The sequence below is a fragment of the Acinetobacter sp. 251-1 genome (assembly GCF_030329305.1).
GTDB classification, from domain to species: domain Bacteria; phylum Pseudomonadota; class Gammaproteobacteria; order Pseudomonadales; family Moraxellaceae; genus Acinetobacter; species Acinetobacter piscicola_A.
Genome location: NZ_JACANS010000009.1, coordinates 81,550 through 139,026, shown reverse-complemented (window position 1 = coordinate 139,026; position 57,477 = coordinate 81,550). Strand labels below are relative to the sequence as shown.

The following is a 57,477-nucleotide window of genomic DNA, read 5'->3' as shown; positions in this document are numbered from 1 at the left end:
ACCTTTAAAATCACCAAAAATAGGTGAAATTTCAGGAATAGAAGCATCTATACCTTGTGGAACATAATAACTAATCCCCGTTTCTAAGGCTTCTACAGAAAGTAAAGCATCATGTTTTTGATTATAACGTAAAGATTCACTGGTTAATGTTAAGTCTAAAAAAGGTGACATTAAAATTAAGCCACTGGGTAGATGTTCGGGATCGTCTTTTTTTAGTTTTAATGCGAGTGCTAAAGCTAAATTTGCACCGCAAGAATCACCTGAAACAATAATATCTTTGGCTTGTACACCTTGATCCATAAGCATTTGATATATATCATAAATCGCATCGCTTGCTTCAGGATACGGGTGATCAGGTGCTAAAGGATAGTCCACATGTAAGACTTGCATTTGTGTGCGAAGTGCAATTTCAGATAAAAAAGCCCGATGTGTTTTGAGTGAACCAACGAAAAAAGCACCACCATGAATGTGAAAAATCATCTGCGTGGTTGAAGCTTGTGGCTTTATTTCTTCAGCATGTATACCTGCAATACGCAAAGAGCGCAAAACCACGCCTTTGGGTTGAGGAAAAACACGTGTCAGTTGTTCGAGAGCAAAACGTACAGCAGTCGGTGGGAGATTTAAGCGACTAGGCATTTTAAAACTGGTCTTTAAAATAGTTTCTGTGATGAATTGTTTCATTAACGGATTAATCTTCATGCTTTTTCCATTTTGTTTGGTTTTTACTGTTTTTATTTGTTGAATAACCAACATTATTTACAAGGGTACACTAAATAGTCACATTCAAAAATTGCATATTTGTTGTAATTTTTGAATACTATTACATGTTAATGATGACTAGGGAAATCAACAAAAATGAAAAAAATAGCACTAATGATGGGTTTATTGACAGTGACAGCATTTGCCAATGCCGCAGATCCACTTAACGGCACAGTATGGAAAACCATCGATGATGAAACCAAACAAGCTAAAGCAGTGGTGAAATTTACTGAACAAAAAAATGGTACGCTTTCAGCTACGATTCAAAGCATTGTGACGCCAGGTGAAGAAAATGCATGTACGAAATGTGAAGGGAAGTATCACAATAAATCGTTGAAAGGTGTCACCATTGTTTACGGTTTAAAAAATGTCAATGGTAAATATGAAGGCGGCACAATTTTAGATCCCAAAAATGGTAAAACCTATAAGCTTAAAGGTGAGTTAGCAGGTAATAAGCTTAACTTACGTGGTTATATGGGGGTTTCAGCATTGGGTCGTAATCAAACTTGGATTCGTGCCAACTAATCCTGAGTCAATGAATGATTAAAAAAAAGCTCGATGAACATATCGAGCTTTTTTATTGTTAACTTAAAAAGATAGAGTGACAGATGAGATCAAACGCTGTTTAAGTTGTTACCGCGCATTGGATATTATTGGAGTGCTTTGATTTTTTCTTCATCAAAACCGACCACGTACATGCCATCTTTTTCAATCACAGGACGTTTGATCATACTTGTGTGTATGATGAGTGCTTGAATGAGGTTCTCTTGGCTTGCTAAAGCCTCTTGTTGTTCTTGTTCAGAAAGTTTTTTCCAGGTTGTGCCTTTTTTATTGAGAATAATCTCTGCTCCTTGCTGCGTTAACCATTTTTTTAATGTGTCCGCATCTATGCCTTGTTTTTTATAATCATGAAACTCATAAGGAATGGACAATTCATTGAGTAAATCAAATGCTTTTTTCATCGAATTACAGTTTTTGATTCCGTAAATTTTCAACATAGTCGAGAACCTATTTGTCGTTAAATTTGAATACTGATAAATTTTAGGGTAGCAAAAAAATGCGATGACCAAAAACGATTTAAAATTTAAAATGAGAAATGGAAGGTGAAAATATCACTTGTCATAAAAATGAAAGATAAAGTGTTTAAATTAAGAGATATAAACATGAAGAAAAATTATAAAGATAAACAACGAAAACACTTGAAAATAACAAAGTAATTATTTAAAACATAAGAAAGAGAAAACCCGCATCTAATCATCCTGACTATGCGGGTCTCAGTACAACGTCCAATGTCAAATCCATTAAAAATATTAAACTTGCGTTTAGTATTTTCTTTTCATCCTACGGCGTCCTATCCTTTTGCTGTCATCCTGACAATGTCCCTGTGCCGTGAGACAATAATGCGCTTATTGAGGTGAAGAAAAAATACGATAACACGACAAGCATTGTACGATATTTACATATATTAAGTGAACATGTGTTCACTTAATATATTGAGAAAGGACTACAACGCGTTAAATTTGGTAATCAATAATGACCGGTGCATGGTCACTAAACCATTGTTCTTTGTAGACCCAAGCATTGACAGTGCGTGCTTTCCAGTCTGGTGAACATGCTTGATAGTCGATGCGCCAGCCCACATTTTTAGCACGAGCTTGCCCACGATTTGACCACCAAGAATAAACTTCAGCTTCTTTACGTACTTCACGGAAAGTATCTACATAGCCTAAATCATCATAAATATGGTCGAGCCAAGCACGTTCATGTGGTAAACAACCAGACGCTTTTTGGTTGCCTGACCAGTTTTTAATATCAATGCGTTTATGCACGATATTATAATCCCCACAAACGATGACTGATTTATTTTCATCACGCCATTGTTTTAAAATGATTTTATATTCTTCCAAAAAATGATCTTTACGTGTTTGTGCTTCTTCACCTGATGAGCCTGAAGGAAGGTAAAGTGAACAAATATGGATGTTTTGTTCTAAACCGAGATCAAATTCAGCACTGATAAAACGGCCCTGTGAATCGGCTAATTCAAATCCTAAACCATCTTTGACGGATACAAAAGGTAATCGGCTATAGATGGCAGTTCCTGCATAGCCAGCTTTTTCTGCGGGGAATAGGTGTGTGTACCAACCTTCAGGTTTAAACTTGTCTGTCCATTGTGCATGAGTAATGCGACTTTCTTGCATGCAGATCACGTCTGCATCGGATTGTTCCATCCAGTCAAGAAGTCCTTTGGTCACAGAAGCACGGAGACCATTTACGTTAATGGACACAACGCGTAAAATTTTTTGATCACTTGGATAGCTACTCTTTGGTATCATGCGCAAGTCTTTACCTCTATACAGAATATTTGGAGCACCTCATGTCAACGCCAGCTCAGTTTAACCCACAAGCTTTTATCGAACTCGCATTATCACGTGGTGTGCTTAAATTTGGTGAGTTTACTTTAAAATCAGGCCGTGTGAGCCCTTATTTTTTTAATGCAGGTTTGCTCAACGATGGTGAAGCATTATCGCTACTTGCACAGGGTTATGCAGATAAAATCACACAATGTAACAATGTTGAGGTGATTTTTGGCCCTGCTTATAAAGGCATTCCATTTGTTGCAGCAACAGCTGTGGCACTTTCTCAAATTCACGGTGTCAGTGTACCTTGGGGTTTTAACCGCAAAGAAGCAAAGGATCACGGTGAGGGGGGTGTATTGGTCGGTGCTGCGGTTGAAGGTAAAAAAGTGTGGATCATTGATGATGTGATCACTGCTGGAACTGCGATTCGTGAAGTTGTGACTATTTTGAAAAATGCGGGTGCAAGTATTGCAGGTGTATTGGTTGCTTTAGATCGTCAAGAAAAAGGTCAAGGCTCATTGTCTGCTATTCAAGAAGTACAAAAAGAGTTAGAAATTCCTGTACATGCTTTAATTACCATGAAAGATTTGATGGAATATTTAGACGCTAAAGGTGAAAAAGAAGCTTTGGCAAAAATGGAAGCTTATCGTGTTAAATATGGTATTTAAGCCTGTAAAAAATAATGATTTAGAGTAAGGAGCGTAAGCTCCTTATTTTGTTGGTTGATTTGTTTCAGGTGAATGGATAGATGCTTTTTTTAGTTTTAGTTGTCATCGTAATTGTACTTGGTTTTTTTATGATACAACAATTGGATGAACGACGTTGGCAACGTTATCAGTTTGAACGTGATATGTTTTTTCGTGATCATCCTTTGTTATTACAAGACATAGATGACTTTGATTATGCACTGAAATTAAGTCATGCGATGCAGCGTAAAATTATCACTGAACTGATGCTAAAACCCACAATACAACCCATCTATAAAAAAATGCGTTTACAACGCCTACCTGAAATAAGACAAGAAAAATATCATATCCAAGTGTTATTAAATGATATTAAAATCGGGGAATTAGACCGTAATTATGCGCAACAATGTGGAGAGCGTTTAGTTAAAACGGATTTTGAAATTGGTCGCCCGATTGAAGTTTTGGCAGAAATTTTGGTGTTACGTAAAAATAGTCATGAACTCACCTGTCAAATACATTTGAGTTTGCCTCAAGATCCGACACAGATCGCCAATTTATTGGTTGCTGAACAAGCAAGTTTAAAATCGAAAGTGCAAATGCCGCATAGTCAATAGATTGATCTAATTTCAATTTTTTGCTGTGATTTTTTTTACATAAGAATAAAAAAACAATTCTGTTATTGTCCTATCCTTGATATTCAGCGTATTAATTGTGCTATAGGTCAAGGATTTAAAAATTGACTACAATGTGCAATATTCAGCATGACCATAACAATTTTATGGATAGGTAATTTAGGATAACAAGATGACCAATACCAATTATACCGAGATTTCGAATTCAGACGATTGTGAAAAATACGTGAATAAATTTATTCAAGATTTTGAAATTCGCTCTGCTGAGATTGGCAAAGGCACCGTCATTAAACGTGCATTACCGAGTCGTCATAAACGCATGATTGGCGCATGGTGCTTTTTGGATCACGCAGGTCCAGTCCATTTTCCACAAGGCGATGGTTTAGATGTTGGACCACATCCACATATTGGCTTACAGACCTTTACCTGGATGATTGAAGGAACCATGATGCATACAGATAGCATTGGTTCAAAACAATTGATTCGCCCAAAACAAGTCAACTTAATGACGGCGGGTTATGGCATTTCACATACAGAAGTTGCACCAGATACTGAAACCAAGATGCATGCTGCACAGCTATGGATTGCATTGCCTGATGATAAACTCAATATGGCACCGCAGTTTGATCATTATCCAGAGTTGCCTGTCGTGATCCGAGAGGGGGTTGAATTTACAGTATTGGTTGGTGAGTATCTCAATACGACTTCGCCTGTGAAGGTCCACAGTGAACTTTTAGGCGTTGATTTAACAGCTCAAGAATCAACCACGACACGTATTCCACTTAATCCTCAGTTTGAATATGGCTTTTTAGCGTTAGAAGGCAACGCAATCATCAATGGGCATGAACTGACTGATGATAATATGGTGGTGCTAGAACCAGGTTTAAATGAAATAGAAATACAGCTCCATGCGGGTAGTCGTTTGTTGTTACTTGGTGGGGAGCCGTTTGAGTCACCGATTTTATTATGGTGGAATTTGGTCGGGCGCACGCAAGAAGAATTAAAAATTGCACGTGAACAATGGATAAATCATGATGCACGTTTTGGCACAATTCCTGACTATGACGGTCCTCGTTTAGAAGCACCTGCATTCCCAGATAAAATGCGCCCGTCAAAATAAGTTTTAAATGTTTAAGATTAGCTCAACATCAGATGTATGTTGAGTTTTAACATGGCAGCTTGAGCCATATTTTAAATTCATCAGGAGAATAACCATGGCAATGATTGCACATGCAAAAGTAAAAACATTGTCTACAGCATGGTCGGGTGAAGTGACCAGTGGTCAACATCAACTCATGACAGATAAACCTGAATCTTTTGGTGGTCAAGATAAAGGCTTAGCACCCTATGATTTTATTTGTTCAGGATTAATCTCATGCACCATGATTACCTTACGTATGTATGCACAGCACAAAGGTTTTGATTTAGGTGAGTTCACTGTTGAAGCTGATTTTAATGCCAATAAAGAAGGCAAAGAATGGATTGAGCGTCGTTTGTCTTTTGAGCAAGAACTTTCTGCGGAGTTAAAACAAAAAGTTTTAGATATTTGTCAAAAAACGCCTGTCACCAAAACTTTATTGCGTAGTGTCGAGATTCAAACCACATTACTTTAAAGCAGTCATCAAAAGGTATTGTCATGGCAATGCCTTTTTTTATAACTCATCCATTTAAAAATAAGAATGCTTTAACATCTTGAAAGAGATTTGAATTTGCACAATTTTATATTTTTGCCGGGTGCTTCGGGCAGTACAGCATTTTGGCAACCTGTGGTGCAGGCTTTGCCAAGCCATTTGCATCCATCTATTGTGGCTTATCCCAGTTTTGATGGTCATTCTGATCATGCTGAAGTACAAAGCTTTGAAGATCTACAACATTATGTATTGCAAAAGATTCAGCAGCCGAGTGTGATTGTAGCCCAATCTATGGGTGGGATTTTTGCGGTGCAAGCGGCTTTACAAAAACCACATTTGGTTCGGGCTTTAGTTTTGGTGGCAACGTCTGGCGGTATTGATTTAAGCCCATTTGATGTGGCGAATTGGCGAGATGATTATCAGCTTAACTTGGCTGTACCAGATTGGTTTGCGACACATCATTCCGATGTCAGTACGCAGTTGGATCAAATACAATGTCCTGTGCTGTTGCTCTGGGGCGATGCCGATCCAATCAGTCCTGTGGCTGTGGGTGAGTATTTACAACAGAAATTACCCAAGGCTGAGCTTTTTGTGATTGCACATGGACAGCATGATTTGGCAAATGTTTATGCAGAGCAAGTGTCGAGACTCATTTTAGCGTTTTTTGCAAAGCTGTAATAAAAATGCCCAAGATAGGCTTGAGCATTTTACTGCAGTTGAATAGAAAGAATTAAGCCAAACAGTCCTGTTTAGAAACTAAATCTGGGCAACCCAATGGATTGAGTGCGCATTTTAAATCTTCGATTTGTTCGGGGGTGACATATCCTTTTGACTGTAAATATTCGGCAACACGGTCATCACGTAGGCTGAGGAATGCGGCATCATATACTTCTAGGTCGACAAATAGGGCAGCGGTTTCTAAGCTATTAAAGCGATCAAGGAAAATGTCATCGCCATACATTAAAAAGATATGGTCATATGCTGCATGCGTGTCAACATTTAAACGCTGTGCCAAAGTGGTGGGTGAGGTTTTAACAAAGAGTAAATCAGACAATTCATCAAATTGGGTTAAATCAAGCACATTTTCCCCTGTTTTGACTTTGCCTAACCACGCTTTAAACACCAATACTGCACCGCCACGTAATAACATACTCCAAATTTGATGACGAGTTTCATCATCTAAAGATTTACATTCCTCTTTGAGTTCTTGAATGAGTAATTCTTCTTGTTGCGCAATTTTGTCAAATAGACCTAAACCTTGTGGTTGATAAGCAGCCGATGTAAAGACATCAAATTTTAGATCTTCAAACACTTTCAACGCCAACGGCACTGCTGCTTGATAAAGTGCATTCAGTGCATGTAATTGGGCATGTTCAAGCTTGCTATGTGGAAAAACTTCTGCCCAATTAATTTCAGGCAAAATCGCATTCACGCCATACTGACGGTGGAATTGTTGTGTTTGGTGAATACCCTGTGGGACTGCTGCTGAAATGTTCATGGGAAAGCTCCTACTTTTAAATTTTTGTTGCATCATTCCAAATGCAAATTGATCAATCAATGAATAGATTTTATGAGTTATTGAAGATGCAATAGGAATACGACTAAAGTATTATTCTTGGTTTTATTAATATTATTTTTATTGAAATCATCTATTTAAATAATTGTAACTAAGTGTACAAGTGTATAGTAATAAATTTGATTGAATTTGCCATAGAAAACATCGTGTTGAATTTTTTGGTCAATGAATTTTACTTAAATGGGCAATGTTTTGAGCATTTTCGCCTAATCGTTTTAAAACTCGGTCATTTTACTTAAAAAAAGCGCCTAAAAACGGTGTTTTTAGGCGCGATAAATGTATCAAAACATATTTTGGCGACGGTTTAAAAATGCTATTTAGAGATTTTTAAACCTGATAACCAAGAACGTAATGAGGCAGGTTTTAACGGTTTTTTCAGTAAGACAATATTCAACTCTTTTAAATGTTGTGGTAATTCAGGATCTGAGTCTGCGGTGATTAAGGCAACAGGCACATTCTCCTGACGATTTTCTATAATAAAATTTAAGCCGATTTTATTGTCATTTAAGTGTTGGTCGACCAACCATACTTGAATATTTTCCTGTTGAATGAGGTCTAATGCTTGTTCAGGTTCGGTGGCTTTAAAGACTTGATAACCCCATTTGGTCAGTAAAGTATGCATACCTTCTAAGATCGTCTCATCATTGTCTAAGCATAAAATTTTATAGGCTTTGGTGCGTAATGGGACAGCTTGTACAGGGGCTGCTACGACTTTAGGTGCATCCACAATAGGGACTTCGATCATGAAGCATGAGCCCTTACCTAATTCAGAGTAAACATGTACAGGGTAGTCGAGTAAGCTGGTCATACGTTGTACAATGGCTAAGCCAAGTCCTAAACCTTGTTCGCCCCACGGAGAGGTATGTCCACAGCGTTCAAATTCTTGGAATAGCTTAATGCGTTGTTCTTCCGCAATACCTGGCCCTGTGTCCCATACACCGATGCGAATATGCTTGCTATGAGGCGCTGAACGTAATACGCCCACCACCACGCGCCCTTTGGCTGTATAACGCAAAGCATTACTCACAAAGTTTTGAATAATACGGCGAATCCATTGTGGATCGGTGTCAATCCAAAACTGCGCGTCATGTACTACTAATTTGATATTGCGCTGCGCGGCAATGGACTTGAACTGTAGTTCTAAATCGCTGAGTAAATCATGCAATGGATAAATTTGCCGTTTGGGTTGAATCGTTCCCCCTTCTAAACGGGCAATGTCCAATAGCGCAGACAGCATACTTTCTGCGCCATGTAAGGCACGATCCAGTTGTTGTAAAGTTTTACGATCTTCATCGGTTTGCACACTCTGCTCAAGCGCAGTGCTGAATAAGCGTGCGGCGTGCATAGGTTGTAATAAGTCATGACTGGCTGCGGCAATAAAGCGGCTTTTTGACATATTGGCTTTATCGGCTTGTTCACGTGCCAACTGTTGTTCTGCAAGTGCATTTGCCAATTGTTGTGTACGATCAGAAACACGCGCTTCGAGCACGGCTTCATTTTCACGGAACGCAGTAATATCGGCAAAGGTCGTCACAAAACCACCCCCTTCAATGGGGTTACCACGCATTTGAATGACACGACCATCTTTACGAATACGTTCAAATTCATGTGCACTGCCGACTTTCATCCAATGTATACGTTTGCGCACATGTTCTTCGATGGAGCCTGGACCACATTCACCACGTTCAGCGTTATAACGAATCAAATCGGCAATCGGACAGCCGACATACACCAAATCTTTGGGATAATCAAAAAGTTTGAGGTATTGGTTATTCCAAGCCACTAAACACATATTCTCATCGACGACACTCACCCCTTGTGTCATGTGGTCGATCATGGTCATGATCAGGTTTTGGTTAAACCGTTGCCATTGCGATGCCTGATCGAGAATATTGGCAACTTGTCCAAGGGCTAAGCCGTTGTTGACCATTGCTGTTGTAAGGAGTGTACGTGCAGATGCAGCACCAATTGTGCCTGCTAAATATTGTTCGGTGAAACGCCACCACATGCCATTGGCACTGCTATTTTCATTCAGTACCACATTATTCATGATACAAAATTGACGAAAAGCTTGAATGGTCGGACCTTCACCCGTAATGCGTTTGGCAAGCGTAATCAAATCGCCTACTTTTAAACGTGCTACATCATGGTTTAAATAATTGATATCTGTTGAGGTACTTTGTGCAGGTAAAGGTTTAGTTTCATAGTAGAAGAAACTTTCTGCTTGGATTTGTTCTGCAACAGATGGGCGATAAATACGAGAAACCCAAATATAGAGCATGATATTTAAACCCAATGCCCAGATCACGCCATGTGTGAGTGGTGCAAAAGATTCAAAGCCTAATAACGCCTCAGGACGTAACCACTGAATATTGAATGGGCCAGCGATTAAAAACTGATATGAAAATTGGCTATATTCGGCAGGTAGGCTGCGTAATACAGTGGGCAGTAGGAGGGTATAAGTCCATAAAATAAAACCAATGACTAGTCCTGCGTAAACGCCTTGGCGACTACCACCACGCCAATATAACCCCCCAATTAGGGCAGGTGAAAATTGGGCAACAGCACTAAATGCCAATAGACCAAAGGTTGACAGTTGGTCAATGTCATTAAAGAAATGAAAGAATAAAAAGCCCAAGAACATCACGGCTAAAATACAAATACGCCGCGTCAATTTGAGGACTTGAGGTAAGCGTTTGTCATGGCGTGACAATAAGTTAAATCGCCACAATGCAGGCATGATTAAGTCATTGCTGAGCATAATAGACAGAGCAACAGAAGACACTAACAGCATACCTGTAGATGCAGAAAAGCCACCTAAAAATGCCAATAATGTTAGCCAATCTTGCCCATAACTCAGAGGTAAAGACAACACGGCGACATCGGGAATACTTAAGTACGAAGGTGCGGCATGCAGTGCCCAACTGGCAATAGGAATAATCGCAATAATGGTTAAAATCAGATAAGCCGCAAACCAACGCCGTGCGCCACGAATATGCTTTTCGTCACGCAATTCAACCACGGCAACATGGAACTGTCGTGGTAAACAAATGATGGCTAATGCTGCAAGTAAGGTTTGTACCCAAAAGGTTTCAGGAACACCAAATAATTGTACTTCGTGGAATGTTTTAGTGACATCTTTAGAAATTTGCAGCAAATTGGCTGGATTTTCAAAAATAAAAAAGAATGCAACACACAATAATGCAAAGAGCTTCACAAATGACTCAAATGCAACAGCAAGCATTAAACCACCATGTTGTTCAGTATTGGCAATTTGCCGTGTACCGAACAACATCGCTAAAATTGCAAGTACAGCAGTTAATGCTAAAACTCCATTGGTCGTGGTGGATACCACTTGGGTATTATGATCAAGCATGACGGATGCACTGAGCGCAATGGCACGTAGCTGTAGTGCTAAATAAGGAATAATGGCGATGACTGCAAGGATCGTCACAAGGGAAGCCAATGTGCCACTTTTACCATAACGTGCTGCGACAAAGTCAGCGATCGAAGAAATGGCATGATGCTGACGCACACGTCCTAAACGCCGCCAAATGTCATAACCGAGTCCAACAAAGAGTAACGGGCCTAAATAGATGGGAAGGAAAATAATTCCTTCGCGAACTGCCGCACCTGTCGCACCATAAAATGTCCAAGATGAACAATAGACACCCAATGTTAGACTAAAGAGAAGCATCCGTCCTCTGGTGCTCAGTCGACTGGCATGTTTTTCACCAAAGAATGCACAGGCAAACAAAATGATGATGTAAAGGGCGAGAACCCCAATAATCAACCAACTATTCATAGCAACTACAGTTCAAAAATCTCAGACTATGATAACGCATCCATGAACTGACGCGTTCATTCTGTTCAAAATTTAACGACCAAAGTCTAAGTTACGCAGCTCAACAACATTGTTAATTTTAGCTTATCAAAATAATGATTAAAAATTGCAACCAGTGGACTGGTCGCAAATCAAGGAGCAAGATTATGGATGAGAGACAGGTAGATGCAATTCTACATAATCCAAAATTCAAAGAAATGGTGGCTAAAAAGAGTAAATTAAGCTGGACACTTACGGCAATTATGCTGTTTGTTTATGTTGGCTTTATGCTTTTAGTGGGTTACAACAAAGAGTTTTTATTGACGAAGGTATCTGAAGGTGGTGTGACCACAATCGGTATTCCTTTGGGACTAGGCATTATTGTGCTTTCTTTCGTGTTATGCGGTGTGTACTCATATATTGCCAATAATAAATTGGATAAATTGACTGAAGATGCAATGAAAGAAGTGGAAGCAATCGCACATGAAAAAGGAATGCACTAAGATGAAATGGAACTCTTTAAAAACTAAAGCAGCTCTTGCATCTACAGCACTGCTTTCAACAATTGCTCAAGCTGGTCCAGACCTTGGTGCAGCAGAACAACAAGCAACCAATTGGCATGCAATCATTATGTTTGCAGTCTTTGTTGGATTAACCTTATTTATTACTAAATGGGCAGCAAAACAAACCACAAGCACTGCGGATTTCTATACTGCGGGTGGTGGTATTTCAGGTTTCCAAAATGGTTTGGCGATTGCAGGTGACTATATGTCAGCAGCATCGTTCTTGGGTATTTCTGCGATGGTGTTTAGCTCTGGCTTTGACGGCTTGCTGTATTCACTGGGCTTCATGGTCGGTTGGCCAATCGTATTGTTCTTGGTTGCTGAACGTCTACGTAACTTGGGTAAATATAACCTTTCAGATGTAGTGTCATTCCGTTTGGAAGAAAAACCAGTACGTACCTTAGCCGCAGTCAGTTCATTGGTTGTTGTTGCATTTTATTTGATTGCTCAAATGGTGGGTGCAGGTCAGCTCATTAAACTATTATTCGGTTTGAACTATAACATTGCGGTGGTGATCGTAGGTCTTCTGATGATGGCTTACGTGATCTTCGGTGGTATGTTGGCAACAACGTGGGTACAGATCATTAAAGCGGTAATGTTGCTTTCAGGTGCGACATTCATGGCGTTCATGGTGATGCATTCTGTAGGTTATAGCTTCTCTGAAATGTTCAAGCAATCTATTGATGTATTTGCGAAAGTACATGATGTTAGCCTAGATGAAGCTTCTAAAATTATGGGGCCGGGGAGTCTTGCTGCAAATCCATTAGATGCACTATCACTTGGTTTGGCATTAATGTTTGGTACAGCAGGTTTACCACATATTCTTATGCGTTTCTTTACTGTTAAAGATGCCAAAGAAGCACGTAAATCAGTGGTTGTGGCAACAGGTTTCATTGGTTATTTCTATCTATTAACCTTCATTATTGGTTTCGGTGCGATCCTTTTTGTATCAAACAATCCACAATTCATCGACGTTGCGAAAATGGCGGTGACTGGTAAGTTAGAGCTTGTTGGTGGTAACAACATGGCTGCAGTTCACCTTGCAGATGCTGTTGGCGGTGACTTGTTCATGGGCTTTATTTCAGCAGTAGCGTTCGCAACAATTCTTGCGGTTGTGGCTGGTTTGACTTTGTCTGGTGCATCAGCAATCTCTCATGACTTGTATGCAAACGTAATCAAGAAAGGTCAAACGACTCCTGAATCTGAATTACGTATGTCTAAGATCGCAACTTTAGGTCTAGCAATTTTCGCGATGATCTTAGGTATTTTGTTCGAGAAACAAAACGTAGCATTCATGGTGGGTTTGGCATTCTCAGTAGCGGCTTGTGCAAACTTCCCAGTACTTGTACTTTCAATGTTCTGGAAAGGTTTAACAACTCGTGGTGCAGTGATTGGTGGCGTGGTAGGTCTAGTAACAGCGGTAACATTAATCATCTTATCTAAAGCAGTTTGGGTAGATACATTAAAAATCTCTGATACGCCAATTAACTCATTCAATGGCCCTGCAATCTTTGCAATGCCATTAGCATTCATCTGTTGTTGGTTCTTCTCAATTACAGATAAATCAGCACGTGCTGAAGCAGAACGTAAAGCATTTGATGCACAATATGTTCGTTCGCAAACAGGTATTGGTATCTCAGGTGCATCTGATCACTAAGTCTGAACTTGTGTAAAAAAGTCCCATCAGGGACTTTTTTTATGTGGGGTAGAATCTGGAATTTTAAATCTGAAATCTGAATTGCAATATAAATCCAACCATCTAAAAAACAGCGTCTTGTTTATCTGTTTTAAAGTACTCATCTCATTTTGCATTGGTTCATAGAGCTATATCGTTGTTTGCATCATGCTGTTGTTGTATGATTTTTTGCACCTTACATTCCATCACGAAAATACATGCTCAGAACCCAAGACATTTTGCGAATGTATTGATGAGTTTTTAAAATTTTCTGTAAGATAAATAACATTCAGACTAAAACAACAATGATTAGGAATAAGCATGCAAACTTTGCTTCAGTTTTGGAAAGGCTTCAAACTTTTGCCTTCAGCTTGGTTGCTTTTGGTACAACTGAGTATTTTGATTTTATATGTATTCGCGAGTAGCAGTCGCAGTTATCAAATTTTGATGTGGGCTTTAGGTGTTTTAGCTTTATTGATGATTGCTAAAGTGATTCGTCAAACACCTGTTTATAGTGTCATTGGGCTGTTTTTTGTTGCAGGCGCATTTATATTTTCAATTCTTATGTTGATTGGGCAGCGCTCTATTGCAATGCAAATTACGGCACATAGTTTTGAAGCCATGGCTTATTTTTGTGCGGCATATGGCTTAGTTCGTTATATGTTTGAAGATCGTTATTTAACGAAGGATGAGCTTTTTGCAGCAGGGGCAGTGTTTACCCTTATCGCATGGGGATTTGCTTTTTTATATAGTATTTGTCAATTGCTTGTGCCCAATAGCTTTCAAAATCCAAATCATGTTGGAGAATACCAAACTTGGTTGGATTTACTATTTTTGAGTTTTAGTTTGCAGTCTGCGACTGGACTTTCAGATGTAATTCCACTTGCACCAGCAGCGCGTATTGTGGCGATGTTACAAATGTTCTGTGGTGTGATGTATTTAGCACTCATTGTTTCACGTTTGATTGCTTTGCATTATGTTGCACATAAAACTGAATAATTTCAATTCACTAATTTTTACAGTAACTAAACTGCATCGCTTTTGTATTTGAATTATCATCTTTTTTGAGCTTTTCTTAAGCTGAGCTCGCTTTTTTTCACGCCATGTGAATGCCTTTCTTGACCTTTTCGGTCTGTCCATTAATTAAAAAAATGTGAGGAAGATATGCCTTCCAAAAAGTCATCTTGGTTTGACAATGTCAATCGAAATGTATTTTTTAGTAGTGTTGGGATTATTGCAATATTTTTAGCGTTCGTGATTTTGACACCGAATGCATTTGACTTGATGACCAAGCAAATGAATCAGTGGATTACCGATTCATTTAGCTGGTTTTATGTGCTTGCCGTTGCGATTTTCCTAATTGTTTTAGTATTTATTGCTTTATCTGACATGGGTAAAATTAAACTTGGCCCTGATCATAGCCAGCCGACGTATAGCAATGGCTCTTGGTTTGCGATGCTATTTACCGCAGGTATGGGCATCGGTTTAATGTTCTTTGGGGTGGCTGAGCCAGTCATGCACTATGTCAATCCACCAACAGGTGATCCTGAAACCGTGCAAGCTGCTCAACAAGCCATGCGGATCACCTTTTTCCATTGGGGCTTACATGCATGGGCGATTTATGCATTGGTTGGTTTGACCTTGGCTTATTTTGCCTTTCGTTATCACTTACCTTTAAAAGTTCGTTCAGGGTTGTATCCTTTAATTGGGAAAAAAATTCACGGTCCAATGGGGGATGCGGTTGATACCTTTGCCACTATTGGTACAGTGTTTGGTGTGGCAACAACCTTAGGTTTTGGGGTCACACAAATTAATTCAGGTCTCAACTATTTATTGGGTTGGGAAAGTCAGATCAGTACGCAGATTATCTTAATTATTTTTGTGACTGCTTTAGCATCATTGTCTGTGTGTTTGGGCTTAGATAAAGGTATTAAGCGTTTATCGGAATTGAATTTAGTATTGGCTCTGGCTCTATTGATCTTTGTATTTTTAGCCAGTTCAAGTATTTATATTTTACAAACTACGATTCAAAATGCTGGGCAGTATATGTCCAATTTATTTTCCATGACCTTTAACCTCTATGCGTATCAACCGAGTGGTTGGATTGGAGGATGGACAATTATGTATTGGGCATGGTGGATTTCTTGGTCACCATTTGTCGGTATGTTCATTGCACGTGTATCACGTGGTCGTACCATCCGCGAATTTATTGTCGGAGTGCTGCTGATTCCAACAGGTTTTACCCTGATTTGGATGGGATTCATGGGCAATGCTGCGTTATTTAGTATTTTAGAACAAGGAAATACCAGCCTGATTACTGCGGTGCAGCAAGATTCATCCGTAGCATTATTTGAATTTTTAAATCATTTACCTTTTGCAAGTATCTCTAGTTTTATTGCGACGATTTTAGTGATTTTATTTTTTGTGACTTCTGCCGACTCAGGTGCATTAGTTACAGATTATTTAACAGCGAAAACGGAAAACTCTCCCATTTGGCAGCGTCTATTTTGGACAGTTATCATGGCAGTGTTGTCGATTATTTTGTTAGTTGTTGGAGGCTTGGGTGCATTGCAATCGGCAACCATGATGAGTGCTTTGCCATTTACCTTGATCATGCTGTTGCTCTGTTGGGGATTACTCAAAGCATTACGCTTAGATGTAACCAAAATGCATGCTTTACAAGTTGCCCGTATTACGCCACGAGCTGTACAAAATCCAAGAAGTTGGCAACAACGCCTTGGGCTGATTATGCACTATCCGCATACCCATCAAGAGGTTGAAGAATATATACAAACAGTGGTACGCCAAGCTTTTGAAAATATTCAGCGTGAATTTAAACGTCGACATTTAGACGTGAAAATTCAGGTCGTTGAAGAAGGTTTAGTATTGAGTGTTGATCATCAAAGTGAAGTCAATTTTGTGTATAAAGTTTTGAATCATGTGACGGAAGCTGCAAGTTTCATGCTCGATGAGCAGCATGAAAATATTGATACATTTTATCAAGCAGAAGTCTTTTTACGAGAAGGTGGGCAGGGCTATGATGTGATGGACTGGACACAAGAAGATGTTCTACAAGATATTATTGACCAATATGAACGTCATTTACATTTCTTAAATGTGATTCGCAATTCAAACCTAGACTGATTTTTAAGAGATTAACAATAAAAAAAGGACTCAAATGAGTCCTTTTTTTGCTTCTGAAGAAATATTCTTAGAAACGGAATTTAGCATTAACACCTACAGTTTGAGTGTCATTTGCAGCTTTAGAGTTTGCATTTACGTAGCTTGCACCCACTGCAACAGCAGGAGTGATGAAGTAATTTACGTTTGCACCCCAAGCTGAATCAGGTGTTGCATCGAAGCTAGATTCTGCATAAGAAGCACCAACACTTAATTGTGGGTTCAAATACAAATCAGTTTTTAATTGGTAAGCAGTGTCATCACCGTATACAAGACCAGTTTCAAAACCAATCGCCATATTTGTACCGTCAATGTTACCTACATATTTAGTACGTGCAGTGATTGCATCTTGGTCATCGCCAATTGTTGCTGATTCTGCAACAGCTTTTGCAATGCCTGTACCCATCACATTGAATGCATCAAGTGCAGCTTGGTCTGCAACACTGGTATAACCTACAGCAACCAAGAAGTTTTTAGTTGCAAGCGCACCCACTTCTAATGCATAACGATCACCATTGTCGTCAGCACGATTTTGGTTTTTGCTGTCTAAAATAGTGTGGCTATAAGAAGCACTTGCATAAGCAGGAACAAATTTAGTTGGAATATAAGCTTCAGCTTTAGCACCAAAGTTATGTGCGATTACGTCAACACCATTTGAACCAACTTCGCCATAGTTATAAGCAAGCGAAACGTTAGAAGCTTGGTTTAAAAATGCAGCTTCAGCCAAAGGACCTTTAGAAGCATCAACGTTTTTAAGGTAATATGTACCTTGAATACCACCTGTAAAATCTTTGTCATTTACAGTTGTGTCGATGTATTCAGATTGACCTTGAACTTCAAATTGATACGCTTGAGCACCGGTCATGGCTAATAATAAAGCAGTGGCTAAACCGAGTTTTTTCATAATCATTTCCAGTCTATTGAAATGGGTTAAACAACCTGCATTGTATTGTAACAATATATTAAGTCAATGATGTATAAAGACATTATATTTTGAGTCAATACTCTAAATGTGTTAAAGGTTAAAAAAGAGACAGATGGCACAGCGCAAGTCAACCTCAACAAAATATCAATCAGAACAATGAAATAAACTGTGAAAAATCACAGAAAAATTACTCAACTAGATTAAATTAACAACAAACATTGATTGTTTTTAACGATTTATTTTATTTTTTTAATTGTAATAATTGATTGATTTATTTTCGTTTTTAAATATTGATTTAAACAAGCTTAAATAAATATTTTGCTAAATTTAAACATAGTTGATGTCACTTAAATGACAGACTTGATTAAAAATAAAACAAACAAAAATATTTATGTGATTTTTTTTGCATTTTTATTTTGAATTGTGTTTTTAATCAAATCATACTAAAACAATCGGCTTTACTTTTTTGCTCAATTTTTACATAATTCTTAGATCAAATTTATATGACAAATTTGATAATTTCTTCATAGTTTTACTTTTTAATGCTCAACTTTCCCCAAGGTTGGGCTTTTTTTTTGGTTTAAATTGAATAATATTAATATTTAAAAAATATGAATAATCATATACGAATTATAACGTCTTTAGCGGAAAACGTCCTGAACCGATAAAAATCTGTAAATAATTCCAGTTTTAATTTTTATTGCACTATATTGGTGCTAATTATGATTAAGTTGGCATGGTTTTTGCCAAAAAAAACCCCAATTTCTTATCGGAATTGGGGTTTTTCGCCAAAATCTTCGGAAAATTTAGAAATTCTGCTGAGGAATATTTCTAAATCGCCCTAATGGAGTGCATTATGCACCTAATTGTTGCACTTGTAAATATTTTCTTACATCCTCGTGAAAAAATTTACATTTTTAAAAAATAGATCAATTATGATGCTGCTTAGCGCATGTTTTTTGAGTAAATAATGAATTATATCAAGGGTATGTTTATTTTATGTTTGCTGAGTATGAGTTTAGGTTGCCAAAAGCAAATGTTATCTCAGACAGATGATGTGATGAAAATGCAGCAAATCGCTGAAAACTCTTCAAGAGCACAAGAAATTCCATACTTATTCGATGAGGCACATACCAAGGCCGTGATGGTGATTTATGACGGACAGCATTTTCAACAATTTGGAAATGATTTATCTCGTGCCAATCAGGCTTTTGTTCCCGCATCAACGTTTAAAATATTGAATGCTTTGATTGGCTTACAGCATAAAAAAGCAACCCATACTGAAATTTTTAAGTGGGATGGAAAAAAGCGTAGTTTTTCAAGTTGGGAAAAAGACATGACTTTAGCGGAAGCAATGCAAGCATCGGCAGTCCCTGTGTATCAAGAGTTGGCTCGTCGGATTGGTTTAAAACTCATGCAAAGTGAAGTCAAACGTGTGGGTTTTGGTAATGCAGATATTGGTACACAAGTAGATCAATTTTGGTTAAAAGGACCATTAAAAATTACCCCGCAACAAGAAGCTAAATTTGTATATGGTTTAGCAATGGAGGAATTAGGTTTTGATGTAAAAGTACAGCAACAAGTCAAACAAATGCTGTTGATTGAACAACGCGGTGACTTAAAACTTTATGCCAAAAGTGGTTGGGCAATGGATATTGAGCCACAAGTTGGTTGGTACACAGGTTGGGTGGATGACGGGCACGGTAAAATCACCGCATTTTCTTTAAATATGACGATGCAGCATGATTGTGCTGTAGGAGAACGAAAAGAGCTGACTTTAGATGTTCTTGATAAGCTAAATATTTATAGTTATTTGAAGTAAGCAAAAAAAAAGCCCAGTCGATATAGAGGTGACTGAGCAGAAAAGGGTACAGTAAGAAACTTACAGCGATATTTAAAAAAATATATTCATTGACTTACGGTAATAAAATATATTGGTTTTTATAAAATCTGTAAAACAGTTTATTTAAATAATATTGATTTGTAAAAGCGATTATTGTTTAGTCAATGTAGAAACTGAATTAAGTATTTAGACTTAATACAGCAATGAAGTCGATCAAGCCTGATCAAGCGATGTCACTAAAGGTATAAGGAGATACCTTTAGATGTATTGTGATTTATGACGATCCGTTCAAAATAAAATAAGAATACGGATAAGGATGTAAAATGGATTTAACAGCAAAACCCACACAAATTTCACAGGTTGTGGATCAGAGATTTTCACCATACCAATGGTTTATTACTCTTTTATGCTTTCTCATCGCATTATTTGATGGCTTTGACACCCAAGCAGTTGCATTTACAGGTCCAGCAATTATTGATGCATTTCAACTCGATGCCAAAGCTTTAGCACCTGTATTGACCGCAGGTATTATTGGCATGACAGTTGGGGCGATGTTTTTAGGAATGCTCGGAGATAAGTTAGGGCGCCGTAAGACCTTGATGATTTGTATATTTATTTTTGCGCTCGCGACTTTTGCAACGGCTTTTGTCACGCATTTAGATCATATTTTTGTATTGCGAGTGATCGCAGGTTTAGGTATGGGAGGTGCAACGCCTGTGCTTTTAGCATTGGCATCTGAATACTCACCAAAGCGTTATAAAGGCTTAGTCACGACAGGTGTACTTTTGGCACTCCCTGCAGGAGCGATGATCGGCGGTATATTGGCTGCTAAAATTTTACCGCTGTGGGGCTGGCAAAGTATTTATATTATTGGTGGTGTCATTCCGTTGGCATTATTAGTTTTGATGTTTTTTGTTTTGCCTGAATCTTTGGAGTATTTGGCACAACGTCCTACGGAAAAAAATAAAGCCAGTATTGCCAAAATTTTAAATAAAATTTCAGGTCAAACGATTCAGCTTAATGAAGATATTTTTGCAAAATCAGAGATTCAAAAAGCAGAGCCAGCTAAGCTTTCGAGTTTATTTCAAAATGGTTTAGCCAAAACCACAGTAGGTGTGTGGGGAACATATTTCTTTAACTGGATTGCATGGTTTATGTTACTGTCTTGGTTGCCAACGATTTTAAAACAATCGGGTCTAGATCCTATTCAAGCGCCTTATGCTTCTGTTACGGTAAATGCTGCATTTATTGTGTTTGCGATTCCATTGGCTTATTTTTTACCAAAAATTAATACAGTTAAAATTCTGTATTTCATGTTTGCTTGCGGAATTGCCGTTGCTATTGCTTTGGGTCTAAGTATTGAAACTGCACAATGGTCTATGATTTTTGCACTGATTGCATTGGCAGGCTTTGGTATTGGCGGACAACAACTCGCGTTAAATTATTTGGTGGTTGCGTCATATCCTGCTGAAGTTCGTGCAACAGCAACAGGTTGGGCGATTGGTATGGGGCGTTTTGGTGCAATACTCGGTTCTGCGATCGGTGGTACAGTTTTATCTGGTTTTGGTAGCAGTGGTTATTTTTATGCTTTGGCTACTCCATTGGTGATTGCTTGGGTCTGTGTGATTTTGATTCGTAAGCGTTATCAGCAAACAGGCGAGGTAGTGGTGAGTCACTAAGTATGTTAAGACCTCGAAAGAGGTCTTTTTTCTAGCTGAATTAGGATATTTAATCTTTGGTTTTCTCAATCAAATAGTTAATGAAATTTGTACAAGCAACGAGCATAAATTTTGCATCGATATAAGATATTGAGGATTCTTCAGGAGAGCCATGTCTAACCCCATTTTCATCTGAAGAATAGCCATATAGTTTATTTAAACTTTCCATAAGCGTTGGGTGTAATTCATATTTAGTACGTAGTCTTGGAATTGCTTTTCCTAACGTAATTGAATTATCTCCTAAAAGTTGCATTGCTAAAGCTTCAACAGCACTAATCGACTCTTTAATTGAGTTTCGATAGTCAGGATTTTGACGATCTGACATTAATTTGAGAGCTTGGTTTAGATGTTGTTGAACACCTGAATAAGGATTGGTATTAGTTAAAGCTTCTTCGATAGATTGAATTTCTTGTTCGGAGGTGATTTCTGTAATTTGATTGTCAACTATTCTATAAGCAGAGTTTTCAACTTCTAAGCAATCATTTAATAAAAGAATGAAATCTTCTTTATCTTTATCAAAAGGAAAATATTGAATACAAGCTTCAATAAAATCATAAATTTCATACCATTTGTATGTTTTAAAAAATAAAGTGTCAATTTCAGAAATAGTGGATTCTATTGAGTATGGGATTTGGTCAATTCTTTTTTTGAAATAACCATGAAATAGTAATTTAAAAAAGATTCTAAATTGCTGCCAGAAATAAGATTAACTCGAGCAAGAGAAGAACATGAATATTTATCAAAAATACATTCACTTATCGCATTCCAGAGTAAGTTTTTTAATTTAGTATTAATATATTCTTTCTGAAAAACTTCTCGAACAGGTTTGTATCCATATCTTTCTGAAAAGCGCATTGCATCCCCAATAAATTTAATTTTACTTATATTTTTTAATCCTCCCTAACCCTCCTTTTTCAAAGGAGGGAATTCCCCTCTTTTTTAAAGAGGGGTTAGGGGAGATTTTTATTTCAACATCGGCTTTAAAAACTTCGCTGTATGCGAAACTTTAGATTTCACCACGTCTTCAGGCGTACCCTCGGCAATGATCTGTCCACCGCCTGAACCCCCTTCAGGACCCAAATCGACAATCCAGTCCGCCGTTTTGATCACATCCAAATTATGCTCAATCACCACGATGGTATTGCCCTTATTGCGTAGCTCATGCAGGATATCTAAAAGTTTCGCAATATCGTGGAAATGCAGCCCCGTCGTTGGTTCATCTAAAACATACAAGGTTTTACCTGTATCACGCTTCGCCAATTCACGAGCAAGTTTCACACGTTGCGCCTCACCACCTGAAAGCGTGGTCGCAGACTGACCCAAACGGATATAACCCAAACCGACCTGATTTAAAGTTTCCAAACGACGATGAATCACAGGGATCGCATCAAAGAAATGCATCGCATCTTCAACGGTCATTTCTAACACATCAGAGATGTTTTTGCCTTTATAACCAACTTCTAACGTTTCACGGTTATAACGCTTGCCATGGCAGGCGTCACATGGCACATACATATCAGGTAAGAAATGCATCGCCACTTTGATCATGCCGTCGCCTTCACAGGCTTCACAACGACCACCTTTCACATTAAACGAGAAACGACCTGCGGCATAACCACGTGCCTTGGCTTCAGGCGTTTGTGCAAACAATTCACGAATCGGGGTAAATAAACCCGTATACGTTGCAGGGTTAGAACGAGGCGTACGACCAATCGGGCTTTGGTCAATGTCCACCACTTTATCCAAGAATTGCAAACCATCAATTGAGTCAAACTTTTCCGCCGTTAAGGTGGTTGCACCATTGAGTTGAGTTGCAGCCAAAGGCAATAATGTACGGTTAATCAGCGTCGATTTACCTGAACCTGATACGCCTGTAACACAAGTCATCACACCTAGAGGAATGGTTAAATCGACACTCTTTAAATTATGACCAGATGCACCCATCAATTTGATTTGTTCATCAGGTTTAGGTGGTTCTACACGTTTTTTCGGTACTTCGATTTTTAATTTGCCTGACAGATATTGACCCGTTAAAGAATTTTCATTGGCAGCCAATTCATCATAAGTCCCTTCAGCAATCACATGACCACCATGCACCCCTGCGCCTGGACCGATATCAATAATATGATCGGCTGCACGAATTGCATCTTCATCATGTTCAACCACGAGTACGGTGTTGCCTAGGTCACGCAAGCGAACTAAGGTTTCCAGTAAGCGGTCATTGTCACGTTGATGTAACCCAATCGAAGGCTCATCTAAAACGTACATCACGCCCATCAGACCTGCACCGATTTGTGAAGCCAAACGAATACGCTGTGCTTCACCGCCTGATAAGGTTTCCGCAGAACGTGATAAGCTTAAATAGTTCAGACCAACCGATACAAGGAAGTGCAAGCGCTCACGGATTTCTTTAAAAATCTTGTCCGCAATCTCGCCTTTAGCACCCTCAAGGTTTAAATCCTGATAGTAGCTTTCAGCATCACCAATCGACATTTTGGTGATTTCGGCAATGGTTTTGTCTTTCACGCGAACATGGCGTGAAATTTCATTCAGACGAGAGCCACCACAGGCATCACACGCGGCATTGGAAAGGTACTGTGCCAAATCATCACGAACATAGTTCGATTCTGTTTCACGATAACGACGTTCCAAATGTGGCAAAATACCTTCAAAAGCCTGCACACGACTATGTTTACGCCCACGCTCATCGATATAACTTAAATCAACCTTTTCTTTGCCTGTACCGTAGAGGAATTTCTTTTTGGTGTCGGCATCGAGTTCATTCCAAGGCGTATCCAAAGAAAAACCGAAATGATCTGCGACTTTTTGAATCATGGAATAATAATATGGACGTTGTCTGTCCCAACCACGAATCGCCCCTTGGCTAATTGAAACTTCGGGGTTTGGAATCAATTTTTCAGCACTGAAATGGCTACGTGTGCCCAAACCATCACAAACAGGGCATGCGCCAAATGGGTTGTTGAATGAGAATAGACGTGGTTCGAGTTCTGCCACAGCGCGGTCACATTCAGGGCAAGAGTGTTTGGCTGAAAATACCCGTTCAGGCTGTTCGCCATTCATCCACGATAAAATTGCAATATCACCACCTAAACGCAATGCGGTTTCAAAACTTTCTGCAATACGATTGCCTAAATCATCACGTACTTTAAAACGATCCACCACCACTTCAATGGTGTGTTTTTTCTTTTTATCCAATTCAGGTGGTGTGTCGATATCAATCACTTCACCATCGACACGAGCACGCACGAAACCTTGGCTTTGTAACTGTTCAAATAAATTGTTGTATTCACCTTTACGCTCACGTACTACGGGCGCGAGTAACATCAGCGCTGTGCCTTCTTCTAAGGCTTTAACGGCATCAACCATTTCCGAAACAGTTTGCGCCACCATTGGCAAGTCATGCTCAGGACAGTAAGGTGTACCAACACGTGCATAAAGCAAACGCAGATAATCGTAAATTTCAGTAATGGTTCCCACTGTAGAGCGTGGGTTATGACTTGTCGATTTCTGTTCAATGGCAATCGCAGGGCTTAAACCTTCAATTGAATCAACTTCAGGTTTTTCCATTTGTGATAAAAACTGACGGGCGTATGCGGACAGTGACTCGACATAACGGCGCTGACCTTCGGCATAGAGGGTATCAAAAGCGAGAGAGGATTTTCCTGAGCCCGAAAGTCCCGTGATTACCACAAACTTGTCGCGTGGAATATCGAGTGACACATTTTTTAAATTATGGGTACGTGCGCCTCGAATACGGATATGACTTTGACTCATAGAACGATCTCGAATGTATGCAATTTGAAGACTATATATGATAGCGATTTAATTTTGTTCAAGCTGTATTAAATCGTTTTTTCGCGACATTTTATGTCGGATATGTGAAAGATCCATTAAATCAGAACCTTTCCTTACATGTTTCAAATGCAATAAAATGAGCTTTTCATCAAGTTAAAGACCAAATTGTTGAAATCTCATTGCTGTTAAATAGCATGTTTGAACAGTAAAATGTTCTATAGAATCAATCATTCGATTTTATCAAAGCCTGATTAGCATGCCATTGCATAAGGTCTTTCAAAAATAGAGTCTAATTCTTCAAAGGCAAATACTCGTGCGGTATCATGATGTTGTCGGGCATAAAAATTAACCTCTTTTTCGAGTAAATGTTAAAATTCATTATATTGATCTTCAAAATCTGCTAAGTCGAGTAAGTGCCAACCTTTTGCAAGATGGCAATTAAATTGTGTAATAAATACCAACATCAATTTTTGAATATGAGTATTGGTATAATAAATCAGATACGTTGCAGCAGCACTGCAATGCTGACACCCTTTTTCTAGATAAATTTCTTCATTGTTTAGCCAACAACATTGTAAATTGAAAAATGTACGACTTGCCTCTGTAGCTAAAGTTGAATTTTGCATAGGAACCTCACAACGGATCAAATTTGTACATATTGATAATAATCATTATTTTTATTAGTCATCTATGAGTTTAAATCTTTTGGCTAATCTTAACTTTTATTGATTCAATCCCCACTTTGTATGTCGTCATATCAACATTCACGAAAAAATACGTTAAAATTTACCTTGTCAGAATTTTACTTTTGGATCAGATCCACATGCTGTCTTTGTTGTTGAAATGTGTGATTGGGGCAGTCGTCGTGTTGTTGATCGCTGTATTATCTAAAAGTAAGGTATTTTATATCGCAGGTTTAGTCCCGCTATTTCCCACATTTGCGTTGATTGCGCATGTGATTGTGGCACAAGACAAAGGTGCAGAAGCATTAAGGCAAACTGCATTGTTTGGTATCTGGTCTTTAATTCCTTATTTTGTCTATCTTTTTACGGTGTATATATTGGCAACAAAAATGCCGATTTGGTCGTGTTTGGGTGTTGCAACAGGATGCTGGATTGTGGCGGCAGTCATTTTGATTTTGGGATGGAATAGTTATTTTTCATAAATTTTTGATCAATTTATGGATACGATGATGCTGAATGAATGGTGTATGCTTAAGGCTGAAAAGTGAAAAAGTCATTTATTATTAAAATAGGGAAATCATCATGTACATCATTCAGTTGCAATATCAAAAACCATTAGAAGAAGTCGATGTTTATCTACGCGATCATGTGAAATGGTTGAAACAACAATTTGAATGTGGTCATTTCATTGCGGCAGGGCGTCAAGACCCTGTAACAGGAGGTGTACTGTTTGCGAAGAATATGCCTTTGGCTGAACTTGAAGAAATTTTAAAATTAGATCCTTTTCAGGCGGTTGCTCAGTATGACATTACAAAATTAGATGTGGGCTTAACACATGCCGATTTTGAAAATCTAAAAGGCATTTAAATTTTTTAAATCTATAATAGAACCACTTCTCTTACGCCACATCAAACGTAAGAGAAAGGTAAGATAAATAATTTTTTTTTAAACTTATTGCTCATCTAAACTTAACCATTGTCTTTGATGATAAGCGCCATCCCAAAATAAATACTCAAGTTCAGCACCTTTGGTATATGCCTTATGCATTTTCTCGATGGTATCTGCATCACAACGTTCTGCAATACGGTCAATGGTGGCTAAAACATTTTTAACCGCTTCATTAAACTCTTCACCTGAATAAGTATCTACCCATGCCTGATAAGGGTTATTGGTAACAGACGCACTCACAATATCCTTGCCGACTTCTGCATAAATCCAAAAACAAGGTAATAGTGATGCTAAAACAACAGGATAACTTTCAGACCAAGCCGTTGCAGTTAAAAATGAGGTGTAATGATGACAAGCCAAAGTCAAAGGCGTATTTTCAAAATCCTCTTTGCTAATACCAAAATTTTGCATAAAACCATCATGCAAACTGCGTTCAACCACAATGGCTTCTTTAGCGCCTTGGGTAAACTGAATAATGTCATCGGCATCAAATGCCTTCGCACCACACACAGCGAGGGCACGACCATATGCCACCAAATAGTGAGCATCTTGAATTACATAGTGACAAAAAGCCGCTTTGTCTAAAGTCCCCGCAGCGAGTTCTTGGTTAAATGGAAGTGCTAAGGTTTTTTGATAGAGTGCGTGATTACGTTGCCAGACATCTTGAGAAAATGACATGTAATGATTCCAAATAGTTTATAAATAATGCCTTAACTATAACAATAATTAAAAAATTTACGACCTGAAAAACCGTTTAAATCATGTCACATGTTCAAAAAAATCATACGAAGAGTTTGAGAAAAATAAATAAAAGTTGTCATAATTAGCATATCTAACTTAAACCTTGCTTTAAGTACTCTCTATTTATTTTTAGGGTTTGTACACATTTCATTCGTGCTTCACATAGATGAACTGTCAGCACACCTTAGATAAAAAATACTCATAGGTCGTTTATCATGTGGAAACATTTTGGTTTCTCAATCATCTTTTCGGTCGTGTGTCTTGCTATCTCTGCCTACTGGGGTTTTCACCATGGTCCAGAAGCTGGCTTAAAGACGATGTTCACGGCATTGACCATTACTGCAATTTTAGCGGTGATGGAAGTTTCACTTTCTTTTGATAACGCAGTTGTCAATGCTTCCGTTTTACGTGGTTGGGATCATTTCTGGAAAATGATCTTTTTAACTGTCGGTATTCTCGTTGCTGTTTTTGGTATGCGTTTAATCTTCCCAATTGTGATTGTGGCAGCAACTGCTGACATGGGCATGATGGAAGTGGTCAATATGGCACTGAATGATCCAAAGAACTATTCAGCACGTTTAATTGCCCATCATGCAGAAATTGCGGCATTTGGTGGTTCATTCCTATTATTGGTATTTTTAAATTTCTTCTTGGATGAAGGCAAAGATACCCATTGGTTCAAATGGCTTGAAGCACGTTTAGCTAATTTAGCCAATGTACCTGCAATGTCTGTATTTTTGGCATTGATTGCATTATTGATCATGGCTGCCTATGTTGACGAAGCTAAACGTCTTGTGGTGACGATGGCCGGAATTTGGGGCATCGTGATTTATATCGGGGTGCAAGTGCTGAGTCATTTACTTGGCGGTGAACCTGAAGTGGATGAAAATGGCAATGCAATTGGTCATGATGCTTCAGGTGCACCAACAGGTGCAATTAAAGCGGGTATAGGTGGTTTTATTTACCTTGAAGTGTTAGATGCATCTTTTAGTTTTGATGGGGTCATTGGTGCATTTGCCATTACTTCAGATGTCGTGATCATCATGTTAGGTCTTGCGATAGGTGCAATGTTTGTCCGTTCAATGACCATTTATCTTGTAGATAAAGGTACTTTAGATGCCTATATCTACCTTGAACATGGCGCGCACTATGCGATTGGTGCATTGGCATTTATTATGCTTGCAAGTGGTACAGGTGTACATGTACCTGAAGTGGTCACAGGCTTGATTGGTGTCGCATTTATTGTATGGGCGGTGATTGCCTCAATTCAATACAATAAACGCATTGCGCAGCATTAATGCTTTTTTAAGAAAAATGCTCATAATAAGGACGTATTTATACGTCCTTTTTTATGCGCAGAGCTCCCACAAACGAGTAGCAATATGCGATGATAGGGTGGAAATAAAGTGAAAAAAATTTTGAAAAGTTTATTGATATGATGAATTCCATAGAGCGCCGTTCCACCTTTGCACTAAGTAGTATTTTCGCCTTACGCATGTTGGGGTTGTTCATGATTATTCCTGTCTTTGCTGTTGCAGGACAGTCATATCAATATGCAACCCCAGCATTGATCGGTTTGGCGGTCGGTGTTTATGGTTTGAGTCAGGCCTTATTGCAGATTCCTTTTAGCCTTTGGGCAGACCGTTTTAGTCGTAAGCCACTGATTGTGTTTGGTCTATTGTTATTTGCTTTAGGTGGTGCTGTCGCAGCCATGTCAGAAACCATTTATGGTGTGATCATCGGACGAGCCATTGCAGGAGCAGGGGCGGTGTCCGCAGTGGTGATGGCACTCTTAGCTGATGTTACCCGTGAAGAAAACCGAACCAAAGCCATGGCAGTCATGGGAATGAGCATCGGCTTATCTTTTACAGTTGCTTTTAGCCTCGGCCCTTGGCTCACCACATTGGTTGGGATTTCTGGGTTATTTTGGGTAACGACACTGATGGGATTATTGGCGATTTTGACCTTATTTTTAGTGCCAAAAACCACACGCCATCATAAAAATTTTCAGCAAGGTTATTTCACTCAACTGAAACAAGTTTTGAAAATGGGTGATCTCAATCGTTTACACGTGTCAGTATTTTCACTGCATCTTTTATTAACGGCAATGTTTGTCTATATCCCATCACAGTTGATCAATTTTGCAGGGATTCCATTGTCAAAACACGGTATTGTGTATTTACCTTTACTGCTCATCAGTTTGTTTTTTGCATTTCCAAGCATTATTTTGGCTGAAAAATATCGCAAAATGCGCGGCATTTTTCTGACTGCCATTGCAGGGATCATTGCAGGTCTCATGATTTTAATTTTTGGTTATGAGTCTAAATATATTCTTTTACTGGGTTTAGGTTTGTTTTTCATTGCTTTTAATGTCATGGAAGCGTTATTGCCATCTTGGCTATCGAAAGCTGCCCCGATTCAATCTAAAGCAACAGCAATGGGTGTAAATGCTAGTGGACAGTTTTTAGGTGCATTTTTTGGTGGTACATTGGGCGGTCAATTATTGTTGATAAATAATACGGCCATCGGTTGGAGTATCCTGACTGCTATTGCTATAATTTGGCTGCTAATCAGTTTCGGTTTGGCACAGCCTCGTTATTTAACCTCAATCGTTTTACGTTTACCTGAGGATAAACAAACCGATGATTGGACTTCTCAATTACTGACAATTCGTGGTATTGAAGAAGTGGTGGTGATGTCTGGGCAACAGGTTGCTTATATTAAAGTCGATAAACAGCAAATAGATGATGCTGGGCGACAACATTTAACGCACTTGTTTGGTAAAGAGGTAGCCATTTAAACATAACTCTTATAAAGTAAAACATAGAAATATATAGGAAGATAACATCTGATGCGTGGTGTAAATAAAGTTATATTGGTGGGTACTCTAGGTCGTGATCCTGAGACGAAGACTTTCCCAAATGGTGGTTCTCTCACCCAGTTTTCAATTGCAACAAGTGAGTCTTGGACAGATAAAAATACGGGCGAAAGAAAAGAACAAACAGAATGGCACCGTATCGTATTGCATAACCGTTTAGGTGAAATTGCACAGCAATATTTACGTAAAGGCTCAAAAGTTTATATCGAAGGTTCATTACGTACACGTCAATGGACAGACCAAAATGGTCAAGAGCGTTACACGACTGAAATTCGTGGTGAGCAAATGCAAATGCTTGACTCAAATCGTCAACAAGGCGAACAAGGTCAAGGTTTTGGTGGTGACAATGGTGGTTATAGCCAGCCACGTTTTAACAATAATCAGCAAGGTGGCTACGGTAACCAAGGCAATAACAACCCAGGTGGTTATGGCAATCCGGGCAACCAAGGTGGCTATGGTAACCAAGGTAACTATGGCAATGCGGGCAATAATGTAAATCAAGGTTTCCAATCACCGAAGCCAGCCGCTACACCAACACCTGCTCAAGCACCAGCAGATTTAGATGATGATCTTCCGTTTTAACTGATTAAAACAGCAGATCATCATCAAAACCCTTTGTGAAAACAGAGGGTTTTTTATTAGAAAAAAATAAGAAGGGCATCACTTCTTCGCAGACACCCACATGGTAATCACTGCTTTAAATACAGTTTCTTGTTTCGTATCTTTCACTTCAACATTGACTAAATAATCACTGCCTTGATTCCATTGAAAATTTGCATCGGCAGGTGTCGCAATTGCCACTAAATCGGTATTGGCTTTTTTCAGATATTCTACGGTCATACCTTTAGGAATCCAACGATGTGTAGATGGCACTGTGGCATCGGTCATGGTTCCACCTGCAAGTTCAGCCATATTACACATCGCAATGGCGTGTACAGTGCCAATATGGTTGAGCACTGAGCGTTGTTTCTTGATTTTAATTTCGCAATAATTCGGTGCAAGTTGTTCAAAAACAGGGGAAATACTACTGAAATAGGGTGCTTTTAGGCAAAGCAATTTTGAAAATGTCCATTTCCCTGCAGGTTTATTTTTAAAGCTATTCCATAGTTTAAGTGCTTGGCTCATTGTGATGTCCCATTCTCATTAAATATTGTATATGATTCTAATACAGAATAATATTCTGTTATTGGCTCAGCAAACATATTCTGCGTAAAATTTGTCAAAGTTAGGTGGTGGAATGAAATATTGATGAAAAATACCGAATTATTACAACGCATTTATGTGGGTAAGCGTGCAGAATTAAAACGTACAATTTTGAATGAAGCTTTAGATTGCTTTTTAAAGTATGGCATCGAAACCACTAATATTGACATGATCCGAGCGCGTGCTGAGACGAGTGTCGGCGCGATTTATCATCATTTCAAAAATAAAGAAGGCATTGTTCAGACCTTATATCTGAGTGCTTTGCAAGATCAAGCACAACGCCGTGAGCAGGCATTATTACATGTACAGTCTTTAGAGGAAGCGATTCAAGCGATTGTTAGTAGTTATATTGATTGGGTGGTTGATTTCCCTGATTTTGCCCGCTTTTTATATATGTCAGCAGCTTTGGTTAACCGTAACGATGAAGATTTGGAATTAAAACACACCAATCAGTTGCGTAACCAAGAATTTATGAAGCGTATGCAATGTTTTGCAGATACTGAAAAAATGAAAAATATTCCACCAGAATTATTATTGTCTTTGATGATTGGAGCGACAGAGAGTTATTGTCGGGCATGGTTGTCACATAAAGTGAAAACCTCACCGCAAAACTATAAAAAAGTATTGGCAAATACAGCGTGGAACAATATTGCTTATTTTCCTGAATGATCTGAAGAGCCGATCAAGGTGAGTATTTTTGATCTGAAAAACAGATTATTTTTATAAAAAACTTCTGTTTTACCGATGCATGCATTTTGCGTATTCTAACTTCACAGACAAGCAATCCCTACAACGAATTGAAGGAATACCCAATGAGTTTAATCAATACTGAAGTCAAACCATTTCATGCAACAGCGTATAAAAATGGCGAATTTATTGAAGTTTCAGAACAAGATATGATTGGTAAATGGTCGGTGGTATTTTTCTATCCTGCTGATTTTACATTTGTTTGTCCAACTGAATTGGGCGATCTTGCAGACAATTATGCAGAATTCCAAAAAATGGGTGTAGAGATTTATTCAGTTTCAACTGATACACATTTCACACATAAAGCTTGGCATGATGCTTCTGAAGAAATCAACAAAATCCAATACACCATGGTTGGTGATCCAACGTGGACTTTGGCGAAGAATTTTGAAGTGCTCATCGAAGCTGAAGGCTTGGCAGATCGTGGAACATTTGTAATTGATCCTGAAGGCAAGATTCAAATTATTGAAATCAATGCAGGCGGAATTGGTCGTGATGCTCAAGAGCTTTTACGTAAAGTGAAAGCAGCACAATATGTTCATGCGCATCCAGGTGAAGTTTGCCCTGCAAAATGGAAAGAAGGTGAGGCGACACTTGCACCTTCAATTGATTTGATCGGTAAAATCTAAGCGTCTAAAGTTTTAAATATGTTGGTTATCAAAATCCAGAAGTCAGTCTTCTGGATTTTTTATTGGATACTATTTTGATTAAGCTATTTAAGTTAAATAGCCATCAAATTCTTTGGCATAGTCACGAATGCCCTCAACTAAGGTTTCTATCAGTTTTTCCATGACCAAGCGTTGCCTTTTACGAGATGCATAAACCAATTGGACTGTGCCAATATTGGAACACCAATCGGGCAAAATGTGGATTAAACGCCCTGATGCAATATCTTGCTGTACGGTCAAATAAGGTAGATCGGCAATGCCTAGCCCATCTAAAACAGCATAGTATGCACCTGCTAAATCGTTGCTTTTCACCCGAGGTTGTAACAATACATCAATCACCTCATTGTGGGTTTGATTGTGTAAATGCCAATGATAATTTTGTTTTTTAGTTCCCAATACAATCGTTGGATAATCATAGAGTTGTGTAATATGTTTAATTTCTTTGCCTGCTAAAACTTCAGGACTGACCACTAAGCAATGCGTTGTTTTAATTACGTCACGTACGATAATGCTCGAGTCTTCATTGGCAGAAAAATTGGTACGAATTGCAAGGTCAATGTCATCATGCAAAACATCCACACGACGGCTAGTAAGTTCCAATTCTGCTTCAACTTTCGGATATTTTTTTAGAAATTTATTTAAAATAGGGCGAATTTGGTGCTCCATCATCACGGGTGGGCAACTAATTTTAAGCATGCCATGTAATTCGGAACTTTGTTTTAATAATATACTTTGTGCAGAGTCTGCTTGTTCAATGATTTTGACACATTCATTGTAGAACTCATGCCCTAAAGGTGTGACTTTAAAATGGCGTGTGGAACGTTGAATGAGTGTGACATTGAATTTGGCTTCCAAGTCCAAAATGCGCCGACTGAGTTTGGACTTCGTAATATCTGTTGCTTCACTTGCTGCACTAAATCCACCATGTTTGACGACAAGGTAGAAATAGTAATAGTCATCAAAAGAGTGCATCATACACCTCAAAAATGAGTAATTTTTAAGATTATACCATTTTTAAGACAATCTATTATTTATTCAGAGCGTAAACAAAAGCAACCTGAAAGGTCACTTTTGTCATATCAAATCTGAAAATTATTTCTGTTCAGTATTTTTAATATAGCTTTGGATCAAGTTGCTATAGTCAGGAATGTGCGCACCAAACAATGCACCTAAACCTTCAATATCATTACGCCAGTCACGGTGTAATTCACAAGAAGTACCGAACCATGTCATCAGTTGTGCACCAGCTTGTGACATACGATCCCATGCAGAATCACGTGTTAAATGGTTGAATGTACCAGATGCATCTGTCACCACGAAGACGTCAAAGTCTTCTGCAAGAGCAGAAAGCGTTGGAAAAGCCACACAAACTTCAGTAACAACACCAGCAATAATCAATTGCTTTTTACCTGTTGCTTTGACTGCTTTGACGAAGTCTTCATTATCCCAAGCATTGATTTGACCCGGACGAGCGATATAAGGTGCGTCAGGGAACATTTCTTTAAGCTCTGGAACAAGAGGACCATTTGGACCATCTTCAAAACTTGTTGTTAAAATGGTTGGAAGGTTAAAGTATTTTGCAGCTGCAGCGAGTGCCAACACATTATTTTTAAATTTATCAGGATCTATATCACGAACTAAAGAAAGCAGTCCTGTTTGATGATCAACCAATAAAACGGCCGCATTGTCTTTATCTAAACGAACGTATGGTTTACCCATGGTCTATGCCTCATTATTAAAATTAAGTCTGAAAGTGTACAGCAATATCTGTGAATCAATAGATACAGGTATTTGTACTCTATTCATCCTACGTGAAGCTGAGTTTGGTTAAAGCCCAAATACTGAGAAAAATAATCCTATTTATAAGAAAATAGCCTCATCTTTAAAATAATGTAGGACAGAGTGTCTTCCCATTTTTGAGATATAGAATGCCGAATCGTGGCTATATTCAGCATCTCAAAAATTTTAAAATGCATTCATATTATCGTTCCGCAAGAGATGGGGCATTGAAATGAAAAAAATTGTTGGCGTTTATCGTAATCAACACATGCACTGGGTTGGTGATGGCTTTCCTGTGAAAAGTTTGTTTTCTTATGATCGTTTAGGTCAAGCCATTAGTCCATTTTTACTGTTGGACTATGCATCTCCGTACCAATTCGATCCAACTCAAGTGCAACATGGTGTAGGGTCACATCCACACCGTGGTTTTGAAACAGTGACGATTGCCTATCAAGGGGAAGTGACCCATAAAGATTCGCATGGTGGCGGTGGTACGATCAAAACGGGTGATGTGCAATGGATGACAGCGGGTTCAGGCTTAGTGCATGAAGAGTTCCATTCAAAAGAGTTTGCTGAAACGGGTGGATTTTTTGAAATGGTACAGTTGTGGGTCAATTTACCTGCTGCGGATAAAATGACGGCACCAAAATATCAAGCGATTGATGCACAAGATATTCCTGTGATTCAGTTTGAACAGGATGCTGGACATTTGCGCGTGATCGCAGGTTCATTTGCAGAACAACACGGTCCTGCAACCACATTTAGCCCCGTCAATGTGTGGGATGGACGCTTAAATGCAGGGTTTTCGGAGCAAGTTTATGTGCCTGTAGACCATACCACCTTGCTTGTGGTGCTTGAGGGCGAAATGTTGCTCAATGACCATCAAGTGGTGCAAGACAATTCTTTGGTACTGTTTGGCAAAGATGGTGAAGCACAAATTCAGTTGAAAGCGCTGAAAGATACTAAGTTTTTGGTACTGACAGGTCGCCCACTGAATGAGCCGATTCAAGGATATGGGCCTTTTGTGATGAATAGTAAAGAGGAAATCATTCAAGCATTTCATGATTTTAATCATGGTAAATTTGGTGAGATTGCTATTGAACAATAAAGAAAAAGCGGATTTTCGAATCCGCTTTTTATGTATCTATATGTTTACCATGATGGTTAAGGTCATTGGAGATAAAAAAAAGGACTTCTATCCCACACTATAGAAGTCCTTTTACGCTGTAAGTTTTCTTTATACATTTCACATATTTAACCTTCAAATATGTGAAGTAGTTATCATTTATGTTGCTCATAATAATCAAAGCTTAAGTGTTTGTAAATACAACAATCGGTAAAATATTTAAATTATCTTTATATTTTTAAAAAGGTTTATTTTTAAATTTGAAAAAATTGTTATAAAAAAATAAGTTATATTCATATTGTTTAAATTATATGCAGATGTATTTTTTATCAATTAGATTATATTTTTTCATTTGTGAAAAACCATAAAAACTGGAACTTTTTAATAGCCTATTTTTAAGATGCTTCATTCATAATAAAAAAAATAGTTAACGCTTGGATAATAACTTTGAATATTGCAGTGATTGGTAGTGGCATGGCTGGCCTTGCTACAGCAAGAATTCTGAAAGATGCAGGACATCATATAACCATCTTTGAAGCCTTACCTGGTCGCGGAATGGACAGTCATAGTTTAGCATTTGAAGGTGGTTTGATTGATGCACCGTTACGCGTGATGAATCCGCATTTATGGAAAAACACCTTAAGTCTTGCAACTCACTTAGGCATTAAAACCTTTCCTGTACGTACCTTTATGGCATGCAGTTGGTTGTTCGAAGATAAAACAGAAACATGGTTAACAACAACACGATCTCGCATAGGAAATTTTCCGATCATCAATAACCGTAAAGGGATTAAGCAATACGGTTGGCGTTTAGTGAAAGGCATGTTGCAACTTAAAACAGCAATTCATCAATTTTTTAAATCTAAAAATCAAGATATTACATTAGCTGAATTTATTAATCACAATGATATTGAAGAAGTATTTTGGCATGGTGCAGTCATGCCTGTGCTCTATACAATTTGTACGTGTGACCCAAAAACAATTGGTGAATGGCCAGCTAAACCGTTATTGGTTTTCCTACGCCAGTTAACAGATGGTGATGCATTGTTACGTTTGCATGGTGGTACACCTGCTTTAGTTGATAAATTGGTGGAAGGCATCGATATCCATAGTGGTTCTGCTGTTTCAAAAGTTGAAGAACGCGGCGACCAAGTCTTAGTGGAAAATGTCCAAGGCGAACAATTGTTTTTTGACCGGGTCATCGTGGCAACCCCAACCAATAAACTGGAGGATTTTTTAAATCCTGAGCAGTTTGCTGAAGATCTAGCATTGTTGAAAAACTTTAAGTTTGAGCAAGGTGAGTTGGTCATGCATACCGATATTACGGTCATGCCGCCGAATCGTAAAGATTGGTGTGTACTGAGTTATATGATGGATCGTAAATTTACCAAGCAACAATTTACGGTGTGGTTAAACTCGGTTGAGCCAAGTCTCGTGGGCAAATCACCAGTGTTTCAAACGTGGCGTCCAGTCACAGCAATTGACCCGAAAAAAGTCATTTCAACGGTGACTTTGACCCGTGCGGTGGTCAACTCTGAAACAGTGGCATTGAATAAAGAATTGCAACAACGTCATCGTCAAGAAAATCGTAAAGTATTCTATTGTGGGTCTTGGTCATGTGATGGTTTGCCTATTTTAGAATCTGCGGTAACGTCTGCTATGCATATCGCCGAGATTTTTGGTGCACCATTGCCATTTGTTGATTTAAAACCTAAAGTTGAAGTTGCTCCACAACTTGGTTACTGATGTGTTATGAAATGGATTCAAGCGATACAGCAACAATTTTCACAACATAAATATGCCATCAATGCAAAAATTTTAGGTGATGATGCGCCGTATGCTTGGACGAATTTAGGATATTGGACGGCAACTACGCAGTCTTATCCACAAGCATGTCGCCAATTGGCAGATCGGTTGGCACATGCTGTCGCTTTAAATTCAAATGATCAGCTTTTAGATTTAGGCTGTGGACGAGGTGCAAGTGTATTGCATTGGCAAAATAACTATAAGATTGAAAATATTAGTGCTGTAGATTTACAGCCACAGTGCATTGTCGATCTTGAAAAAAATTTAAATTCAAAAATTCAGTTTCATTGTGCTTCATTCTTAAATTTAAAAAATAGATTGACTAAAACAGATTTTGATGTGGTGCTGTGTATTGATGCTGCCTATCATAGCCCTTTATCTGCATTCTTAGACTCTATTCATTTCGTTTTAAACTCAAAGGGGCGATTAGGCTTTCATTACTTAACATGGTCTGATCAATGGCAAAATTTGTCTCGGTTAGAGCAAAAAAAATATGCGTATTTATTGAAAGCAGCCAATGTGCAGGCACAGCAACTTTTTACAAATGCACAGACCGCAGATATTCTAAAAACATGTGGTTTTGGGCAAATTGAGATTCAAGATATTTCAGAACAAGTTTTGCATGGCTTTGCACAATATGCAGTACAACGTAAATGGCAGTATTCAGCAGCCTATGCTATAGATCTATTAAAAATCCGTATGACAGCAAAGTTATGTGAGAAACTTTTTAAGGATGGGTTAGTGCATTATGTGCAAATTACGGCACAGAAGATCTGAAGAATATAAATGAAATGCCAAAAACAACAAAGCCTCACTAAAAAGCGAGGCTAAGTATAAAATGGTGCCGGCACACGGATTCGAACTGTGGACCTACTGATTACAAGTCAGTTGCTCTACCAACTGAGCTATGCCGGCAACGTAGCGAGAATTCTACAGAAAAATGACGAGATTACAAGTCAAAAAATAAACAATTGAATCAAAATGTTGATTTATTTTTAGGGTGATGAAAATTTATTCATTTTTTAATTTTCATCACATTTAAATGACCAAAATAGAATTTATAGCTTTGCCAAAGTGGCTTGCGCTAAAGGGTGATTCGCTTGCGCTGCTTTTTGTAACCATTGTTGTGCTTGTAGTTGATCCTGTGCGATACCTATACCTGATCGATATGCTTGAGCCACTTTGAACTGTGCTTTAGCATCGCCTTGATTCGCGGCTTTCAGATACCATTGGAATGCTTCCTTGTCATTTTTTGAACCAATTAAGCCCATTTCTGCAATGGTCGCAAGGCGATATTGTGCTTGGATATGGTGCTGTTCAGCTGCCATTTTTAACCACTGAAGTGCTTTTTTATGGTCACTTTGACCTTCTTCACCATTAAAATATTTCATGCCGACTTGATATTGCGCTTCGATATCGCCTTTATTTGCAGCAGCTAAGTTCCACGCCAAAGATTGACAATCGTATGCGATTTCTTGAGATCTTGTGGTTTGATTCAATACGTTTGAAGGTGTTGATTCTGCGAATGCTACAGATTGCATAAAAAGTGAAGCACATAAAATTGATAATGAATTTTTCATACTTTTTCTTCTTAGTGTGATTTAGTTGGCATTATTTTTTATCAAAGTTTAGTTATTTTGTAAACATTAAAAGATGAAAATATAAAAATATTTATTAATTATTATCTAATATTATGTTTTTAAATAATTTTATTTTAAAAGTATTAGTAAGTTTATATAAATAATTATTATAAAATTATTTAGAGGTTTTAAATAAAACCTGATTGTAAGTATTTTTTAATTTAAAATTTAGTTTTATTAAAAAAATAACCCGCATTTATTTGCGGGTTATGTCGAAGATTTAAAATCTCAAAATAAATCAGAGTCTAAAATATATAAATACTGATATAAAAATTGACATTTACTTACTCCTTAATACTTGGTCTAAATCTTGAGCACATTCTTCTAAAGTGAGCGCCATGTCTATTTGCATTTGTGGCTTGAGTTCATTGGCAAGTTTTCTCCATTGTTCAATTAAGCGAATGGCTTTTTGCACTTTATGTTTATTGATGTCTTTTGCAAGGGTCGGGGTATATCCACCACGTTTCGCATTTTTGATTTGTTTTACAAAGTTGGCACTGTTATTCATTCTAACTCCCGAATACTAGAATCGATGTATTTCGTGTGCTTTGTTCGATTGTGCATACCGCATCTTTGATATTAAGTCTGAATCATTGCATCTAAATGATATTTAAATATCTTTTTCATTATGCTGACGTCTTTGCTGTTTTTAAAATATTCATTTTAATCATTGGGTTGTGATTTTATTTTTGAATTTATAATCTCTTTTTCGTTAGCGGGCTGTAGTGGCAGTTTGTATCTATATGTTTAATTTTAGATAAATAATTTAAGCGAAAAGAGAGATCAATAAGATAAGACGCATGTATGCGGAGGAATTGAGGATATTAAACATGATCATAACGATACCGATCTGATCCCCCAAAGCAGCTTAGATTTCAATGAATTTAGTTGGTAGTGATTAGAAATAAAAAAAGACCTAAACCCTTACAGTTTAAGTCTTTTGGTATTCCATTGGAGAAATTTGGAATTAAATTTGGCGGTGAAAGAGGGATTCGAACCCTCGAAACGCTATAAACGTTTACACACTTTCCAGGCGTGCTCCTTCAGCCACTCGGACACTTCACCAAGGCGAGCGATAATAACCAAAAAAAAGCTTTATGCCAAGTTGAAACAATTGATTTAGAGCAAAAGTTTTTTTGCAGTGCTATGATTGCGAAAAAATCGTGTCTACTTTATAGAAGACGTTTTATGCAAAGCACTGCGAAAAAAACGGCATTACCTGCCATAACCCTAGCTGCACTAGGGGTCGTGTTTGGGGACATTGGAACAAGTCCTCTTTACGCATTGAGAGAGTGTTTCATCTCAGCACATATTGCAATTAATGAAGCAACTGTATTAGGCATTTTGTCACTGATTTTTTGGTGTATGACGCTCAGTATTAGTTTCAAATATATCACTGTGATTATGCGGGCTGATAACAATGGTGAGGGCGGAATTATGTCCTTACTTGCTCTCAACTTACGTTCTAACCGTATTGCAGATCACCGTAAGATTATCCTCATCGCTATTGGATTTATTGGGGCATCGCTATTTTTTGGCGATGGCATTATTACCCCCGCAATTTCAGTCATGTCCGCGATTGAAGGATTAAGTATAGCAACGCCTATTTTTGATAAATGGTTGATGCCACTCGCGATTGGGATTTTGACAGGTTTGTTTCTGGTACAGCGTCATGGTACAGGAACGATGGGGAAATTCTTCGGTCCAATCACCTTACTTTGGTTCATTGCAATTGGTTTAGCGGGCATACATAGTATTGTCCAAACACCTTATGTACTTTCGATGCTGAGTCCACATTGGGCAATTAGCTTTGTTTATCATCAACCCTTTGTTGCCTTTATCGCAATGGGTGCTGTGGTATTAACCATGACAGGCGGCGAGGCACTTTATGCGGATATGGGACATTTTGGTCGCATTCCAATTAAGTTAGCATGGTTCACAGTTGTTCTTCCTGCTTTACTACTGAACTATGCTGGGCAAGGTGCGTTGTTATTACGCAATCCTCATGCAATTGAAAATCCATTTTATTTATTAGTTCCACAATGGGCATTGTATCCCATGATTGGGCTTGCGACGGCTGCGGCTGTGATTGCCTCTCAGGCTGTGATTAGCGGTGTCTTTTCAATGGCAAATCAGGCGATTCAATTACGCTATTTACCCCGTTTAACGGTGCAACATACGTCAGATGTTGAGCAAGGACAAATCTACTTACCTTTTATTAATTGGGTGCTCTATATTTCAATTTTATTACTGATTCTTATTTTCCAAAGTAGTGCAAATCTAGCAAGTGCCTATGGCGTTGCTGTAACCATGACCATGCTGTGTGACACTATTTTAGTGTCTGTCGTGGCATTTGGACTGTGGCGATGGCCTATATGGAAAGTGGCTTTATTTGCAGTTCCTTTTTTACTGCTAGATTCAGTTTTTATTGCATCTACCTCATTAAAAGTATTTTCTGGAGGATGGGTTCCGATTCTCATTGGCATCATGGCCTTTACAATTTTGATGACTTGGAAAAATGGGCGTGAAATTGTATATAGCAAACTAGAAAAGGATGCATTGCCATTAAGTCTATTTATTCAAAGTGTAAGTCTAAGTAAGGAAACGATTTATGTGCCTGGTCAAGCGATTTTCTTAACAGGGAATACCAATATTGTGCCTCATGCGATGTTGCATAATATTAAGCATAATAAGGTCTTACATGAGCGTAATATCTTAGTTACCGTGATCACACGGGATGTTCCTTATGTGCCTGATCAAGAGCGTATTCGGGTTGAGGTTTTGGATGAGCGTTTCCAACAAGTTTTCGTTTATTATGGTTTTAAAGATCAACCCAACATTCCTGTTGCGTTGGAACAAGCCTATGGTCAATTACGAATTCCTTATGACATGATGCAAATTTCCTTTTTCATTTCGCGTGATCGCTTAATCCATACGATTGGTGATGGTATGGCGCCATGGCGTGAGAAATTATTTATTTCTATGCAGCGTAATACCAGTCCAGTGAGTGACTTCTATCAAATTCCACCCAACCGTGTCGTGGAAATGGGCAGTCAAATCGAAATTTAACTCGTTTGTGCTACCGTCATTTAGAAGAAAGCCAAAGTATAGACTTTGGCTTTTTTTGTGTCATTGATTTTAAGCAAGATAATTCTGTTTATGCTCAACAGCCATCTAGTGCAAATGAGATCTCAACCATTTTAAATATAGTTTAGTCATTTAAACTTATAAATACTTTATATTGCGACATTATATGTCGCTGATGCATAGCTTCCCTATAACGAAACTGTCATAATTTAGATGCTAGTTTCAAGTCCAATCATTGCAAAAATAAATGCAATTAAACAATTGTTTAAGAGATGATAAAAATATATCCATACAGTTTTGTCATCTGATAATTGTAGAAGATTTATTCAATTGAAAACTAAGCACATTTCTTTCTCAAAGTTAGCCTGATAAGCTAATTTATACTCAAGTGATTGTGTGATGGCTCGTAAAAAACGTCGTAATCGAAGTACTTATTTAGGGAATGATTTGTTGAATAATTCAGTGGTAAAAATTGTTTTAGGTTTGGTCGCGACAGGTAGTTTCGCAATCGCATTTGGTCAAGAAAAAATAGCGCAATTTATTCCTTTTGTCGGTTCAAATTCATCGACTTGTTTGCAACAATTTTACCGAGATGAGCCGCCATTTTTAGTGAAAGATAGCTTGCAAAAAAATAGTTATCCTTTATGTTTCAATGGTTTCAATGTTATGTATTCAGGGGTGTCGAAAACACCTTTATGGACAGCTGAACATTTATCACCTGCGCGTTTAAGCCAAAAAATTAAACGTGAAGACAGTTTTCATGAAGAAACGCGTGTGAGCCAAAGTCATCGAGCTTTATTGTCTGACTATAGAGCATCGGGTTATGACCGTGGGCACATGTCACCGAATGCAGATATGCCAGATAAAGCCTCGCAATATGATAGCTTTTCATTGGCCAATATGGTTCCACAAGCACCAAAAAATAATCAGCAAATTTGGCGTGAGCTAGAAGAAGCCACACGTGCAATCGTCACCAAGCAAAAAAATGATGTTTATGTGGTGACGGGACCTGTATTTTCAGGTAAAAAACTGAAAACAATTGGGAATGGTGTCATTGTACCAACGGCAGTTTTCAAAGCCATTTATATCCCGAAACAGGGTGTGATTGGGGCGTATTACGCACCGAATGACAATAGTTTGAAAGTGAATGTGGTGAGTGTCTGTGCCCTAGAGGAACAGATTGGTATTAACTTATTTCCACAATTGACTGAAGAGCAGAAGCGTAATACTTATAAGCTCCCTTTGAATGCAACTCAGGTTAAAGCCACCACTAAAATTGAATATTCACATTGGGATGCAGAGAGCCAGTGTGCACCAAATGTTTCGAGTGATCAGCTTAAAGCCTTACAAAAGCAATTCCAACCAACCAATACGGCTACGGCAGCTACGACATCACCGACAGCATCACCAAAAGTAGATGAGCAAACTCAAGATGCTTTAGTCAAACAATTGGTTGAGGCATTATTGCAATATTTATTACAAATTTTGAAATAATCTCACGCACTTTTAATGAGGAAAGTCTTTATACTTTTCTCATTAAATCAGATCAAAAATAAGAGAAAAATATGTTTAAAGCTTTTGAAAATGGTACAGAATCACATTCTATTCATGATTTAACTTTGGAGAATCAGGAAGATCGTATCAATATTTATGGAAACTTACAGATCGGTAAAGATCAAGAGGGTTTACAGGCTGCAAAAATTTTACAGGCCTATCTCAATGATATTGTCAAAGCATTAGAACAAGAAACGGATTTACCTGCCAAAATTAGCACGGAAATAGAAGGTGAAGTGGAAAATCCATTTCTATAAATAACATGATGTCGAAATAAAAAACCTGCAAAATGCAGGTTTTATTTTTTGCATGCTGAGGTTATTTTTGTTGTTCGCCACCCACGACTTTATAGATGATTGCCCCAATCACAGCACCCACAATCGGTGCAACCCAGAACAACCAAACTTGGCTTAATGCTGCTGTTTCAGCAAAGAAAGCAACGGCTGTACTACGTGCAGGGTTAACGGATGTATTGGTCACTGGAATACTGATTAAATGAATTAATGTTAATGCTAAACCAATGGCAATCGGTGCGAAGCCCGCAGGTGCACGTTTGTCTGTCGCACCCATGATCACGATTAAGAAGAATGCAGTCAGTACGATTTCAATGATTAATGCAGAAAGCATAGAATATTTACCTGGCGATAAATCACCAAAACCATTGGTTGCAAAATTACCGACACCTGTAAAGTTTGCTTGACCTTGTACAATCATGTACAGAACAAAAGCAGCTAAAGTACCACCGACCACTTGAGAAATAATATATGGGACTAAATCTTTGGCATCAAAACGACCACCGACCCATAAGCCAACACTGACTGCAGGATTAAAGTGTCCACCTGAAATATGACCAAAAGCATATGCACCTGTGAGTACAGTTAGACCAAATGCCAATGCAACTCCAGCAAATCCGATGCCAAGTTCAGGATAGGCTGCAGCTAATACCGCACTACCGCAGCCCCCAAAAACTAACCAAAATGTGCCCAAAAGCTCTGCTAAGTATTTATTCATTTCATTTACCTATTTTTGTTTGAGGTTAAATTAACATATAAACTGTGATTTATATCACATTATTTTGATTCGTAATGTAATTTATTTGATTTTTCCAAGGTGGTTTTTGCGCCATTGGCGAGGGGTTAAACCTGACCAAAGTTTAAAAGCACGTTGAAAAGCACTTTGTTCTGAATAACTCAACAGTATTGCAATTTCATGTAAACTCAAATGAGGATCTTGTAAATACTGCATTGCAAGCAATTGTCGAATTTCTTGTACACGCTCTTGATAGGTCGTATGTTGTTGTTGTAAATAGCGTTGTAATTGGCGTACGGACATCTGTAACTGCGCCGCAATTGATTCAATTTGATAGTTATTTTTTTGTAATCCTTTGAGAATACTTTGTTGTAGGCGTTCGTCAAGTTGTGTACCTTCGGGAAGTTTTTGCAGTAATTCTTTGCCTTGTTGCATCATGATTTGATGCAAAGTTGAATCAGGACTTTTACACGGTGCTGAAAATAATTTTAAGGGTAAAAGTAATTCAACTTTGGGTTGAGAAAACTTAATCGGTGCATTAAAAAACGTTTGATATATACGTGTATTTTTAGGTGGCGGTTGAATAAAGTTCACTTGTTCAATTTGAATATAGTCAAGTTGTATATAAAGGCGTAAAAAACGAACCAATAAAGCCAATGCAATCTCATCGGTAATTTGTGTTGTTAACTCAATAGGTAAAACTTCCCAACCGATTGAAATAAATTCATTTTGCACTTCAATTTTGAGTGGGCCACCGTCATAGATTAAGCGATGAAAATCATAATAACGTGTCAGTGCTTCACCTAAGGTGTCACATGACTGGGTGATATAGGCAATAATTCCTAAATGTTTTGGTTGTACATATTCCGCAATTTCTAAGCCAAGTGCAGGGCTGTGCACTTGCGCATTGATTTCATCTAAAAGCTCACGCCAAATTTGAAACTCAAAACGTTCAAGATTTTGAACACTATGCAGTTTTTCTGAAATATTAAGATTTTTTGCTTGCATATAAGTGTAGAGGAGTTGACCTAACCCCCCATAAACAGTGCCAGAATAATTTTTGAGTTGATGCATATTTTTATTTTCAAAAAAGGTTTTGTTCATATCAAATTGCATTTATACCGTGTGTTTATATCAGGGACAAGTGAGTGCATGTGAAGCGTACTAAAAAGTAAAAAAATGTCGTAATTTGTCAATAATGCCTTATAAAAGGTCAATATCTTTTCAAATAACTGTCCTAGTATGAGAATAAGGTTTGAGGAGAATTCACATGATAAAGGGATTTGTTGCAGGAATCATATTTGCTAATGGCTTTGAGTGGATTGCACACAAATATATTTTGCATGGCGTTCACCGTGTAGGGCAGGCACGTTTTAGTCCTGTACCACGGAGTATGAAATCACATTGGGAACATCATCGTGAAGTACGAAAAACAGAATTTCATGATCATGGTTATGTAGAAGGATTAAGCAATTGGCGTACACGCAATGAAGTTATTTCCCTGGTGGTGGTTGCAGGTGCAGCGAGTTTAATTTTCTATCCCATTTCCAAAGGTATGGTTGCTGCATCAGTTTATAGTGCCTGTAATTATTATTATATTCATCGCCGTGCACACTTACATCCTGAATGGGCAAAACGTAAAATTCCTTGGCATTATGATCACCATATGAACTCCAATCAAGATGCCAATTGGTGTGTGACTAAACCATGGTTTGACTATATTTTAGGTACACGAGTAGTGTCATCCGCAGATTTAAAAGAGCAAAATCCTTTGGGGGTGGTATTACCGAAAAGTACTGCGCAATGGTTGTCGAAGACTGTGGAGAAATTTTTCCCAGTGAAATGGGCGCAACAAAAGCAACTTAAAGTAGAAAATGACATGACTCACTTGTCATAGCATAAAAAAAAGACAATTTTGAGTGAAAAATACGTGTTTTGTCGCAAATTGTCATAAAAATAGATTTCTGATGTCAATATTGTGCATGCAATTCAGCGTAAATTTAACTCACCCAAAGATCTTTGATGAATCTATGTGCTGTAGTTTCTCTTAGGTAATGTTTAGTTTTTTTATATTTCGGTTTATAGGGAGTCTTCAAGACTCCTTTTTTTTGTCTCTCAGATAGATCCATTAAGCAAAATACCGTGCTTTCGCTTTTCTTGACCGTGCGTAGAAAAGTGAAAAAATTGCTTATATTACTTTTTAAAATCGACAGGAGATGATTGCGATTGTTATTAAATGCTCATAAATCACAAGAACGTATTTTTTGATGATGATGCCATATAAAAATAAAAAAGAGCATTCATTGAACACTCTTTTGTTTGATTCTGCGACAGGCTATAAATTAAAGGCGCATTTCAATACCTTGTTCTGCAAGATATTTTTTCGCTTCAGGAATGGTGTATTGACCAAAATGGAAAATAGATGCTGCTAAAACAGCATCTGCACCACCTTTTAAAATACCATCTGCTAAATGCTGTAAATTACCGACCCCACCTGATGCAATGGTTGGAATCGTGACACGGTCATTGATATTGCGCATGAGTTCGATGTCATAACCTGCTTTGGTACCATCGGCATCCATAGAGGTGACAAGTAATTCACCTGCACCAAAGTCAGCCATTTTTACAGCCCATTCAATGGCATCAATACCAGTTGGTTTACGACCACCATGCGTGAAAATTTCCCATTTATTTTCACCTGTTTTTTTCGCATCAATGGCAACGACGATGCATTGTGCACCAAAGCGTTGAGATGCTTCTTGGACAAACTCAGGATTAAACACTGCTGCTGAGTTGATACTGACTTTGTCTGCGCCTGCATTTAACAATAAGCGAATATCTTCAACTTTACGTACACCGCCACCTACAGTTAAAGGTACAAATACGCTTTCTGCCATACGTTCAACAGTACGGTAAGTCGTATCACGTCCATTAGACGTGGCAGTGATGTCAAGGAAGGTGATTTCATCTGCACCTTGTTCATTATAACGGCGGGCTACTTCAACAGGATCGCCTGCATCACGAATATCAAGGAATTGGACACCTTTTACCACACGCCCATTATCTACATCGAGGCAAGGAATAATACGTTTAGCAAGCATAATTTTTTCCAAAAATAACAGCCGATTATGAAACTGAAGGGTGTAGGTGCTACACCTAAAACCTGAGAGAGGGTATTCTATCAAAATTATGTAAGTTTTTTCGCAGGTTTTGTATGTCGGTTTATACCACTTTGAGTTTACAGGAAGTTCAAGCTTTCGCAGCACCTTATGGATTGGAGGTGATTGAGCTGAATCCGATTCAAGGCGGCATTCAAAATACCAACTATTTTATTGTCTGCGCAAATGGTTCACAGTTTGTTTTGACCTTGTTTGAAAATATGGATGCACAAGCCGCAGGTGAGTTAGTGCCTGTGCTTGAACATTTAGGGCAGCATGATTTACCTGTTCCTGTGCCGTTGAAACATTCAGGCCAGTCGATTCACCATTTAAAAGATAAACCCGCACAGATAGCCCCACGCATGCTGGGCAACCACCCGATACCTGCCAGTTTGGCACAAGCTGAAGCCATCGCAATTGCGCAAGCAAAAATGCATGTGGCATTACAAAATTTTGCATTAACACGTAGCAGTGTACGTGACCATGATTATTGGTATCAGGTGGCACGCCAGATTCGCCCAAGCTTAGATATAGCAGACCAAACATTGCTGAATAATTTGTTGGGACTGTATGAAGCTTTAACAGCAATGTATCCAAATCGTCCGAAAGGTTTTATTCATTCAGATTTATTTCGTGACAATACCTTATTTGATGGCGATCAACTCAACGGTATTTTAGATTTTTATGAATTAAATCATGATGAATTACTGTTTGATATTGCGATTACTTTAAATGATTTCTGTACTGAATATCCTGATGTTGCATTGAATGAAGACAAAGCCATTGCCTTTTTAAATGCATACGAAACAATACGTCCTTTAACGGCAGATGAAAAAGCCTGTTTAGAGTTGTATTTGGCAATGGCAGCAGGGCGTTTTTGGATGATGCGTTTACAGGTGGCGCAGATGAATGAAGCTGAAGGACGTACAGGCGAGGATATTTTGCAGAAAAATCCTTTAGAAATGCGTAATATGCTGGTAGAAAGATTGAAGTTTGTAACTGCTTAATTGTCATGATTTTGAATTGTATTCTTTTAATGGATTAGATTTCTTGCGTAAGTCGATTTGTGATTGAGATTGAATGCACAGTCTTGCGGAATATCTTCCTCACCTCTCCTTTTTAAGGAGAGGGTTTATATGAAAAATCCCCCCATCTTCTTGTGCTACGCTCATCTTACAGGGAGAAGGGACTTTTCAATTCATGGTTATTTTTGACTTTTGCAAGAGAACTATTATTTTTTCTTAATATTTGGAAAATAGAAATGCGCGATCAAGGACGTTTAGTCGAATGGTTTGATGACAAAGGCTATGGCTTTATTCAACCCAATGATGAAGCCAAGGGGCGAGTCTTTCTACATATCAAAGACTTTGCACAAAAAGGACCACGACCAATTTTGGGTTGTGCTCTAGAATATAACGTTCAGGTCGATGCCAATGGACGTTATAAAGCAACACAAGTGGGTTATTTAAAAGCGTCACAAACCCAAAAGAGTGCTAAACCTAAAAATCAAAACTCAGCCAAATCAGTACAGAAAATACAACCGATGCAGGTTTTGTGTATTACCTATATTGTTATTTTGGCTGGATTGACGGTGATTGGTTGGTTCAGTGGCATGATTTTATTATTGATCAGTATCATCAATGCCATGACCTATTGGTTCTATGCGCAAGACAAAGAGGCAGCGCAACAGGGCAATCGCCGTGTACCTGAAAATACTTTACATATTTTCTCATTTTTGGGTGGGTGGCCTGCGGCATGGTTGGCACAGCAACGTTTACGACATAAAACACAAAAACAACCGTTTAGAAAAATTTATTTCTGTACTATATTTTTGAATATTTTATTGATTTTATGGCTCATTTCACCTTTGAACGTATTTAAAATTTAAAGATGAGCAGTTGCCTTTATTGAGGATATAACAATGAATAGTTACACAGACACAAATAACAGCAAATCACTGACTTTGATCTTATATATTCTTTATATTATTGGAATTTTTTCAGCAGGCATTTTGGTGCTGATTGCTTTGATCATTAACTATGTCAAATTGGATTCTGTACGTGGCACGATATATGAAAGTCATTTTAAATGGCAAATTCGTACCTTTTGGGGGTATCTAATTTGGACAGTTTTGGCATTTGTACCTTTTATTTTTCTATTTTTTACCACCGATAATGTCAACGCTTTTGCGGGTGTGGCTTTAGGTGCATCTATTTTTTGTGGTGCGGTATTATTTTTCTCTTGGATTTGGATTGTATATCGGGCGATTCGTGGGATTGTCGCTTTGAATGATGATCGTGCTTTGCCTATTTAATGTATTTTAAAAATAAAAACAAGCCTGTCGCTTAGAAGTGACATGTTGAACAATAGTAGCACTCAACATGATTATAGAACACGTTCATTTACAGATTAAGCCTGAACAAAGTCAGGCTTTTGAAGCTGCATTTCAGCAAGCAAAGGCATTTATTTATCCGATGTCGGGCTTAAATGCGGTGCAATTGATTAAAAATATTCAGGATTCACACCGTTATATTTTATTGGTATTTTGGGACAAGCTTGAAGACCATACTGAGGGGTTTCGTCAATCTGCTGAATATCAACAATGGAAAGCATTATTGCACCCATTTTATGATCCGATACCTCAAGTTGAGTATTATCAGCCGTGTATGTTGTTGGAGAAGAAAGAGCCATCACGATGATGAACGTGATTGATTGTTTTGTAATTTTGATTTCTCCAAAAACTTTGGTCGCCATTCACTGATGATCACACCCATCACGACCAATAACCCTCCCAATAAAGCCAAAGCAGATAAACGCTCACCTGCCATACGTCCAAACACGGCTGCCCATACAGGTTCACCCGCATAAATAATGGCAGCTTGTGAGGGATCAACTCTGCGCTGTGCCCAATTCATGACCAATTGAATCCCTGCACTTGCACAGCCTAAAGCACAGAGTACTGCCCATAATTGCCAATGAAATTGTGGCATGTAGTGTTCACCTACCAAGGGGGCAATCATAAAACAGAGGAGCGAAGCAAAAATCAGTTGAAGTACAGTGACTCGATGCACATTTACCTGACCTGCAAAGTGGCTGATCAAAATAATTTCGAAAGCAATAGCAATCGAACCCAGCAGGGTAATGATTTGTCCAAAATGTAGATGAATCGCCCCAAAACCATTGCCTGTTAAAAATACTAAACCCAAAAATGCCAAAAGTACGCCAAGCCAAGTCATGACATGTGGCACATTCTTAAAAATGAACCACATTAAAATCGGGACTAAAGGGACATAGAGGGCAGTCAAAAAAGCGGATTCACTACTACTCATGGTTTTTAAACCAAGCGTTTGTAGTCCATAGCCTAAGGCAATCACTAAGCCGATACAAAAGCCTGCAAAGATTTCCTTACGGTTAAAACCTTTTAAATGTTTCCATGATAAAGCAATGACGGCAATGGCTGCGGCTGCAAAACGTAAGGCGACAAATAAAATCGGACTACTGAAATTTAAGCCGTATTGCACAGTGATAAAACTACCACCCCAAATGATGGTAATAAAGATTAAAGCCAGTTGGGGTGCTTTAGGGAAGCGGGTTGGGTTAAACATAGCATGGGGAAGAACTTAACAAGGCTGTAGTTTAACATGCTCTATTTCTTTGTCAGATCAGACCTATAGTAAGAAAATAAATAAAATTATTAAAAATCAGAGTGATATTTTACACATCATATCGTGTGTTAAAAAAATAAATTTGAAGTATAAATGGAAGCATTGGGTTGGTAATTTCATTTGTTGATGTGCGCCCCATCTACGCATGATTGTATGACTGAACTCAGTCAATGGGTGAATAGACAGTTTAATTGATAAATAAAAAAGAGGTCATATTGACCTCTTTTTTACATGTATTTTATTTGGAATAATTACAATGCTTGTTCATCTAATAACAATTGTGCTTCACGAAGGTTTAAAGTCCCTTCATAAATTGCACGACCTGTAATCGCACCTAAAATGCCTGGTTGACCTTTCAAGTTACGTACGTCATCAAGATTGGTCACACCACCTGAAGCAATCACAGGAAGACCAGAATAGGTTGCAAGATGAACAGTTTGTTCAACGTTTACACCTTGCATCATGCCATCACGCGCAATGTCAGTGTATACAATGCTAGAAACGCCTGCATCAGCAAAACGTTTAGCTAAATCAGTCGCTTTTACATCAGTGACATTTGCCCAACCATCTGTTGCAACCATGCCATTCATGGCATCGATCCCGACAATGATATGACCTGCAAATTTCTTGCATGCTTCTTCAACAAATTCAGGTTCTTTCACAGCTTTTGTACCAATGATGACAAAAGATACGCCTGCATCTAAATAATGCTCAATGGTTTCAAGTGAACGAATACCACCACCGATTTGAATTGGTAAATCAGGTTGTGCTTTAGCAATCGCTTCAACCACAGGTTTGTGAATAGGTGTACCTGCGAAAGCACCATTTAAATCAACCAAATGCAAACGGCGTGCGCCTTCATTTACCCAATGTTGTGCAGTTGCTACAGGATCGTCAGAAAATACAGTATCGTCTTCCATACGCCCTTGTTTTAAACGGACACATTTACCATCTTTCAGGTCAATTGCAGGGATGATCAGCATGCTTTCGCTCCTTGCCCAATCTCATCAAAATTTATTGAGGCTCATCTTAGCAAAAACTTGATCATTTTCTAAGTGATAGTTTTCGCTTTATTCGGGCGAATTCTTAATTTTAGTGAAGTATTGGGAATGCTTGTTGGTAATAAGCCTAAACGCAGCAATTCCTCAAAAATCAACACAGCTGCATAAGTATCGGCTGCAGCATATTCAATTTGTGGCGTGGTTAAGGTTTTTCGAGCCCAATTTGAGGTGCTGACCGATTTGCTTTTAGGGAAATTGACTTTAAATAACAATGCCATGGCATTTTTAATCCCCACAGGATTATTGAAACCAAAACTTTTAAAACATTTAGAGAGTTCAATGATGCTGTATAGCTCAATGCCTTTTTTTCGAAACAAATGTGCATCATTTTTGAGACCAAAACCCACTTTGATTTGATCTTTATTTTCAAAAATGGGTTTTAAAAAATTTAGAATTTCATCTGAAACTTGAAATAAATAGGCTTTTTCAAAGGTTGCTAACTGAATTAAATGTGGTCCTGTTTGTACATCATCTTTATGAAAGGTGGGCTTAGACTCACTGTCAAAACCCAAAACTGCTGCTATTTTAAGCTCCGCTTCGATGTTTTGACATTGTTGCACTGTCTTGATCACCACAATATTTTCCAATGCAATATTTTGAAAACGAGGCAAACTTTGGATGTATTCTTTGCTTGGCAAAGCAGAAATAGGCAGTTCCACAGACATTCAGCACATTAAAAATTCATCGTATTGTTATAACAAACTTAGATAAAAGGTGGTAGCTTTGTGAGGTGAGTAATTGGGAGGATAGGTCATGGCTGAAAAAGAGGATGATCTTTTAATTGAAGGCGCAAAACGTTTAAAGCAGTTGATTCAGGACAAAAATATTAAAGCCACTGACATTGTGAATATTTTAGAAAGCTCTAAAGGCACGATGAGCAAATGGTTGCAACACTCAACACCTTCTAGTGCGCAAAGTTTAATTGAATTGGCGCGTTTGGTGGGTATGACTGAGCGTTGGAACAGTGAAATAAAACAACAAAACCAACAAGATCAGGCTGATTTGGTCAATAAAGCTTATGTTGCATCTGAAGTAGATTTAAGCCAAGCCACCATGGAGCAGCTGATGGGAGAAATCAAAGACCGTTATGCAGCTTTAAACTTAAAAGCGGAAATTAAAATTAGTGTAGAGCCTTTAGAAGGCGGCTTTGTGACGAAAAATGAGTCAAATCATTAAGCGCTGAAGGCTTTAAGTGATCATTGATTAAAGAAAAATAGAATCGGTATCACGTAGTATCTTTGAATGATGATAAAAAATTGGCAGACCTGTGTGATGTGCAATTTTTGAAATTCAGACCCAATGTTATAAGTATATCAATCAAGTCAAATACATTGGCTTGATTGATATTCAAATGAAAAATATTGATGATAATGCAGTATTATTCTGAATATTCAGATGTTTGTTCTAGTTGCATTTGTTCCATCTGCATACGCATCGCTTCTGCATTTTTGACATAACTCTGATAAGCAGGAATCGCAACAGCAACCGTTAAAATAAGGCTCAGTGGAATCATAACGATATAAATCCAGCCTAAAACTTTTTCCCAGCCACGTGTTAGGCGAGGCGCACCATAATTATTATTGCCTTCATCGCCTTTGGCACAGGAAATATAAATCCAAAAAAATATCCCGACCAAGGGTATTAATAACACCAATGACAGCCAACCAGTTTTATTGAGATCATGCAAACGACGTATCGCAAAAATATAAGTAAAATAAAGCAGAATGATATAAATCAAAATGATAGGTACAAAAAAGCCAAGTGATGGACTTGCGCCATAGGACATATTTGCCATCATATTCGGTACGATGAATGCAGCGAGAACACCGCAGAACATCAAAAAGAAGCCGAGTAGCATATTCCAAGCAAGATAGGATAAACGCCCAAAGCGTCCGTTTGCGCTCAGACCCGAGTCGCTAGATTGAATATTATTGTTCATTTTTTACTCAATTGAGATGGATAGAAAAAGTATTTATTAAAATTTAAACGTATGTTTTGTTTTAAATTTGATTAAATGTTAAACAAAAAATAAAATAAATCAAATTAAGATTTTAATTTTTAGATGAAATTACGACTCAAGCTGAGCCAAATGATATTGGCTCAACTCAAATGGGCTCAACTTTAAATATCCCATTCCACAAAGTTTTTGAGCAATTGCAAACCTGCTGTATGACTTTTTTCAGGATGGAACTGGGTTGCGAACAAGTTTTCTTTATGGATAGCTGTACAGAACTCTAAGCCATAATCACAAGTCGCAGCCACTAAGTTTTGATCTTTGGGTTCTACATAATAACTGTGCACGAAATAGAAACGCGCATCCTGATCAATATCTTTCCACATTGGATGAGAAGGATCAGCTTGATGCACTTGGTTCCAACCCATATGTGGAACTTTTAAATTTTCAATTTCAGGAAAATGCTTTACAGAACCTGCAAAGATACCTAAAGCCTCAGTACCACCATTTTCTTCTGAAGATTGCATCAAAGCTTGCATACCGACACAAATCGCAAGCACAGGTTTGTTAAATACAGCATGACGTACGACTTCATCAATACCTGCTTCACGCATGCCTTGCATACAGTCGCGCATTGCACCTACGCCTGGGAATACAATTTTATCTGCTTGAGCAATCAGCTTGGGATCATTGGTCACATCCACCGTTGCACCGACATGTTCAAGTGCTTTTGCTGCTGAGTGAAGATTTCCCATGCCATAGTCAAGAAGGGCAATACGGGTCATTACAATGTTCCTTTCGTAGAAGCGACTTTATCTTCAGCACGTGGGTCAATTTCACATGCCATACGCAGTGCGCGCGCAAATGCTTTAAATACACTTTCAATTTGGTGATGGCTATTTTTGCCTTTCAAATTATCGATATGTAGTGTCATCAGTGCGTGATTCACAAAGCCTTGGAAAAACTCAGAGAATAAATCGACATCGAATGTACCAATGCGCGCACGTGTAAATGGAATATCCATCCATAAACCTGGACGACCAGACAAGTCCACGACAACACGGCTTAAAGATTCATCTAGCGGTGCATAAAAATGACCATAACGTTTTAAGCCTTTTTTATCGCCGAGTGCTTGGGCAAACGCCTGTCCTAAAGTGATTCCGCAATCTTCCACAGTGTGGTGATCGTCGATTTCTAAGTCACCATCACAGTGAATATCAATGTCAAATAAACCATGACGCTTGATTTGATCAATCATATGGTCTAAAAATGGAACACCTGTATTGAGCGTGCCTTGACCTGTACCATCAAGATTCACTCGAACTCGAATTTTGGTTTCGTTGGTGTTTCTTACCACTTCACTGATACGTTGTGCCATAGACACGTTCCTCAAAAAACGTCAAAAATTAAAAGTTTGATGTAAAAGATGTTTCGCTGTGACGAAAGTGACAGCATATTAGATTGCTCAGGAGGGTTAATCAATGCCTATAACCGTACATGCTAAAACTTCACTTGAAAATGACGAAGTTCGTAATCAACTTGAGCGCCTCTACGACACTAGTCCAGAATTTGCCGATGGTAAAGATGCCATTGAACAACTTGAGCAAAACTTAGCTCAGTATACCCTACTTTACGTTGCAGAATTTAATACCAAAATTATTGGTGCAATTTGGTGTACGGGGCAAGGTGAAAGCAAAACCTTAGAAAATATTGTGGTACATCCAGCAAATCGTGGGCGTGGTGTTGCAGAACGCTTAGTGGAAGAAGCGTGCCGCCTTGAAGAAGAGAAGGGCGTGAAGAAATTTGAACCAGGCTGTGGTGCAATCCATCGGTGTTTGGCACACATCGATAAACTCTAATTTGTGTATTTTATGAAAAGCAGCTCTATTGGCTGCTTTTTTATTGTTTCTAAATACAAATGGTCATATTGCTGTAAAAATAGACTAATGAATCAATTTTTTCATTCAAGACTTGACGGCAAAAGCATTAAACTGTTTAATACGCTCCATCGGCGTGATAGCTCAGTAGGTAGAGCAACGGATTGAAAATCCGTGTGTCCCCAGTTCGATCCTGGGTCTCGCCACCATATTTAAAAACCGTATTTACGATTTCAATCTCTGATCCCATCAGAGATTTTTTTTGAGTAAAATTTACTCGAATGAATAAAAAAGTAATGATTTATATTGACTAATTTATTCAGATACGGCTTAATACACCCCATCGGCGTGATAGCTCAGTCGGTAGAGCAACGGATTGAAAATCCGTGTGTCCCCAGTTCGATCCTGGGTCTCGCCACCATATTTAAAAAAGCTCTAAATATAAATTTAGAGCTTTTTTTTGTTTAAAATTTTTAGAAAAGTTTTGAACTGGTTTTATCATCACGATATCTTTTTATTTGAAGATGAACGCGACAATAAAGCTTTATCTTGTTAGACAATATAATTTGTATCTCACCAAATTATGCGTATATTAATAAAATGAGAAATATATCACATATTAAAAAAATGAAAGATCTATTTTCAAAAGACAGTCAACTTTATCAACAAGCTCGACCAAGTTACCCGCA

The 57,477-nt window shown here is 38.2% G+C and carries 57 protein-coding genes, 4 tRNA genes and 1 pseudogene (2 of these 62 cut by a window edge); 35 read left to right on the top strand and 27 right to left on the bottom strand.

Going from position 1 to position 57,477, the window contains the following annotated elements; translation table 11 throughout:
• A protein-coding gene (locus HX129_RS09395) for an alpha/beta hydrolase (RefSeq protein ID WP_130072364.1) crosses the window boundary here: on the bottom strand, positions 1-699 show its 5' portion. It extends 216 nt beyond the left edge of the window; only the first 699 of its 915 coding nucleotides appear in the window; the start codon lies at positions 697-699; the stop codon falls past the left edge of the window.
• A 156-nt stretch (positions 700-855) separates the two neighbouring features.
• Here HX129_RS09395 and HX129_RS09390 point away from each other — a divergent pair, with 156 nt between their 5' ends.
• A complete protein-coding gene (locus HX129_RS09390; protein ID WP_130072363.1) occupies positions 856-1,284 on the top strand; it encodes a DUF2147 domain-containing protein in 429 nt (142 codons plus the stop codon).
• Positions 1,285-1,409: 125 nt separating this feature from the next.
• On the opposite strand, the gene HX129_RS09385 is transcribed toward HX129_RS09390, so the two are convergent.
• Together HX129_RS09385 and HX129_RS09380 are read right to left on the bottom strand one after the other, a co-directional pair.
• Positions 1,410-1,757, bottom strand: coding sequence for a Spx/MgsR family RNA polymerase-binding regulatory protein (locus HX129_RS09385; RefSeq protein ID WP_180045530.1), 348 nt, complete (start codon positions 1,755-1,757; stop codon positions 1,410-1,412).
• Between the two features lie 516 nt (positions 1,758-2,273).
• On the bottom strand, positions 2,274-3,092 hold the full coding sequence (locus HX129_RS09380) for an exodeoxyribonuclease III (protein WP_130072361.1): 819 nt from the start codon (positions 3,090-3,092) through the stop codon (positions 2,274-2,276).
• A gap of 41 nt (positions 3,093-3,133) precedes the next feature.
• Here HX129_RS09380 and pyrE point away from each other — a divergent pair, with 41 nt between their 5' ends.
• The 5 genes from pyrE to HX129_RS09355 all read left to right on the top strand — a co-directional run bounded on the left by pyrE (position 3,134) and on the right by HX129_RS09355 (position 6,743).
• Positions 3,134-3,784 (top strand): orotate phosphoribosyltransferase, encoded by a 651-nt coding sequence (gene pyrE / locus HX129_RS09375; RefSeq protein WP_130072360.1) that lies wholly within the window; start codon positions 3,134-3,136, stop codon positions 3,782-3,784.
• An 80-nt stretch (positions 3,785-3,864) separates the two neighbouring features.
• Complete coding sequence (locus HX129_RS09370) at positions 3,865-4,416, top strand: hypothetical protein (RefSeq protein ID WP_174493940.1); 552 nt, start codon at positions 3,865-3,867, stop codon at positions 4,414-4,416.
• A gap of 190 nt (positions 4,417-4,606) precedes the next feature.
• Positions 4,607-5,554, top strand: coding sequence for a pirin family protein (locus HX129_RS09365; RefSeq protein WP_286434320.1), 948 nt, complete (start codon positions 4,607-4,609; stop codon positions 5,552-5,554).
• 94 nt (positions 5,555-5,648) lie between these two features.
• Positions 5,649-6,047 (top strand): OsmC family protein, encoded by a 399-nt coding sequence (locus tag HX129_RS09360; RefSeq protein WP_130072357.1) that lies wholly within the window; start codon positions 5,649-5,651, stop codon positions 6,045-6,047.
• A gap of 96 nt (positions 6,048-6,143) precedes the next feature.
• Positions 6,144-6,743: an alpha/beta fold hydrolase gene (locus tag HX129_RS09355; RefSeq protein ID WP_286434319.1), complete on the top strand. Its 600-nt coding sequence runs from the start codon at positions 6,144-6,146 to the stop codon at positions 6,741-6,743.
• A 52-nt stretch (positions 6,744-6,795) separates the two neighbouring features.
• On the opposite strand, the gene HX129_RS09350 is transcribed toward HX129_RS09355, so the two are convergent.
• Both HX129_RS09350 and HX129_RS09345 read right to left on the bottom strand, forming a co-directional pair.
• Positions 6,796-7,563 (bottom strand): hypothetical protein, encoded by a 768-nt coding sequence (locus tag HX129_RS09350; RefSeq protein WP_130072355.1) that lies wholly within the window; start codon positions 7,561-7,563, stop codon positions 6,796-6,798.
• A gap of 391 nt (positions 7,564-7,954) precedes the next feature.
• A complete protein-coding gene (locus HX129_RS09345) occupies positions 7,955-11,446 on the bottom strand; it encodes a hybrid sensor histidine kinase/response regulator (RefSeq protein ID WP_286434318.1) in 3,492 nt (1,163 codons plus the stop codon).
• 185 nt (positions 11,447-11,631) lie between these two features.
• On the opposite strand from HX129_RS09345, the gene HX129_RS09340 reads away from it, so the two are divergent.
• The 4 genes from HX129_RS09340 to HX129_RS09325 all read left to right on the top strand — a co-directional run bounded on the left by HX129_RS09340 (position 11,632) and on the right by HX129_RS09325 (position 16,846).
• On the top strand, positions 11,632-11,967 hold the full coding sequence (locus tag HX129_RS09340; protein ID WP_130072353.1) for a DUF485 domain-containing protein: 336 nt from the start codon (positions 11,632-11,634) through the stop codon (positions 11,965-11,967).
• Position 11,968: 1 nt separating this feature from the next.
• Positions 11,969-13,684 (top strand): cation acetate symporter, encoded by a 1,716-nt coding sequence (locus HX129_RS09335; RefSeq protein WP_130072352.1) that lies wholly within the window; start codon positions 11,969-11,971, stop codon positions 13,682-13,684.
• A gap of 339 nt (positions 13,685-14,023) precedes the next feature.
• Positions 14,024-14,701 (top strand): ion channel, encoded by a 678-nt coding sequence (locus HX129_RS09330; RefSeq protein WP_130072351.1) that lies wholly within the window; start codon positions 14,024-14,026, stop codon positions 14,699-14,701.
• A 165-nt stretch (positions 14,702-14,866) separates the two neighbouring features.
• Positions 14,867-16,846 (top strand): glycine betaine transporter, encoded by a 1,980-nt coding sequence (locus tag HX129_RS09325; RefSeq protein ID WP_286434316.1) that lies wholly within the window; start codon positions 14,867-14,869, stop codon positions 16,844-16,846.
• Between the two features lie 67 nt (positions 16,847-16,913).
• Here HX129_RS09325 and omp33-36 read toward each other — a convergent pair whose 3' ends face one another.
• On the bottom strand, positions 16,914-17,786 hold the full coding sequence (omp33-36, locus tag HX129_RS09320) for a porin Omp33-36 (protein WP_174493936.1): 873 nt from the start codon (positions 17,784-17,786) through the stop codon (positions 16,914-16,916).
• Between the two features lie 1,057 nt (positions 17,787-18,843).
• Here omp33-36 and blaOXA point away from each other — a divergent pair.
• Complete coding sequence (gene blaOXA / locus HX129_RS09315; protein ID WP_286434427.1) at positions 18,844-19,629, top strand: class D beta-lactamase; 786 nt, start codon at positions 18,844-18,846, stop codon at positions 19,627-19,629.
• A gap of 344 nt (positions 19,630-19,973) precedes the next feature.
• Positions 19,974-21,329: an MFS transporter gene (locus HX129_RS09310; RefSeq protein ID WP_286434314.1), complete on the top strand. Its 1,356-nt coding sequence runs from the start codon at positions 19,974-19,976 to the stop codon at positions 21,327-21,329.
• A 49-nt stretch (positions 21,330-21,378) separates the two neighbouring features.
• Here the strand turns inward: HX129_RS09310 and HX129_RS17785 are convergent, their stop codons facing one another.
• From HX129_RS17785 to HX129_RS09285, 4 genes and pseudogenes are all read right to left on the bottom strand, one after another.
• A complete protein-coding gene (locus tag HX129_RS17785) occupies positions 21,379-22,008 on the bottom strand; it encodes an AbiJ-NTD4 domain-containing protein (protein ID WP_502872637.1) in 630 nt (209 codons plus the stop codon).
• Positions 21,984-22,223, bottom strand: a complete 240-nt coding sequence (locus tag HX129_RS09295) for an AbiJ-NTD4 domain-containing protein (protein WP_286434311.1) — start codon at positions 22,221-22,223, stop codon at positions 21,984-21,986. The genes HX129_RS17785 and HX129_RS09295 overlap by 25 nt, the downstream gene beginning before the upstream one ends.
• A gap of 108 nt (positions 22,224-22,331) precedes the next feature.
• Complete coding sequence (uvrA, locus tag HX129_RS09290; protein ID WP_286434309.1) at positions 22,332-25,163, bottom strand: excinuclease ABC subunit UvrA; 2,832 nt, start codon at positions 25,161-25,163, stop codon at positions 22,332-22,334.
• A gap of 272 nt (positions 25,164-25,435) precedes the next feature.
• A pseudogene (locus HX129_RS09285) lies at positions 25,436-25,810 on the bottom strand (hypothetical protein).
• 197 nt (positions 25,811-26,007) lie between these two features.
• Between HX129_RS09285 and HX129_RS09280 the strand changes: the two are divergent.
• Both HX129_RS09280 and HX129_RS09275 read left to right on the top strand, forming a co-directional pair.
• Entirely contained in the window at positions 26,008-26,349 is a 342-nt protein-coding gene (locus HX129_RS09280) for a GlpM family protein (protein ID WP_130072346.1), read from the top strand.
• Between the two features lie 100 nt (positions 26,350-26,449).
• Entirely contained in the window at positions 26,450-26,734 is a 285-nt protein-coding gene (locus HX129_RS09275; protein WP_286434307.1) for a YciI family protein, read from the top strand.
• Positions 26,735-26,818: 84 nt separating this feature from the next.
• On the opposite strand, the gene tenA is transcribed toward HX129_RS09275, so the two are convergent.
• On the bottom strand, positions 26,819-27,493 hold the full coding sequence (gene tenA / locus HX129_RS09270; RefSeq protein ID WP_174493929.1) for a thiaminase II: 675 nt from the start codon (positions 27,491-27,493) through the stop codon (positions 26,819-26,821).
• A gap of 278 nt (positions 27,494-27,771) precedes the next feature.
• Between tenA and HX129_RS09265 the strand changes: the two genes are divergently transcribed.
• From HX129_RS09265 to ssb, 3 genes are all read left to right on the top strand, one after another.
• On the top strand, positions 27,772-28,854 hold the full coding sequence (locus tag HX129_RS09265) for a DUF475 domain-containing protein (protein ID WP_130072343.1): 1,083 nt from the start codon (positions 27,772-27,774) through the stop codon (positions 28,852-28,854).
• A 137-nt stretch (positions 28,855-28,991) separates the two neighbouring features.
• Positions 28,992-30,356, top strand: coding sequence for an MFS transporter (locus HX129_RS09260; RefSeq protein ID WP_130072342.1), 1,365 nt, complete (start codon positions 28,992-28,994; stop codon positions 30,354-30,356).
• Between the two features lie 51 nt (positions 30,357-30,407).
• Positions 30,408-31,016, top strand: a complete 609-nt coding sequence (gene ssb / locus HX129_RS09255) for a single-stranded DNA-binding protein (RefSeq protein WP_286434306.1) — start codon at positions 30,408-30,410, stop codon at positions 31,014-31,016.
• A gap of 78 nt (positions 31,017-31,094) precedes the next feature.
• Here ssb and HX129_RS09250 read toward each other — a convergent pair whose 3' ends face one another.
• Positions 31,095-31,559, bottom strand: a complete 465-nt coding sequence (locus tag HX129_RS09250) for a hotdog fold domain-containing protein (RefSeq protein WP_130072340.1) — start codon at positions 31,557-31,559, stop codon at positions 31,095-31,097.
• Between the two features lie 123 nt (positions 31,560-31,682).
• Between HX129_RS09250 and HX129_RS09245 the strand changes: the two genes are divergently transcribed.
• On the top strand, positions 31,683-32,306 hold the full coding sequence (locus HX129_RS09245) for a TetR/AcrR family transcriptional regulator (RefSeq protein WP_180045538.1): 624 nt from the start codon (positions 31,683-31,685) through the stop codon (positions 32,304-32,306).
• A gap of 143 nt (positions 32,307-32,449) precedes the next feature.
• Positions 32,450-33,013: an alkyl hydroperoxide reductase subunit C gene (gene ahpC, locus HX129_RS09240; RefSeq protein WP_174493925.1), complete on the top strand. Its 564-nt coding sequence runs from the start codon at positions 32,450-32,452 to the stop codon at positions 33,011-33,013.
• Between the two features lie 87 nt (positions 33,014-33,100).
• On the opposite strand, the gene HX129_RS09235 is transcribed toward ahpC, so the two are convergent.
• Both HX129_RS09235 and ycaC read right to left on the bottom strand, forming a co-directional pair.
• Positions 33,101-34,024: a LysR substrate-binding domain-containing protein gene (locus HX129_RS09235; RefSeq protein ID WP_286434426.1), complete on the bottom strand. Its 924-nt coding sequence runs from the start codon at positions 34,022-34,024 to the stop codon at positions 33,101-33,103.
• Between the two features lie 120 nt (positions 34,025-34,144).
• The gene (ycaC, locus tag HX129_RS09230) at positions 34,145-34,771 is read right to left on the bottom strand and encodes an isochorismate family cysteine hydrolase YcaC (protein WP_130072337.1); all 627 of its coding nucleotides are present in this window, start codon (positions 34,769-34,771) and stop codon (positions 34,145-34,147) included.
• A 292-nt stretch (positions 34,772-35,063) separates the two neighbouring features.
• Here ycaC and HX129_RS09225 point away from each other — a divergent pair, with 292 nt between their 5' ends.
• The 3 genes from HX129_RS09225 (at position 35,064) to HX129_RS09215 (ending at position 38,540) form a co-directional block, all read left to right on the top strand.
• The gene (locus HX129_RS09225; protein WP_286434285.1) at positions 35,064-35,939 is read left to right on the top strand and encodes a pirin family protein; all 876 of its coding nucleotides are present in this window, start codon (positions 35,064-35,066) and stop codon (positions 35,937-35,939) included.
• A gap of 465 nt (positions 35,940-36,404) precedes the next feature.
• Positions 36,405-37,703: an FAD-dependent oxidoreductase gene (locus HX129_RS09220; protein ID WP_130072335.1), complete on the top strand. Its 1,299-nt coding sequence runs from the start codon at positions 36,405-36,407 to the stop codon at positions 37,701-37,703.
• 6 nt (positions 37,704-37,709) lie between these two features.
• The gene (locus HX129_RS09215; protein ID WP_286434281.1) at positions 37,710-38,540 is read left to right on the top strand and encodes an SAM-dependent methyltransferase; all 831 of its coding nucleotides are present in this window, start codon (positions 37,710-37,712) and stop codon (positions 38,538-38,540) included.
• Between the two features lie 62 nt (positions 38,541-38,602).
• On the opposite strand, the gene HX129_RS09210 is transcribed toward HX129_RS09215, so the two are convergent.
• The 4 genes from HX129_RS09210 to HX129_RS09195 form a co-directional block, all read right to left on the bottom strand.
• Positions 38,603-38,678 (bottom strand) — tRNA-Thr (locus tag HX129_RS09210).
• A 143-nt stretch (positions 38,679-38,821) separates the two neighbouring features.
• Complete coding sequence (locus HX129_RS09205; RefSeq protein ID WP_286434279.1) at positions 38,822-39,343, bottom strand: tetratricopeptide repeat protein; 522 nt, start codon at positions 39,341-39,343, stop codon at positions 38,822-38,824.
• A 340-nt stretch (positions 39,344-39,683) separates the two neighbouring features.
• On the bottom strand, positions 39,684-39,911 hold the full coding sequence (locus HX129_RS09200; protein WP_130072332.1) for a hypothetical protein: 228 nt from the start codon (positions 39,909-39,911) through the stop codon (positions 39,684-39,686).
• A gap of 466 nt (positions 39,912-40,377) precedes the next feature.
• Positions 40,378-40,468: transfer RNA gene (locus HX129_RS09195), tRNA-Ser, on the bottom strand.
• 123 nt (positions 40,469-40,591) lie between these two features.
• Between HX129_RS09195 and HX129_RS09190 the strand changes: the two genes are divergently transcribed.
• From HX129_RS09190 to HX129_RS09180, 3 genes are all read left to right on the top strand, one after another.
• On the top strand, positions 40,592-42,472 hold the full coding sequence (locus HX129_RS09190; protein ID WP_130072318.1) for a potassium transporter Kup: 1,881 nt from the start codon (positions 40,592-40,594) through the stop codon (positions 42,470-42,472).
• Positions 42,473-42,889: 417 nt separating this feature from the next.
• A complete protein-coding gene (locus tag HX129_RS09185) occupies positions 42,890-43,984 on the top strand; it encodes a DNA/RNA non-specific endonuclease (protein ID WP_286434908.1) in 1,095 nt (364 codons plus the stop codon).
• 71 nt (positions 43,985-44,055) lie between these two features.
• Positions 44,056-44,301 carry a hypothetical protein gene (locus tag HX129_RS09180; protein ID WP_180047643.1) on the top strand — a complete coding sequence of 82 codons (246 nt, stop codon included), beginning with the start codon at positions 44,056-44,058 and terminating at the stop codon, positions 44,299-44,301.
• 61 nt (positions 44,302-44,362) lie between these two features.
• On the opposite strand, the gene aqpZ is transcribed toward HX129_RS09180, so the two are convergent.
• Both aqpZ and HX129_RS09170 read right to left on the bottom strand, forming a co-directional pair.
• On the bottom strand, positions 44,363-45,055 hold the full coding sequence (gene aqpZ / locus HX129_RS09175) for an aquaporin Z (RefSeq protein WP_174493906.1): 693 nt from the start codon (positions 45,053-45,055) through the stop codon (positions 44,363-44,365).
• Positions 45,056-45,136: 81 nt separating this feature from the next.
• Positions 45,137-46,147: an AraC family transcriptional regulator gene (locus tag HX129_RS09170; protein WP_286434923.1), complete on the bottom strand. Its 1,011-nt coding sequence runs from the start codon at positions 46,145-46,147 to the stop codon at positions 45,137-45,139.
• A 196-nt stretch (positions 46,148-46,343) separates the two neighbouring features.
• Between HX129_RS09170 and HX129_RS09165 the strand changes: the two genes are divergently transcribed.
• Positions 46,344-46,970, top strand: a complete 627-nt coding sequence (locus HX129_RS09165; protein ID WP_174493905.1) for a hypothetical protein — start codon at positions 46,344-46,346, stop codon at positions 46,968-46,970.
• Between the two features lie 445 nt (positions 46,971-47,415).
• On the opposite strand, the gene hisF is transcribed toward HX129_RS09165, so the two are convergent.
• Positions 47,416-48,174 carry an imidazole glycerol phosphate synthase subunit HisF gene (hisF, locus tag HX129_RS09160; protein WP_130072313.1) on the bottom strand — a complete coding sequence of 253 codons (759 nt, stop codon included), beginning with the start codon at positions 48,172-48,174 and terminating at the stop codon, positions 47,416-47,418.
• 113 nt (positions 48,175-48,287) lie between these two features.
• On the opposite strand from hisF, the gene HX129_RS09155 reads away from it, so the two are divergent.
• The 4 genes from HX129_RS09155 (at position 48,288) to HX129_RS09140 (ending at position 50,930) form a co-directional block, all read left to right on the top strand.
• A complete protein-coding gene (locus tag HX129_RS09155) occupies positions 48,288-49,238 on the top strand; it encodes a homoserine kinase (RefSeq protein WP_286434907.1) in 951 nt (316 codons plus the stop codon).
• Between the two features lie 254 nt (positions 49,239-49,492).
• On the top strand, positions 49,493-50,119 hold the full coding sequence (locus HX129_RS09150; protein ID WP_130072311.1) for a DUF1294 domain-containing protein: 627 nt from the start codon (positions 49,493-49,495) through the stop codon (positions 50,117-50,119).
• 33 nt (positions 50,120-50,152) lie between these two features.
• The gene (locus tag HX129_RS09145; RefSeq protein ID WP_174493902.1) at positions 50,153-50,545 is read left to right on the top strand and encodes a DUF4870 family protein; all 393 of its coding nucleotides are present in this window, start codon (positions 50,153-50,155) and stop codon (positions 50,543-50,545) included.
• Between the two features lie 67 nt (positions 50,546-50,612).
• Positions 50,613-50,930 (top strand): antibiotic biosynthesis monooxygenase family protein, encoded by a 318-nt coding sequence (locus HX129_RS09140; protein ID WP_286434906.1) that lies wholly within the window; start codon positions 50,613-50,615, stop codon positions 50,928-50,930.
• Here HX129_RS09140 and HX129_RS09135 read toward each other — a convergent pair.
• From HX129_RS09135 to HX129_RS09125, 3 genes are all read right to left on the bottom strand, one after another.
• Positions 50,922-51,836 carry a DMT family transporter gene (locus HX129_RS09135; protein WP_286434905.1) on the bottom strand — a complete coding sequence of 305 codons (915 nt, stop codon included), beginning with the start codon at positions 51,834-51,836 and terminating at the stop codon, positions 50,922-50,924. The genes HX129_RS09140 and HX129_RS09135 overlap by 9 nt on opposite strands.
• A 311-nt stretch (positions 51,837-52,147) precedes the next feature.
• Positions 52,148-52,879: a 1-(5-phosphoribosyl)-5-[(5-phosphoribosylamino)methylideneamino]imidazole-4-carboxamide isomerase gene (hisA, locus tag HX129_RS09130; protein ID WP_130072307.1), complete on the bottom strand. Its 732-nt coding sequence runs from the start codon at positions 52,877-52,879 to the stop codon at positions 52,148-52,150.
• A gap of 68 nt (positions 52,880-52,947) precedes the next feature.
• Complete coding sequence (locus tag HX129_RS09125; RefSeq protein WP_286434903.1) at positions 52,948-53,622, bottom strand: 3'-5' exonuclease; 675 nt, start codon at positions 53,620-53,622, stop codon at positions 52,948-52,950.
• Positions 53,623-53,710: 88 nt separating this feature from the next.
• Here HX129_RS09125 and HX129_RS09120 point away from each other — a divergent pair, with 88 nt between their 5' ends.
• Positions 53,711-54,133 (top strand): transcriptional regulator, encoded by a 423-nt coding sequence (locus HX129_RS09120; RefSeq protein WP_174493900.1) that lies wholly within the window; start codon positions 53,711-53,713, stop codon positions 54,131-54,133.
• 202 nt (positions 54,134-54,335) lie between these two features.
• Here the strand turns inward: HX129_RS09120 and HX129_RS09115 are convergent, their stop codons facing one another.
• The 3 genes from HX129_RS09115 to hisB form a co-directional block, all read right to left on the bottom strand.
• Positions 54,336-54,896, bottom strand: a complete 561-nt coding sequence (locus tag HX129_RS09115) for a DUF805 domain-containing protein (RefSeq protein ID WP_180047088.1) — start codon at positions 54,894-54,896, stop codon at positions 54,336-54,338.
• Positions 54,897-55,078: 182 nt separating this feature from the next.
• Positions 55,079-55,696, bottom strand: coding sequence for an imidazole glycerol phosphate synthase subunit HisH (gene hisH, locus HX129_RS09110; RefSeq protein ID WP_174493898.1), 618 nt, complete (start codon positions 55,694-55,696; stop codon positions 55,079-55,081).
• The gene (gene hisB, locus HX129_RS09105; RefSeq protein ID WP_130072302.1) at positions 55,696-56,289 is read right to left on the bottom strand and encodes an imidazoleglycerol-phosphate dehydratase HisB; all 594 of its coding nucleotides are present in this window, start codon (positions 56,287-56,289) and stop codon (positions 55,696-55,698) included. Before hisB ends, hisH begins: the two co-directional genes overlap by 1 nt.
• Positions 56,290-56,392: 103 nt before the next feature.
• Here hisB and HX129_RS09100 point away from each other — a divergent pair, with 103 nt between their 5' ends.
• From HX129_RS09100 to HX129_RS09085, 4 genes are all read left to right on the top strand, one after another.
• Positions 56,393-56,770, top strand: coding sequence for a GNAT family N-acetyltransferase (locus tag HX129_RS09100; RefSeq protein ID WP_130072301.1), 378 nt, complete (start codon positions 56,393-56,395; stop codon positions 56,768-56,770).
• Positions 56,771-56,921: 151 nt separating this feature from the next.
• Positions 56,922-56,997, top strand: a tRNA-Phe gene (locus HX129_RS09095).
• 136 nt (positions 56,998-57,133) lie between these two features.
• Positions 57,134-57,209: transfer RNA gene (locus HX129_RS09090), tRNA-Phe, on the top strand.
• Between the two features lie 206 nt (positions 57,210-57,415).
• Positions 57,416-57,477, top strand: partial view of a class I SAM-dependent methyltransferase gene (locus tag HX129_RS09085; protein ID WP_286434901.1) — the 5' portion only. The gene runs 700 nt beyond the window's last position; 62 of the gene's 762 nt are visible here — the first part of the coding sequence; its start codon is at positions 57,416-57,418; its stop codon lies off the right edge, out of view.

Excerpts from the sequence above, each read along its gene's own strand:
- HX129_RS09260 (WP_130072342.1), top strand. The coding sequence starts at position 28,992 with ATGATGAATTCCATAGAGCGCCGTTCCACCTTTGCACTAAGTAGTATT.
- HX129_RS09225 (WP_286434285.1), top strand. The coding sequence starts at position 35,064 with ATGAAAAAAATTGTTGGCGTTTATCGTAATCAACACATGCACTGGGTT.
- HX129_RS09190 (WP_130072318.1), top strand. The coding sequence starts at position 40,592 with ATGCAAAGCACTGCGAAAAAAACGGCATTACCTGCCATAACCCTAGCT.
- HX129_RS09155 (WP_286434907.1), top strand. The coding sequence starts at position 48,288 with ATGTCGGTTTATACCACTTTGAGTTTACAGGAAGTTCAAGCTTTCGCA.
- HX129_RS09370 (WP_174493940.1), top strand. The coding sequence starts at position 3,865 with ATGCTTTTTTTAGTTTTAGTTGTCATCGTAATTGTACTTGGTTTTTTT.
- HX129_RS09365 (WP_286434320.1), top strand. The coding sequence starts at position 4,607 with ATGACCAATACCAATTATACCGAGATTTCGAATTCAGACGATTGTGAA.
- aqpZ (WP_174493906.1), bottom strand. The coding sequence starts at position 45,055 with ATGAATAAATACTTAGCAGAGCTTTTGGGCACATTTTGGTTAGTTTTT.
- HX129_RS09150 (WP_130072311.1), top strand. The coding sequence starts at position 49,493 with ATGCGCGATCAAGGACGTTTAGTCGAATGGTTTGATGACAAAGGCTAT.
- HX129_RS09145 (WP_174493902.1), top strand. The coding sequence starts at position 50,153 with ATGAATAGTTACACAGACACAAATAACAGCAAATCACTGACTTTGATC.
- pyrE (WP_130072360.1), top strand. The coding sequence starts at position 3,134 with ATGTCAACGCCAGCTCAGTTTAACCCACAAGCTTTTATCGAACTCGCA.
- HX129_RS09100 (WP_130072301.1), top strand. The coding sequence starts at position 56,393 with ATGCCTATAACCGTACATGCTAAAACTTCACTTGAAAATGACGAAGTT.
- HX129_RS09120 (WP_174493900.1), top strand. The coding sequence starts at position 53,711 with ATGGCTGAAAAAGAGGATGATCTTTTAATTGAAGGCGCAAAACGTTTA.
- HX129_RS09340 (WP_130072353.1), top strand. The coding sequence starts at position 11,632 with ATGGATGAGAGACAGGTAGATGCAATTCTACATAATCCAAAATTCAAA.
- HX129_RS09135 (WP_286434905.1), bottom strand. The coding sequence starts at position 51,836 with ATGTTTAACCCAACCCGCTTCCCTAAAGCACCCCAACTGGCTTTAATC.
- hisH (WP_174493898.1), bottom strand. The coding sequence starts at position 55,696 with ATGACCCGTATTGCCCTTCTTGACTATGGCATGGGAAATCTTCACTCA.
- HX129_RS09250 (WP_130072340.1), bottom strand. The coding sequence starts at position 31,559 with ATGAGCCAAGCACTTAAACTATGGAATAGCTTTAAAAATAAACCTGCA.
- HX129_RS09235 (WP_286434426.1), bottom strand. The coding sequence starts at position 34,024 with ATGCACTCTTTTGATGACTATTACTATTTCTACCTTGTCGTCAAACAT.
- HX129_RS09360 (WP_130072357.1), top strand. The coding sequence starts at position 5,649 with ATGGCAATGATTGCACATGCAAAAGTAAAAACATTGTCTACAGCATGG.
- HX129_RS09390 (WP_130072363.1), top strand. The coding sequence starts at position 856 with ATGAAAAAAATAGCACTAATGATGGGTTTATTGACAGTGACAGCATTT.
- ycaC (WP_130072337.1), bottom strand. The coding sequence starts at position 34,771 with ATGGGTAAACCATACGTTCGTTTAGATAAAGACAATGCGGCCGTTTTA.
- HX129_RS09180 (WP_180047643.1), top strand. The coding sequence starts at position 44,056 with ATGTTTAAAGCTTTTGAAAATGGTACAGAATCACATTCTATTCATGAT.
- uvrA (WP_286434309.1), bottom strand. The coding sequence starts at position 25,163 with ATGAGTCAAAGTCATATCCGTATTCGAGGCGCACGTACCCATAATTTA.
- HX129_RS09385 (WP_180045530.1), bottom strand. The coding sequence starts at position 1,757 with ATGTTGAAAATTTACGGAATCAAAAACTGTAATTCGATGAAAAAAGCA.
- HX129_RS09205 (WP_286434279.1), bottom strand. The coding sequence starts at position 39,343 with ATGAAAAATTCATTATCAATTTTATGTGCTTCACTTTTTATGCAATCT.
- blaOXA (WP_286434427.1), top strand. The coding sequence starts at position 18,844 with ATGTTATCTCAGACAGATGATGTGATGAAAATGCAGCAAATCGCTGAA.
- HX129_RS09170 (WP_286434923.1), bottom strand. The coding sequence starts at position 46,147 with ATGCATCAACTCAAAAATTATTCTGGCACTGTTTATGGGGGGTTAGGT.
- HX129_RS09275 (WP_286434307.1), top strand. The coding sequence starts at position 26,450 with ATGTACATCATTCAGTTGCAATATCAAAAACCATTAGAAGAAGTCGAT.
- HX129_RS09310 (WP_286434314.1), top strand. The coding sequence starts at position 19,974 with ATGGATTTAACAGCAAAACCCACACAAATTTCACAGGTTGTGGATCAG.
- HX129_RS09115 (WP_180047088.1), bottom strand. The coding sequence starts at position 54,896 with ATGAACAATAATATTCAATCTAGCGACTCGGGTCTGAGCGCAAACGGA.
- HX129_RS09345 (WP_286434318.1), bottom strand. The coding sequence starts at position 11,446 with ATGAATAGTTGGTTGATTATTGGGGTTCTCGCCCTTTACATCATCATT.
- HX129_RS09215 (WP_286434281.1), top strand. The coding sequence starts at position 37,710 with ATGAAATGGATTCAAGCGATACAGCAACAATTTTCACAACATAAATAT.
- hisF (WP_130072313.1), bottom strand. The coding sequence starts at position 48,174 with ATGCTTGCTAAACGTATTATTCCTTGCCTCGATGTAGATAATGGGCGT.
- tenA (WP_174493929.1), bottom strand. The coding sequence starts at position 27,493 with ATGTCATTTTCTCAAGATGTCTGGCAACGTAATCACGCACTCTATCAA.
- hisB (WP_130072302.1), bottom strand. The coding sequence starts at position 56,289 with ATGGCACAACGTATCAGTGAAGTGGTAAGAAACACCAACGAAACCAAA.
- hisA (WP_130072307.1), bottom strand. The coding sequence starts at position 52,879 with ATGCTGATCATCCCTGCAATTGACCTGAAAGATGGTAAATGTGTCCGT.
- ahpC (WP_174493925.1), top strand. The coding sequence starts at position 32,450 with ATGAGTTTAATCAATACTGAAGTCAAACCATTTCATGCAACAGCGTAT.
- HX129_RS09350 (WP_130072355.1), bottom strand. The coding sequence starts at position 7,563 with ATGAACATTTCAGCAGCAGTCCCACAGGGTATTCACCAAACACAACAA.
- HX129_RS09165 (WP_174493905.1), top strand. The coding sequence starts at position 46,344 with ATGATAAAGGGATTTGTTGCAGGAATCATATTTGCTAATGGCTTTGAG.
- HX129_RS09200 (WP_130072332.1), bottom strand. The coding sequence starts at position 39,911 with ATGAATAACAGTGCCAACTTTGTAAAACAAATCAAAAATGCGAAACGT.
- HX129_RS09335 (WP_130072352.1), top strand. The coding sequence starts at position 11,969 with ATGAAATGGAACTCTTTAAAAACTAAAGCAGCTCTTGCATCTACAGCA.
- ssb (WP_286434306.1), top strand. The coding sequence starts at position 30,408 with ATGCGTGGTGTAAATAAAGTTATATTGGTGGGTACTCTAGGTCGTGAT.
- HX129_RS09265 (WP_130072343.1), top strand. The coding sequence starts at position 27,772 with ATGTGGAAACATTTTGGTTTCTCAATCATCTTTTCGGTCGTGTGTCTT.
- omp33-36 (WP_174493936.1), bottom strand. The coding sequence starts at position 17,786 with ATGAAAAAACTCGGTTTAGCCACTGCTTTATTATTAGCCATGACCGGT.
- HX129_RS09280 (WP_130072346.1), top strand. The coding sequence starts at position 26,008 with ATGCTGTCTTTGTTGTTGAAATGTGTGATTGGGGCAGTCGTCGTGTTG.
- HX129_RS09380 (WP_130072361.1), bottom strand. The coding sequence starts at position 3,092 with ATGATACCAAAGAGTAGCTATCCAAGTGATCAAAAAATTTTACGCGTT.
- HX129_RS09325 (WP_286434316.1), top strand. The coding sequence starts at position 14,867 with ATGCCTTCCAAAAAGTCATCTTGGTTTGACAATGTCAATCGAAATGTA.
- HX129_RS09140 (WP_286434906.1), top strand. The coding sequence starts at position 50,613 with ATGATTATAGAACACGTTCATTTACAGATTAAGCCTGAACAAAGTCAG.
- HX129_RS09330 (WP_130072351.1), top strand. The coding sequence starts at position 14,024 with ATGCAAACTTTGCTTCAGTTTTGGAAAGGCTTCAAACTTTTGCCTTCA.
- HX129_RS09185 (WP_286434908.1), top strand. The coding sequence starts at position 42,890 with ATGGCTCGTAAAAAACGTCGTAATCGAAGTACTTATTTAGGGAATGAT.
- HX129_RS09125 (WP_286434903.1), bottom strand. The coding sequence starts at position 53,622 with ATGTCTGTGGAACTGCCTATTTCTGCTTTGCCAAGCAAAGAATACATC.
- HX129_RS09245 (WP_180045538.1), top strand. The coding sequence starts at position 31,683 with ATGAAAAATACCGAATTATTACAACGCATTTATGTGGGTAAGCGTGCA.
- HX129_RS09295 (WP_286434311.1), bottom strand. The coding sequence starts at position 22,223 with ATGCGCTTTTCAGAAAGATATGGATACAAACCTGTTCGAGAAGTTTTT.